Genomic DNA, 53,715 nt, shown 5'->3' with positions numbered 1-53,715 from the left:
AATCGGATGGCCGTCCGGTTCGAGGCTCAGTCGCTCTTCTCGCACAAAGTCTCCTCCGCGCAGATACAAGGGGTGTTCCAGTGAACGCCAACGCCTCACTCCGCTGGAACACCCCTCAACCGTCTCGGCGCTCCGCGCCGATCCACCTTCTCCCACAAGGGGAGAAGGGGGCGCCACCTCTGGCAACCTCTCAGCTCTTCGGTTAGCTTCCGAAAATTCCTTGGCGGAGGATGAACCTTTTTGGACCGACCAGCGACAGAGCCACGAGGAGCCAGGCGGCTCGACCGGCCATGAACGCGGCGACCGAAACCGATCGCGCGCTTGTAGACCGGGTCGCGAAGGGCGACCGGGCCGCCGTGCGGCTCCTGTTCATGCGTCACCACGCGCGGATCTACCGTTTCGTGGCGCGCCAGACGGGATCGGACATGATGGCCGACGATATCACCAACGAGGTCTTTCTCGAATTGTGGCGCCAGGCGCCGAGCTTCGAAGGCCGCTCCGAAGTCTCGACTTGGCTGCTCGGCATCGCCCGCTTCAAGGCACTGTCCTTGCTGCGCAAGAAGAAGGAAGACTGGATCGACGACGATGCCGCGGCGCAGGTTCCCGACGGCGCCGACACGCCGGAAGTCGTCACCATGAAGGAAGACAAGGCCGCCGCCTTGCGCCGCTTCGTCGATGCCTTGCCGGAGGAACACCGCACGGTGATCGACCTTGCCTATTACCATGGCCAGTCGGTGACCGAGATCGGCGAGGTGCTCAACATCCCGGTTGCCACTGTCAAGACCAGGATGTTCTACGCCCGCAAGAAACTCGGCGAGGCCCTCAAGGCGGCCGGTTACGACAGGGGGTGGCCATGAGCGCCGCTGAAAAGATGTCGCGCCGCGACGAGATGGAGACGTTGCTGCCGTTCTACCTCAACGGTTCGCTGGAAGGCGCAGAACTCGAAGCCGTCGAGGAATGGCTGGCCTCCGATCCTGCGGCGATGGCCGCGCTCGGCGAGGCGGAAGCCGAATTCTCCGGCACCGCCGCCGCCAACGAAGCGATCCGACCGCCGGCCGACGCGCTCTCGCGCTTTGCAAGGGCGCTCGAGGCCGAGGCCGGTCCGGCGCGAGCGCCCCCCGGCCAGTCATGGCTGGCGAAGGTCTTCGGCCGGGTCACGGCAATTCCCTCGGGCGTCGCCTGGGCGGCGGCCGCGGCGCTGCTTGCGCTGGTCGTGGCGCAGTCTTTCGAGCGGCCGGGCGGCAAGGGCAACGACTTTGAAATCGCCGGCGCTCAGGATGATCTGCCAAACCTGCCCTTCGCCCTGGTCAAGTTCAAGCCGGATGCCAGGATGTCGGACATCGCCGCCTTCCTTGGGCAGAACGGGCTGAAGATCGCCGGCGGGCCGACCGCCGACGATGTGTTTCACGTGACGATCCCGGCCAGCACGGCGGCCGACTACGACAAGCTCGTCGGCCTTATTGCCGCCCAGCCTTTCGCGGAAGCTGTGGTGCAGGGAAGGAAACCGGTCGATGGCGGCTAAGGCGGTCGTTCTTCATGCGGCAATCCTCGCGGCGACATTTGTAGGCGCTCCCGCCACGGCGCAGACCAACGATCCGAACCTCTCGCAAAAGCAGATCGACTGCCTCAACCGGACGACGGCGGCCGGCGCTGACTGCGAGGGCGGCGCCAAGAATGGCGGCGGGAAATCCGGCGCGGGCAATGCCTCCGGCGGCGCTGTGTTCCTGCCGGCGCTGATCGTCGACCTGTTCCCGAATCCGCCGGCACGGCCGACGCCTGCGCCAACGCAGCCGAGCGGAACGGCGCCTCCAAAGGGTCCGACAAGCACAGCGGCGCCCGCTCCGCCGCCAAGCGGCCCCATCGCACCGCCTACCGGGCTCAATCTCGCCGCGCCGCCGCGTGCGGTCAGTGGCGAATTCGTGCCCGACGAGGTGCTGGTGACGGTCGCCGGCGATGCCGGCGCGGTGCAGCAGATCGCCACCACCTTCGGCCTGCAGGTGCGCTCGCAGCGCCAGTCGCGGCTGCTCGGCACAACGCTGGTGCGCTACGGCATTCCGGACGGACGGCCGGTCGGCGTCGTGCTGGCGCAGCTTGCCGCCGACGGGCGCACGCAACGGCGTGAGCCCAACCACATCTATTCGCTGCAGCAGGCAGCCGGCATCGTGAACTATGCCTTCGAGCGCATCGCGCTCGATTCGAAACAGGCGAGCGGCGAGAACGTGCGCGTCGCCGTCATCGACACCGGCATCGACGATACCAACCCAGCGCTAAAAGGCGTGATCGCCGACCAGTTCGACGCCATGCCGAACGTGCCGATCAAGAAGCGCGACCACGGCACCTCCGTCGACGGGCTGATCGCCGGCGTCGGCGCGCTGGAAGGCATCGCGCCGGGCGCCAAGATCTATCACGCACGAGCCTTCGAAGGCGGCAAGTCGAGTATGGATGTCATCCTGTCGGCGCTCGACTGGGCGGCGGAACAGGACGTGCGCATCATCAATATGAGCTTCGTCGGGCCGAAGAACGACCTGCTCGGCACGGCTTGCCGCAATGCGCGCGCGCTCGGCATGGTGCTGGTCGCAGCGGCCGGCAACAACGGGCCGAAGGCGCCTTACGGCTATCCGGCAGCCTTCGACGGCGTCATCGCGGTCACCGCGACCGACGCCAAGGACGGGCTGATGCCGCAAGCCAATCGCGGCGCCTATGTCTTCCTCTCGGCGCCGGGCGTTGAGATGGTTGCGCCGAGCGGCACCGGCTCGGACGTGGTGACCGGCACCTCCTTCGCCGCCGCGATCGTCTCAGGCGCGATCGCCAACCTGATCCATGCCGCGCCCGACCGCTCGGCCGACGAGATCGAGAAGGCGCTGGCGGCCACGGCCAAGGATCTCGGCCCGAAGGGGCGGGACAATGACTTCGGCCATGGGCTGTTGGATATCAAGGCGGCTGGGGCTGCGAAGAAATAGGCTCCCGAAAATCTGTGACGCCGGCGGGACAGCACCCCCCTCTGGCCTGCCGGCCATCTCCCCCGCAAGGGGGGAGATCAGCAGTTTCAGCGCCGACCCCGCTTCTCAAAGTCGAGTATTGGCGAATACGGCTGCGACGTCCAATCTCCCCCCTTGCGGGGGAGATGTCCGGCAGGACAGAGGGGGGTGCGACGGAACTCAACGCGTCTCGTCTGTCGGAACACGATCCCTACACCGGCGCGCCGGCCACCGACCCCCGCACCACCAGATCGACCGGCCAGACCTCGCCGCGCGCGCCCTCTTCCAGCCCTGATATGCGCGCCGCCAACCGCTCGGCAACACGCGCGCCGGCAAGGCGGATCGAGGAGCGCGTGGTCGACAGCGGCACCGGGAAATTCTCCGGCCGCAGCCAGGGAAAGACGTCGTCATGGGCGACCAGCGACAGATCGCCCGGAATGGTCAGGCCGAGATCGCGCACGGCGCGGACGACGCCGAGCGCCATGATGAGACTGGAGCAGACGATCGCCGTCGGGGCTCCGCTTTCTTCGAGCAGGCGGCGGGCGGCGCGATAGCCATTTTCCTCGGTCATGGTCGTGGAACAGATGTGGCGCTCGCCCAGTGTCAGTCCGCTGGCGGCAAGCGCCCGGCGCACGCCGCGCTCGCGATGGATGGCGAAGGTCTCGCGGTCATCGCCGTTGATCAGCGCCAGCCGCTTGTGGCCGAGCTGGACGAGAAGCCTGGCCGCTTCGTGGAAGGCGCCCTCGTTGTCGATATCGAGATAGGGATAGTCGAACTCAAAGCCCTCGCTGCGGCCATGGACGATGAAGGGGATGCCCAGCGTGTTGACCAGCGCCAGCCGCCGGTCGGCCGGGCGTGGCGAGGAAATGTAGACGGCGTCGACCTGCCGGTTGGCGACGATGCGCCGATAGGTCGTCTCCTGGTCGTCGGCGTCGGCCGGCGAGAGCACCAGATCGAGCTCGTGCGAGCGGGCATAGTCGCCGAGACCCGAAAGAAACTCGACGAAATGCGGATCGATGTCGACGGCGTTGCCGGTCGGCAGCACATAGCCGATCATTCCCGATTTGCCGGTGGCCAGCCGCCTCGCGCTGGGGTTCGGCCGGTAGCCGTGGCGCTTAGCGGCATCCATCACGCGACGCCGCGTCTCCTCGCTGACCTCCGGGTAGCCGTTCAGCGCCCGGCTTACCGTGGTTTGCGAAAGCGACAGCATGTGCGAGAGTTGCTTGAGGTTCATCGAGGCCTCCAGCCTCAAAGCGCTTTCAATTTGAATCGATCCGAGGATCGCTGGCACCGTCGTCGGAACGTCATGACCTTAGGGGCCGCCACAGGCAGTTTGAAGCCGAAATTGCTGCTGCAGCGCCAAAAAAGCTTGCTGCATTGCACTTTTTCCTTCACTCGCAAGCGGGTTTAAATCGATTAGCACGGCCGACCTCTTGACTTCCGCATGATTCAATGGCGAGATCAGCTTTAGCCAAAGCGCTTTGGAAGACTCTTCGAAAGGTTGCGGTTGCCTTCTCGCTGAGTCACAGTTCCGTGGGCGTCGGCGGACGAGATGGAGGTTTCGTCCGAACTGTCTCAACACTGGGAGGACTGCCATGAAGAAAATGCTTCTCTTGGGTGCTGCGTTCGCTGCGCTCACCCTTGGCCTGCCGGCACATGCCGAACTGAAATTCAAGCCGGGCGAGGATTCGAAGTTTCATTGGGCGAATTACGACGATCTCAAAAAGGTCGACCTCAAGGGCGAAACGCTGACCATCTTCGGTCCGTGGCGCGGCGAGGACGAGACGCTCGTGCGTTCGGTGCTCGACTATTTCTCCGAGGCGACGGGAGCGGAGGTCAAATACTCCTCGTCCGAGAATTATGAGCAGCAGATCGTCATCGACACACAGGCCGGCAGCCCGCCCAACATCGCCATCCTGCCACAGCCGGGACTGATCCAGGATCTCGCTTCCAAGGGTGTGCTGACCCCGCTGGGCGACGACGTCGCCGCCTGGATCAAGGAAAATTATGCCGCCGGCGACTCCTGGGCCAAGCTCGGCACCTATACGGGCAAGGACGGCAAGCCGGGCTTCTATGCCTTTCCCTACAAGATCGACGTGAAAGGTCTGGTCTGGTACTCGCCAGATAATTTCGAGGAGGCAGGCTACAAAGTTCCGAAGACTCAGGAGGAACTGGCCGATCTCGAAAAGAAGATCATTGCCGACGGCGGCAAGCCCTGGTGCATCGGCCTGGGTTCGGGCGGCGCCACCGGCTGGCCGGCGACCGACTGGGTCGAGGACATCATGCTGCGCACCCAGCCGCCGGAAGTCTACGACAAATGGGTGAAGAACGAGATTCCCTTCACCGATCCGGCCGTGGTCAACGCCCTCGACATCTTCGGCAAGATCGCAACCGACGACAAGATGGTCGACGGCGGTGCCAAGGCAGTCGCCGCAACCGACTTCCGCGACAGCCCGAAGGGCCTCTTTACGGTGCCGCCGAAGTGCTACATGCACCATCAGGCATCGTTCATTCCTTCGTTCTTCCCGGAGAATGTGAAGCTCGGCCAGGATGCGGACTTCTTCCCCTACCCGCCCTATGCCTCGAAGCCGGAACTGGGCACGCCGCTGGAAGTGGCCGGAACGCTGGTGATGATCACCAAGGATTCCAAGGCTTCGCGTGAGTTCATCAAGTTCCTCGAGATGCCGCTCGCGCACGAATTGTGGATGGCGCAGAAGAGCTTCGTCACGCCCTTCAAAGGAGCCAACAAGGACGCCTATGGCAGCGACGCGCTGAAGAAGCAGGGCGAGATCCTGGTCGGGGCCACCACGGTGCGTTTCGACGGCTCGGACCTGATGCCCGGCAAGGTCGGCGCAGGCTCCTTCTGGACCGGCATGATCGACCTGGTCGGCGGCAAGTCCGCCCAGGACGTCGCCGCCGATATCCAGAAGAGCTGGGATGCCATCAAGTAAGCAGAGAGGCCGCCGCGCGCGACCCGAGACTTTCCTCATCCTCCTACTGGATCCGGGCTACGGCCCGGGTCCGACCGGCAACGCACGCCGGAAGCCTTCGCGTTCCGAATAACTGAAAGTCGGCGCATGCGGCTGCCAGCCTCGGCCGGCCGGTCATGCCCAGGGAGAGGGACCCATGGCGGCTCAGATTTTCTCGGCCATATTCGTCATCATCATCGGCGTCGGCGGCTGTGTCGCGTATTTCTGGGGCGCCAACAAGCTGCTCGATCTCATCTTTCCGTCGCGCGGCGTCTCCGGCAGCGCCGCCGTCGACAATCTGCGCCGGCAAGGGCTGGTGCGGCCATGGCTGTTCGTCGGGCCGGCGATGATCATCCTGACCATCTATCTGATCTATCCGGTGATCGAGACGCTGCGGCTCTCTTTTCTCGACCGCGGCGGCGAGCACTTCGTCGGCCTCGCCAACTACCAATGGGCGTTCAGCGACCAGGATTTCCGCAACTCGATTTTCAACAACATCCTATGGCTGGCGGTGGTGCCGGCGGCCTGCACCTTCCTCGGCCTGATCATCGCCGTGCTCACCGACAAGATCTGGTGGGGGACGATCGCCAAGAGCCTGATCTTCCTGCCGCTGGCGATCTCTTTCGTCGGCGCCAGCGTGATCTGGAAATTCATCTACGAGTATCGCGGCGAGGGGCAGGTGCAGATCGGCCTGCTCAACGCCATCATCCAGTATTTCGGCGGCCAGCCGCAGGTCTGGATATCGCTGCCGTTTTGGAACAATTTCTTCCTGATGGTGATCCTGATCTGGATCCAGACAGGGTTCGCCATGGTGATCCTGTCGTCGGCCTTGCGCGGCATTCCGGAAGAGACGCTGGAGGCGGCCGTGATCGACGGCGCCAACCCGTTCCAGATCTTCTGGAAGATCATGGTGCCGCAGATCTGGGGGACGATCGCAGTTGTCTGGACCACCATCACCATCCTGGTGCTGAAAGTGTTCGACATCGTGCTGACCATGACCAACGGCCAATGGAACAGCCAGGTGCTCGCCAATCTGATGTTCGACTGGATGTTCCGCGGCGGCGGCGATTTCGGCCGCGGTGCCACGATCGCCATCATCATCATGATCGCGGTCATCCCGATCATGGTCTGGAACATTCGCCAGGCCAACAAAGAGACGGGAGGACACTGAGATGGCTGCGACCCGCGGAAAGTCCTTCGTCGGCCGATTCGGCGTTCATCTCGCCGTGCTGGTCTTCGTCGTCATCTGGACCATCCCGACACTCGGCATCCTCGTGTCGTCGCTGCGCGACAAGGACCAGATCATCGCGTCGGGTTGGTGGAACTCCTTCTCAAGCTCCAGCCAGACCGAGGCTGGGCGTCTGCCGGCTGCGTCCGCACAAACCCAGAAGGACGGCAAATACGTCATCGAAGGCAACGTCTTCGGCGACGGCGCCAAGCGTGCGATCAGCGCCTTCGGCACCAAGGCGGCGGCGCCGACACAATACAAGGCCGGCACGGCTGCCGATCTCGGCGATGGGGTGTCGCTGCAGGTCAACGCCGACGGCACCTTCGTGCTGTCTTCGCCGAAGGCCTTCGAAGGCGATCGCGGCCAGCGCGTCTACTATGCATCCTCGGCGCCGCCGAAATTCACCACGGAAAACTACGAGAACGTGCTTCTGTCGCAAGGCATCGGCCGCTCCTTCATGAACTCGCTGACCGTGACCATTCCGGCGACAGTGATCCCGATTCTGATCGCCGCCTTCGCCGCCTATGCGTTGGCCTGGATGCGCTTTCCCGGACGGGCGCTGCTGATTGCGGTGATCATCGGCCTGTTGGTGGTGCCGCTGCAGATGTCGCTGATCCCGCTGCTCAAGCTCTACAACGGCGTCGGGACCTTCTTCGGCGTGCCGTCGAAAACCTATCTCGGCATCTGGCTGGCGCATACCGGCTTCGGCCTGCCCTTCGCCATCTACCTGCTCAGAAGCTATATCGCCGGCCTGCCGCGCGAGATCATGGAATCGGCACGGATCGACGGCGCCAGCGATTTCGAGATCTTCGTCAAGATCGTGCTGCCGCTGTCCTTCCCGGTGCTTGCCTCCTTCGCCATCTTTCAATTCCTGTGGGTGTGGAACGATCTGTTGGTGGCGATGGTTTTCCTCGGCACGGCGCCCGACCAGATCGTGCTGACGGCGCAACTCAACGCGCTGCTCGGCTCGAGAGGCGGCAATTGGGAAATCCTCACGACATCGGCCTTCATCACCATCATCGTGCCGCTGATCGTGTTCTTCTCACTGCAGCGCTATTTCGTCCGCGGGCTGCTTGCCGGCTCGGTGAAAGGAGGTTGAGACAATGCAATCGGCTTTGAAGACGAGTTCGAGACCGGACCCCGCCGTAGACCGCGACTGGTGGCGGGGCGCGGTGATCTACCAGATCTATCCGCGCTCTTATCAGGACTCGAACGGCGACGGCATCGGCGACCTGCAAGGCATTGTCCGGCGGCTGCCCTACATCGCCTCGCTCGGCGTCGACGCCATCTGGATCTCGCCCTTCTTCAAATCGCCGATGAAGGATTTCGGCTACGACGTGTCGGACTATTGCGACGTCGATCCGATGTTCGGCACGCTGGCCGACTTCGACGCCCTGGTGGCGGAAGCCCATCGGCTGGGCCTCAAGGTGATGATCGACGAGGTGCTGTCGCACACCGCCGACATCCACCCCTGGTTCAAGGAAAGCCGCTCCAGCCGGACCAATCCGAAAGCCGACTGGTATGTGTGGGCGGACGCCAAGCCCGACGGCACGCCGCCCAACAATTGGCTGTCGATCTTCGGCGGCTCGGCCTGGCAATGGGATACAAGCCGCCAGCAATATTACATGCATAATTTCCTGGCCGAGCAGCCCGATCTCAACTTCCACAACGCCGAGGTTCAGGACGCGCTGCTCAACATCACCCGCTTCTGGCTGGAGCGCGGCGTCGACGGCTTTCGGCTCGACACCATCAATTTCTACTTCCACAGCCTGGGGCTGGAGGACAACCCGCCGCTGCCGCCGGAAGAGCGCAACGACCAGACGGCGCCGGCCGTGAATCCCTACAATTACCAGGACCATATCTACGACAAGAGCCGGCCGGAGAATCTCGGTTTCCTTGAACGCTTCCGCGCGCTGCTCGACGAATATCCGGCGCAGGCCGCCGTCGGCGAGGTCGGCGATTCGCAGCGCGGGCTGGAAGTGGTGGCCGCCTACACCGCCGACGGCAAGCGCGTTCACATGTGCTATTCCTTCGACTTCCTGGCACCGGAAAAGATCAGCGCCGCCAAGGTGCGGGCGGTGCTGGAGGCCTTCGGCCGGGTCGCCAGAGACGGCTGGTCCTGCTGGGCCTTCTCCAATCATGACGTGATGCGCGTGGCCTCGCGCTGGGCCGCCAACGAAGCCGATCCGAGCGCCTATCTCAAGGTGATCTCGGCGCTTTTGATGTCGCTGCGCGGCTCGGTCTGCATCTATCAGGGCGAAGAGCTCGGCCTCGGCGAGGCGGAACTGAAATTCGAGGACCTGCAAGACCCCTACGGCGTCCGTTTCTGGCCGGAATTCAAGGGCCGCGACGGCTGCCGCACGCCGATGGTGTGGGATGCGGCGGCCAAGAATGGCGGCTTCTCGACCGCCAAGCCCTGGCTGCCGGTGCCCGGCAAACATCTGGCGCAAGCCGTGAATGTGCAGCAGGGCGATCCGAGCTCGCTGCTCGAGCACTACCGGCGCTTTCTCGCCTTCCGGCGTCAGCATCCGGCGCTGGGCAAGGGCGAAATCGACTTTATCGAAAGCGATGGCGACACCGTGGCCTTCACGCGCCGCGAAGGCAACGAGCGCATCGCCTGCGTCTTCAACCTCGGCAGCAAGCCGGCCGAAGTCGATCTCGGCAAGGGCTCGCTGCAGCCCTTGCCGGGACATGGCTTTTCGGGACAAGGTGGCACCGGGCCCATCCGCCTTGGCGGCTATGGCGCCTGGTTCGGGCGGATCGACTGAGTTGAGAACAGACAATCACTGGGAGAGGAAACCATGGCCGATGTCACGCTGAACCAGGTGAAGAAATCATACGGCAACCTCAACATTCTCCACGGCATCGACCTCGACATCAAATCGGGCGAGTTCATCGTGTTCGTCGGGCCGTCGGGCTGCGGCAAGTCGACCTTGCTGAGGTCGATCGCCGGTCTCGAGGAAATCACCTCCGGCGTGCTCCAGATCGACGGCGAAGTTGTGAACGACGTGCCGCCTTCGAAGCGGGGCATCGCCATGGTGTTCCAGTCCTATGCGCTCTATCCGCATATGACCGTTTACGACAACATGGCTTTCTCGATGAAGATCGGTAAGGAAAGCAAGGCCGAGATCGACAAGCGCGTGCGCCAGGCGGCCGAGATCCTGCAGCTCACCAAGTATCTCGACCGCCTGCCCAAGGCGATGTCGGGCGGCCAGCGCCAGCGCGTCGCCATCGGCCGTGCCATCGTGCGCAATCCGAAGGTGTTCCTGTTCGACGAGCCGCTGTCGAATCTCGATGCGGCACTGCGCGTCGCCACCCGCATCGAGATCGCCAAGCTGAAAGAATCGATGCCGAACACGACGATGATCTACGTCACGCACGACCAGGTCGAGGCGATGACGCTGGCGGACCGCATCGTGGTGCTGAAGGAAGGCGTCGTCGAGCAGGTCGGCACGCCGATGGAGCTCTACAAGCGGCCGGGCAATCTCTTCGTCGCGCAGTTCATCGGATCGCCGGCCATGAACATATTGCCGGCGAAGATCGAGAAGGCCGGCAATCCGACCGTGGTCAGCCATGTCGGCGACCGCAAGGCGACGGTGCCGATCACAACGCCCGCTTCGGCGAACGGCGCGGCGGTGAGCTTCGGCGTGCGGCCCGAGGATCTCGCGATCGCGACCGGGACGGATTACCTGTTCGAAGGCAAGGTCGATTATATCGAGCAGCTCGGCGAGGTTCAGCTCGTCTATGTCGATATCGGCCGCGCCGATCTGCCGCTGGTGGCCAAACTGCCGGGAAATGTCGAGGTCAAGCGCGGCGAGACGCTGCGGCTCAATGCCGGCGCCGGGGATCTGCACATCTTCGACGCGGAGGGGCATTCCTTCACGCTGCATCGCGACGAGGCGAAGGCGGCCTGACGCGCGGTGCTGCCGTTTCGGCCAAGAGGCGCGAGACGGTCCGGCTAAAGAAAGAGCGGCGAGGTTTGCCTTCGCCGCTCTTTTTCGTCAACTGCTTGCGGCTGTTAGCGGCCGAACAGATTGCGGTCGCTGCCCTGCGGGGCCGACTTGTGCACGTCATTCGACGAGTTCAGCAGCTTATAGACCGGCGAGTCGGTGCCCACCGACGAAGTGCGGGTCGTGTCGACGGCAGGGGCCTGCTGGCTGGCGCCAGCCGAGCCGTAATTGTCGCTGCCTGCGAAAGCTGCGCCGGAGAGGGCCAGAACGGCCGTTGCGGCAAGAACGATCTTCTTCATTTCAATACTCCTGAATTCTTAACCTGATGTCGTTTCCAAAACTGGGGTACACTTTTGGGCGACATGCCTTGGGACGCGGCGGGTGAACCCAGCGTCTGTCTCCTGTCGGCCATGGCCCCTCATGGATCATTGCCAGGTTCGGCAGTTTAGTTGTTGCCGAAGAGGTTGTGGTCCGCGCCCTGGGTGACGGGCTTCTGAGCGGCCGCTTCCGACCTGTGGGTCGAGGCCGTGCGAGAAGTGTCGACCGCGGCGGCCGGCTGATTGGCGGCGTTGGAACCGTAGTTGTCGCTACCAGCGAAGGCGCTGCCGGAAATGGCCAGAAGGGCGGCGGCAGTGAGAACAATCTTTTTCATTTTTGGTACTCCAGTATGTTTTTTTCGTCCGTCTAGCGGCGTGTCTTGGGAGGGAAAATCGCGTCGTTCGGACAGCCCCGATGTGGGTGAGCTGGCTGCCGGATTCCAATCACGAAGTTGTTTCGGCTGGCCCATGAATCCCCATCTTGAAATTGTACCAATCGCCCGCCACGATCGGTTTTTACACTGTTGAATCAGTTGGTTATCGCATTTATCCATTTGGCGCACCAAGTGTATACGCGCGCCGAGTGTTCACCCCGTCCTGCACGCACCGTCAACAGAAACGAACTGTTCGGTTCGATTTTAGAATCTCCTAATAGTCACTTTCCGATACCGCTTAACCATCTTGGACCTGCCGGGTCGATTCGGAAGCCTTGGCGTCCACGGGGTCAAAGGCGTCGGCAACTCTGGGCGCAGCGTCGTCTGAAGACCTTCTCTCCGATCTGGAAGGATCGCGCCGGCCGGGCGCCGGGCCTGCTCGCGCGTCAGCGTCAGCACCAGATCGAAGCCGTCGCGACGATCGTCCGGTTCAATCAACTCGTCGCGGAAGTCGACCTCGTTTGCGGGCAACCGAAATCTTGTCGGCGGAACCTGCCGAAGAGGCCGGCAGGCTCCTTGGAAGTTTTCTCAGCCGGCGGCGAAAGGCACGGCGACGAATATCTGCGCGTCGCCGCGATCGACCAGCAGCAGCACCGACTTCCTGCCGGACTTGCCGGCCTCGGCGATCGCCTGGTTCGCTTGCCTTGCGTTTTTCACCGGCGTGCGGTCGACGGCGACGATGACATCGCCGGGTTCGATGCCGGCCGCGGAGGCCGCCTTGTCCGGGTTGACGCGCTCGACCACGGCGCCGCGCTGGTTGTCGGCCAGGTTGAGCTGCTCCCGGATGTCCGGCGTGAGGTCCGTAAGGCCAAGGCCGAGCGAGGGCACGCGCAGGCCCTGTTCGGCAGATGGCTTGCCGCCCTCGTCATTCGAGGCGGTCTTCTGGTCTTCGGCATTGCGGCCGACATCGGCCGAGATCTGCATCGCCTTGCCGTTGCGCCAGACACTCAGCGTTTCCTTGCTGCCGGGGGAGACGTCGGCGACGGCGCGCGACAGATCCTTGGGGTCCTTGATCTCCTGGCCGGCGAAGCCGGTGATGACGTCGCCGGTCTCGATGCCGGCCTTGGCCGCCGGCGAACCGTCGGTGACCGCCGCGACCAGCGCGCCGCCCGGATGGTCGAGGCCGATGGCGCTAGCGACGTCCTGCGTGACCGGCTGGATCTGCACGCCAAGATAGCCGTATTCGATGTCACCGCCCTTCATAAGCTTGTCGACCACTTTTTGTGCCTGGTCCGAAGGAATGGCGAAGCCGACGCCGACGCTGCCGCCATTGGGCGAATAGATCGCCGTGTTGATGCCGACCACATTGCCCTTCACGTCGACAAGCGGGCCGCCGGAATTGCCGTGGTTGATCGGCGCGTCGATCTGGATGAAATCGTCGAACGGCCCGCTGTGCAGGTCGCGGCCGCGCGCCGAGACGATGCCGGCGGTGACCGTGGTGCCGATGCCGAACGGATTGCCGATCGCCAGCACCTGGTCGCCGGTCATCAGCTTGTCGGAATCGCCCCATTTGACGGTCGGCAGCGGCTTGCTCGCCTTGACCTTGAGCACCGCCAGATCGTTCTTTGCGTCGTGGCCGACGAGCTTGGCGGGAAGCTCGGTGCCGTCGTCGAGCGTCACCTTGATCGAGGTCGCGCCGTCGATGACATGGTTGTTGGTGACGATGGTGCCATCGGACCCGACGATGAAGCCGGAGCCCAAAGCCTCCTGCCGCGGCGCCTGCTGCGGCGGCGTCTTGGGCATCGGGATGCCCTGGTCGCCGAAGAACTGCTGGAAATACTGGTCGAAGGGCGAATTGCCGTCGAAAGGCGAGCCGTCATCCGTCGCGCCGGGCTGGGCTTTCATCACGGTCGTCACGGTCACGACTGCCGGCTTGGTGGTGGCGACAACCGGCGCGAACGAGCCGTTCGGGGCGGTAATGCCGGCGACCGGCGTCTGTGTCGTCGCGACCACGTTGCTCAGGCCGGCATTGCCGGGATTTTGCGCAAAGGAAACAACGACGGGGGAGATGATCAGCGCAGCGCCCAGCAGGGCCGCGACGCGATGTCTGCGAAGAATGCTAAATGGTGACATGGTCGTTTCTGTCCGGGCGAGAGTTGATCCGGCGCCGCGGACGGCTCTCTCCAAGGACGCGCCCGTCGGCGTGTCGACGGCCGGGATTGCCCGTCTCGCCATGCATGGCAGCCGGCCGGATCGACAGCCACGCATTTAGGGCGTGGAATGGTCCGAATTAGGGTTTTGACGCGACCTTACAAAGATTTAATTCAGACAGCGCTCACGAAGCGCTCTCGGCGGCGTAGGTAGGAAGATGCGATCTCTCCCATCCTCGCGCGGGCGAAACTCGGGCCATGGCCGCCATGACCGATGCGTATCGGCAGGTCGAGCAGCCGCTGCATGGTGCGGCAATAGGCGGCGCGGTCCGAATCCGGCAGGTCGTCGATCAGCATGCCGTCATAGATGGCGTCGCCGGCGAAGAACAGGCCGTCGGCCTCATCGAACAGCGCGATCGAATCCGGCGAATGTCCGGGCAGATGCAGCACGCGGAATTTCCGATCGCCGAGGTCGACGATGTCGCCCTCGTCGAGCACTCGCGTCAACGGTGCGGAAGGGATGCGATAGTCAGCCGCCTTCCAGCCGGGCGCCGGCAATTTGGATACCGCATCGTCGAGATTGTGGAACATGTTGGCGTAGGTGACGGCATCATCCATGCCATCGAACTCCCCCGCGCTGACCTTCGGCCCCATCCTCAGCGGGAATTCGTGCAGCGAGCCGACATGGTCGAGATGGATGTGGGTGGCGACGACGATCAGCGGCTTGCCGGCCGGGGTGTCGATCTCGGGCGCCAGCGGGCAGATGCCCATGCCGGTGTCGACCAGCAGGTCGGCGTCCCGGCCCTTGAAATGCCAAATATTGGCGCGCACGAAATCGTGCACGAATGGCTCGGTCAGCATCGTCGTTCTGGCATCGACAACGGATTTGCCGAACCAGTCGCCCACCACAAGGTCGCCCATCAGACGAACGGCTTTCCGACCTTGTATTTTTCCGGCACCAGCCGCTTCAGATAGGCCATGCCGGCCTCGGACAACTGGTTGACGTCCGGCTTCATGAAATTGTCCGGCATGTGGCGGGTCTTGCCGGCCACAGCCTCGAGCGGCACCTTCTTCAGCACGGTCTTGGTGCCGTCATATTGCAGCGCCACCGAGCCGCCACCCTCCCCGGCGACGGCGACCGCGAACGCGCCGGCTTCGAAGGCTTCCTTGGCGTCCACGGGGCTGATCGCGCCGACATAGCCGCGCGGCATATAGCCCAGGGCATCGACGCGCGCCCGCTTGCCCGGCAGGCCTTCCGCCAAAGCGCGTTCGAGCGCCGCCGGCAGATCGCTGCCCGACAATTTGACGTTGCCGTGCTGGTCGCGCTCGAGCTTTTCCGGCGGCACCAGGCTCTCGACCAACGCCTTGCCGTCGGCGGTGCTGACGCCTTCCGAGACGGCGACGATGCAGCTCTTGTGGCGGTCGAGCGTCCTGCGGACATCATCGATGAAACGTTCGGCGGAGAAGGCGCGCTCCGGTACATAGACCAGATGCGGACCGCTATCCGGATCGAGCTGCCAGGCGGCGGCCGCGGCAGTCAGGAAGCCGGCGTGCCGGCCCATGACGATGCCGACATAAATGCCGGGCAACGCGCGGAAATCCAAATCGACCGACAGGAAAGCGCCGGCGACGAATTCGGCCGCCGAGATGAAGCCCGGCGTATGGTCGTTCTCCTCGAGATCGTTGTCGATGGTTTTCGGCGCATGCACGAAGGCGATCGCGCCGCCGGCGGCGTCGGTCAGGATCTGCTGGGTGCCCGAAGTGTCGTTGCCGCCGATATAGATGAAGGCATCGGCGCCGGCCTTCTTGAGGCCGTTGAGGATGACCTCGCAATAGGCCGCGTCGGGCTTGTCGCGGGTCGAGCCAAGGGCGGCGCTCGGGGTGCCTGCGATCAGCCGCAGCCGATCTTCGGGGATGGCTGAGAGGTCGACATAGTTGCCGTCGCGGATGCCGCGCACGCCATGGATCGAGCCGAGCACCTTGGCGCCGGGATGCCGCTTGCGGATCTCCAGCGTGGCGCCGACGACCGTCTGATTGATGACGGCGGTCGGGCCGCCGCCCTGCGCGATGACAAAGGTTCCGGCCATGATCGTTCTCTCCCGAGGCGAAGCTTTTCAGAGCACCTTCGCCTGTCTTGCGGCATCACGCAACGGGAGAAAGGAGGCGCATGATCCCGAAAAAATAGCGGCCGTGCTGACCGCCGAAAAAATCAGACGACGACGACTGGGTTCTTCTTCGATACCCTGTTGTAGAGGTCGATGATGTCTTGGTTGATCAGCCGCACGCAGCCCGACGACATCGCCTGGCCGATGGTCCACCATTCGGGCGAGCCGTGGATGCGGTAACCGGTGTCCTTGCCGTTCTGGTAGATGTAAAGCGCGCGGGCGCCCAGCGGATTGGTCAGGCCGCCGGGCTGGCCGCCCTGCCATTTCACCAGTTCCGGCTTGCGCTTGACCATCTCCGGCGGCGGCGTCCAGACCGGCCATTCCTTGCCGTACTGGATGTTGGCGCGGCCCGACCAGCGGAAGCCGTCCTTGCCGATGCCGACGCCGTAGCGGATGGCGTCGCCGCCGGGCTGGACGAGATAAAGCATGCGCTCCTGCAAATGCACGACGATGGTGCCGGGCGCTTCGCCGGTCTTGTCGACGACGATCTGGCGACGGAACTCCGGCTTGATCTTCTGGTAGGGCACCGCCGGAACCTGGAAGCCGTTGTCGGTCAAGGCAGCATACATCACGTCGGGACCGGTGATGTTCTTGTCGACGCTGATCGCCGGTCGGATCGGCACCGATCCCGTGGTGGTGTCGTCGATCTGCAATTGCGGCAGGTCGAGCGTGTCGGTGGTGCCGCAGCCGGCCATGCCGAGCAGCGCCATGGCGCCCATGCCTGAAAGCATGGCGCGGCGGGAAAGCGGAACTTCGGTTTCGACGGTTTCGCCGCTCGAAGGCGGCGTCAGACTTTGCGGCAACTCGCGCATACACCAAACCCTACGCTGTCGGCGGGAAGCACGGTCCGGCCGAATGGCTGCAATTTTCGTCAGTCATGGTTGAAAAAGGGTGAAAGAACTTTGCCCGCACTTAACCCTGACAGGGCGTTGTCCGGGCCAGGTGCCAGGGCAGGCCGGCGCCGAAGATTTTCTCCAACGCCTCTTTACAATCTCGCGTACCCCAGGATTTATCCTGTTCTTTGCGCTCAAGGAGTAGGGAAATGTCCTTCGAAAACTGGGCTGCCTTTGCCGCTGCCTCCGCCATCCTCCTCGTCATCCCGGGCCCGACGATCCTCTTGGTCGTCTCCTATGCGCTCGGCCAGGGCTGGCGTACGGCGCTGCCGATGGCAGTCGGCGTCGCGCTCGGCGATTTCACCGCCATGACGCTTTCGATGCTCGGCATCGGCGCGCTGCTTGCGGCTTCGGCCACTGTGTTCACCGTGCTCAAGGTGATCGGCGCCGGCTACCTCATCTATCTCGGCATAAAACTGTTCCGCGCCGGCGGCGCGCTGAAGGCCGAACCGCGCACCGACGCCGTGTCGGCGGCAAGGATGATGGCGCATGCCTGGCTGGTCACGGCGCTCAACCCGAAGAGCATCACGTTCTTCGTCGCCTTCCTGCCGCAGTTTCTCGACCGGCATGCCGATTTCTGGACGCAGATGCTGATCTTCGAAGCGACCTTCCTGGCGCTCGCTTTCAGCAATGCCTTCGGCTATGCGCTGATTGCTTCGCGAGCGCGCGCCATCGTGCGCAACCCAAGGGCGATCCGTATCTTCAACCGCACCGGCGGGACATTGCTTGTCGGCGCCGGCATCGCCACGGTGGCGATGCGTTCGGGGAATTGAGGAGAAGTCCGGTTCGACACAGTCGAAGCCCTCGCCGGTTGGCGGGCCGACGGTCGATGTTCTAGGATTGCATCGGTCCGACCGGACGAATAGGCATCAAAGGACGCGGCTATGGCGCTGAAGGACGCATTCGGCCTGACGCACTCGGGCGCGACCGAAGCCGGGCTTTCGTCCTACGCCAGAGCCGTCCGTGAGCTGCAGTGCTTCATCGGCGACCCGGTCGGCTCCATCGATAGCGCGATCGCCGATGAGCCCAGCTTCGTGATGGCGCATGTGTTCAAGGGCTATCTGTTCGGCCTCGCCACCGAGCGGGAGGCGATGGCGATTGCGCAAACCTGCCATGCGGCGGCGCTGCCGCTCGCCGGCACCGCGCGCGAGCGCGCGCATGTCGCGGCGCTCGGCCATCTTGCCAGCGGCCGCTGGCATGACGCCGCCCGCATCCTCGAGGACGTCGCCATCGACAACCCGCTCGATGCGGTGGCGCTGCAGGTTGGCCACCAGATCGACTTCTTCATCGGCAATGCGCGCATGCTGCGCGACCGCATCGGTCGGGCGTTGCCGGCTTGGGAGAAGGACATGCCGGGCTACCATGCCGTTCTCGGCATGCAGGCTTTCGGGCTGGAGGAAATGGGCGACTATGCGCGCGCCGAAGCCTTCGGCCGGCAGGCCATCGAGATCGAGCCGCGCGACGGCTGGGCGCAGCACGCGGTCGCGCATGTCATGGAAATGCAAAGCCGGCAAAGGGAGGGCATCGCCTGGATGCGCGCCAATCCGGAGGCGTGGACGAAGGACAGCTTTCTCAAAATCCATAATTGGTGGCATCTGGCGCTGTTCCACTACGATCTCGGCGAGACAAACGAGGTGCTCCAGCTCTATGACGGGCCGATCTACGGCGACCGCTCGACGCTGGCGCTCAACATGGTCGACGCCTCGGCGATCCTGTGGCGACTTTATCTCCACGGCGTCGATGTCGGCGACCGCTGGGCGGCGCTTGCGGCGAACTGGGCGCCAAAGGCGGCCGCCGGCAATTACGCCTTCAACGATGCCCATGCGATGATGGCCTTTGTCGGCGCCGGGCTGCACGCGCCGGCCCAGACCCTGCTCGAAGCGCAGCGCGAAGCAATGCGCGGCGATGACGATAACGCCGCATTCACGCGCGACGTCGGCCACCCTCTGACCTTGGCGATCAAAGCATTCGGCGAGGGCAACTACGGAGAAGTGGTGCGCCTGATCCGGCCAATCCGCTGGATCGCGCACCGCTTCGGCGGCAGCCATGCACAACGCGACGTGATCGACCTGATGCTGATCGAGGCGGCGCTGCGTGCCGGTGACAGCGCGCTGGCGCGGGCGCTGACCGCCGAGCGTCAGCTGGCGCGGCCGGACAGCCCGCTGTCGGCGCTGTTCTCGCGCCGCGCGGCCGATTTGTCAGAGAATTGACCGGAGGCGGATCTTGGCTTAAGAACTGGCCAAGCCAGATTTTTTCGAGACCCGAAAAAATTAATGGCATCGGGAGGAAATCATGTATCTCGGCCTCGACCTGGGCACCTCGGGCGTCAAGGCGCTCCTGATCGATGATCGCCAGACGGTCGTCGGGTCCGGCCACGGCTCGCTGGACGTCTCGCGGCCGCATGCCGGCTGGTCCGAACAGAATCCGGCGCACTGGATCGAAGCCTGCCAGACAGCGATTGCCGAGCTCAAGACTTCCCATCCCAAGGAGCTTGCAGCGGTCAAGGGTATCGGCCTCTCCGGCCAGATGCATGGCGCGACCCTGCTCGACGCCTCGGACAAGGTGCTGCGTCCCTGCATCCTTTGGAACGACACCCGCAGCCATGTCGAGGCAGCGGCGCTCGACGCCGACCCGCGTTTCCGCAAGCTCACCGGCAACATCGTCTTCCCGGGCTTCACGGCGCCGAAGCTGGTGTGGGTGAAGGACAACGAGCCCAGTGTTTTTGCCGCTGTCGCCAAGGTGCTCCTGCCCAAGGACTATCTGCGGCTCTGGCTGACCGGCGAGCATATTTCGGAGATGTCGGATTCGGCGGGCACATCCTGGCTCGACGTCGGCAAGCGGCAGTGGTCCTCCGAACTGCTCGCCGCGACAACGCTCGACGAGAAGCATATGCCGTCGCTGGTCGAAGGCACGGCGAAGGCCGGCGGCTTGCGCGGCGAGCTTGCCTCGAAATGGGGTATTGATTCAGGCATTCCGGTCGCCGGCGGCGCCGGCGACAATGCGGCCTCGGCCTGCGGCATGGGCACCGTGGGCGCCGGCCACGCCTTCGTGTCGCTCGGCACGTCGGGGGTGCTGTTTGCCGCCAACGCCTCCTATCTGCCCAATCCGGAAAGCGCGGTGCACACCTTCTGCCACGCGCTGCCCAACACCTGGCACCAGATGGGGGTCATCCTGTCGGCCACCGATTCGCTCAACTGGCTGTCGGAGATCACCGGCAAAGGCGCCGGCGACCTGACCGGCGAGCTCGGCGACAAGCTCAAGGCGCCGACAGGCATCGCTTTCCTGCCTTATCTCTCCGGCGAGCGCACGCCGCATAATGATGCGGCCATTCGTGGTTCCTTCACCGGCCTCGCGCATCAATCGAGCCGCGCCGTGCTGACCCAGGCCGTGCTCGAAGGCGTGGCGTTTGCCTTCCGCGACAGCCTCGAGGCGCTGAAAACGGCGGGCACGACCCTGACCAGGGTGACGGCGATCGGCGGCGGCTCTCGCTCGCGCTACTGGCTGAAGGCGATCGCCACCGCGTTGCAGCTGCCGGTCGACATCCCGGCCGACGGCGATTTCGGCGCCGCCTTCGGCGCGGCGCGTCTCGGGCTGATCGCCGCGACCGGCGCCGATCCGCTTGCCGTTTGCACCGCGCCGGCGACCGATGCGACGATCGAACCGGATGCCGGGCTTGGTGGGGCGTATGCAGATGCTTATCAACGCTATCGTGCGCTCTATCCGGCGATCAGGGCGGTAACCGCGTGAGTATGCGCGAGGCACCCCCCTCTGCCCTGCCGGGCATCTCCCCCTCAAGGGGGGAGATTGGCAGCTTGGGCGCCTCGCTCCCTTTTGCAGCGTTGGAGATTGGCGAAATCCTGGATGAAAGCCGATCTCCCCGCTTGCGGGGGAGATGGCCGGCAGGCCACAGGGGGGTGCCTCGCGCCTCCCTTACCCAGTTAGCCTCGCTGCGCCGGCACCTTGTCGAGGAAGCCGGTGACGCTCTTCAGGCGGCCGTTCTCGATGACGCAAATATCGGTGCCTTCGATGACGGATTCTGCGCCTTCGGGGCCCAGATTCCACGAAAAGCGGATGCGGTCGGCAAAACCGTCCGGCTCACCCTTCAGGGAGAAGCGGAAGCCGGCGAACTGCTGCTGCACGCCGTCGATCAGCGCGGCGATGCCGTCGTGGCCGTCGCCTTGCATGATCGGGTCGCGATAGCTGACGTCGCTGGTGAAGACGGCCTCGAGCAGGGCCTTGCGGCGCGCCGCATCGCTCTCGTTCCAGGCGGTGATGTAGTTGTGGGCGATTGTGTTGAGGTCGGTCATGGTCTTCATCCTTCATTGGATCGTTCGACATGACCCTTTTGGACCCACGGAAGCGCCAAACCAATTACGCCTGAGGTAATCGGCGAAAGCACTTGGAGAGGAAGGAAACCATGAGCAGCGGATTTTTCGGCGACATCAAGACCATCAAATATGAAGGGCCGGATTCAACCAATCCACTGGCCTACCGATATTACAATCCGGACGAGGTGGTAGGTGGAAAGCGGCTGGAGGACCATCTGCGCTTTGCCGTCGCCTATTGGCATTCCTTCGCCTGGCAGGGCGGCGACCCGTTCGGCGGCCAGACCTTCGACCGACCCTGGTTCGCCAAGCCCGGCGGCATCGACACGATGGAACTCGCGAAACTGAAGGCCGACGTCGCCTTCGAGATGTTCTCGCTGCTCGGCGTGCCCTATTTCTGCTTCCACGACGCCGACGTTCGCCCGGAAGGCAAGGATTTCTCCGAAAGCGCGGCGCGCCTCGACGAGATCGCCGATTATTTTTCGGCCAAGATGAACCAGACCGGCGTCAAGCTGCTCTGGGGCACGGCGAATCTTTTCTCGCATCGGCGCTTCATGGCGGGCGCCGCCACCAATCCCGATCCGGACGTGTTCGCTTATGCGGCGGCGACGGTGAAGAAATGCATCGACGTGACCAACAAGCTGAAGGGCGAGAACTATGTGCTGTGGGGCGGGCGCGAAGGCTATGAGACGCTGCTCAACACCGACCTCGCGCGAGAGCAAGAGCAGGCCGGCCGCTTCCTCAACCTCGTCGTGGATTACAAATACAAAATAGGTTTCGAGGGCACGATCCTGATCGAGCCGAAACCGCAGGAGCCGACCAAGCACCAATACGACTACGATGTCGCCACCGTCTACGGCTTCCTGAAGCGGTTCGGGCTGGAGAAGGAGGTGAAGGTCAACATCGAGCAGGGTCATGCGATCCTTGCCGGCCACTCCTTCGAGCATGAGCTGGCCTTGGCCAACGCGCTCGGCATCTTCGGTTCGATCGACATGAACCGCAACGACTATCAGTCCGGCTGGGACACCGACCAGTTCCCCAACAATGTGCCGGAGATGGCTTTGGCCTATTACCAGATCCTGCAGGGCGGCGGCTTCAAGACCGGCGGCACCAATTTCGACGCCAAGCTGCGCCGCCAGTCGCTCGACCCGGAGGATCTGCTGATCGGCCATATCGGCGGCATGGACGCCTGCGCGCGCGGGCTCAAGGCGGCGGCCAGGATGATCGGAGACAAGGCGCTGTCGGGTCCGCTTAACGAACGCTATGCCGGCTGGAACACGGCCGAAGGCAAGGCGATGCTTTCCGGCAAGCGTACGCTGGAGGAGATCGCCGAACGCGTGGTGACGGAGAAGATCGAGCCGCAGCCGCGCTCCGGCCGGCAGGAGCTCCTTGAAAACATCGTCAACCGCTACGTCTGAGGCTTTCCTGCGGCGCCCGAATCGAGCGCCGCAGAGCTGAAATTGCATTCCATGCGGGGTGAACCTACACGACAAGGTTTTGCCCCGCGCTGCCTCTCAATCGCCGCGCTCTTGCCTTCAAACAGCCGTCACGAATCGCGTATATTGTCGACATCCGGCGGGAAGGAAAGAAGGAGGCGAAACGTATGCAGCACGAACGCGAAATCGACGCCCTGCTCTCTTCCGGCGAGGCTGGTTCGATCATCGATCGGCTGATGGCGCTGCCGCATCCGAAGGATGGCGCCGGCGAAGCAAATGAATGGGATCGCGCGGTCGCCGCGCGGTTGGAAACGGCGCTGGCCAAGAGCATGCGCTCGCGCATTGTGCGCGAAGGCCGCGACGCCGCCTGATTCTTCGGCCCCTGTGTCCGAGGGCGTATTTTCGGCAGTTTGACGAACGGAGACTGTTTCTCCATCCTGCACCGATGATACGCGCGGTGCTGCTCGATCTCGCGGGTGTCGTCTATGATGGCGACACCCCGATCGCAGGCGCTGTGGCTGCGGTCGAGCGTTTGCGCAAGGCCGGACTGCCGCTCCGCTTCGTCAGCAACACGACACGTTCGCCGCGCCATAAAATCATCGCGCAGCTCGCCGCGCTGGGCGTCGAAGTCAGGGATGAAGAATTGCTGACGCCGGCGCGCGCCGCAGTCGAATGGCTGCGAAGGCATGGCCGCCAACCTCACCTGCTCGTCCATCCCAACCTCGAAGCCGAGTTTACCGGTTCGGAGGGCGGCAAGAGCCGCGCTGTCGTCGTCGGCGACGCCGGCGAGGCCTTCGACTATGCCGGCCTAAACCGAGCGTTCCGCGAACTGGTTGCCGGCGCCGATTTTCTCGCTTTGGCCACCAACCGCACCTTCAAGGACGCAGACGGCCAGCTCAGCCTCGACGCCGGCGCCTTCGTGGCAGCGCTCGAATTCGCCTGCGGGCGAAGCCCTGTCGTGCTCGGCAAGCCGTCGCCCGATTTCTTCCTCTCGGCGCTTGCCGGCTTGAATTGCCCGCAGACCGACGCGGTGATGGTCGGCGACGACGCGGAAAGCGATGTCGCCGGCGCGCTCAGCGCCGGGCTCGGCGCGGCGCTGCTCGTACGCACCGGCAAGTATCGCCCCGGTGACGAGACACGCTTCGACCCGGCGCCCACGGCGCTGGTCGACGACCTCAGCGCGGCGGTGGACTGGATCCTCAGCCGCGCCGCAGCCTGACCGGCGCTTCGCCGAACGCGCGGGAAAACGCCCTGGAAAACGCCGCGGCTGATGAAAAACCCGTACGCCCAGCAATGTCGGCCATGGCGATGCGCGTGTCGACCACCAGACGTCGGGCGGCGGCGAGCCGCAGCCGCAGATAGTAGGCGCCCGGCGTCTCGCCGATCGACTTGCGGAAGATGCTCTCGAGTGTGCGCGCCGTGACGCCGGCGCGCTTGGCCACGGCATCGATGGTCAGCGGCTCATCGACATGCGCTTCCATCAGTCGGATCGCCTGCGCCAGGCGCGGATCGTAGCCGTCGAGCCGGCCGAGCGAGACCAGCGGCTGGGCGTCGGTCGCCGCGCGCGTCTGATCGTAGATGAAGACGCTCGCCACATCGAGCGCGGCCGCCATGCCGAGCCGGGTGCGGACCAGATGCAGCATCAGGTCGAAGGTGGGCGAGGCACCGCCCGAGGTGAAGACCGGCCCGTCGATGACATAGCGGTCGGGGCGCACATCGACGCCCGGAAAGGCGGCGGAGAAATCCTCCATGTCTTCCCAATGCGTGGTGGCGCTGCGGCCTTCGAGCAGGCCGGCGCGCGCCACCAGCCAGGTGCCGGCCTCGACGCCGCCGCAGGCGCGGGCCGCACGCGCCGCGCGGCGCAACCCGGCAAGCAACGCCGACGTCGCATAGTTCTGCGTGCCGAAGCCGGCGACGACGACCAGCATGTCGGTCGCTTCGGCGGCATCGAAGCAGCCGCCGACGGCGACCGGCAAGCCGCAGGTCGTCACCGGCGCCTCTCCGGTGAGCGAGACCAGCTTGAAGTCGAACAAAGTCTCGCCGGAAATGCGGTTGGCGGCGCGCAGCGGGTCGACCGCCGAGGCCACGCACATGATCGACGAGCCCGAGAACACCAGAAACGTCACCTTGAGGGTTTCCCGCTCGGCGCGAAAGATCGTCTGCTTTTCGCTTTTAGTCATGGCGCCTTCGTAAAACGCAAAACAGTTTCCGGCAAGTCGGTCATGCTTGGCCAGCTTCGGCGCAGGTCGTCATAGCAAAGCCGGTTTCCGGCTTCATCAATGGCTGATCGAATTTGGGAGGAAAGACGATGCCGCTCGCGATGAACCGTGAGGTTTTCATTACCTGTGCCGTGACCGGTTCCGGCGGGACGCAGGACCGCAGCCCGAACGTGCCGCGCTCGCCCAAGCAGATCGCCGATTCGGCGATCGAGGCCGCCAAGGCGGGTGCTGCGATCGTACATTGCCATGTGCGCGACCCCGAGACCGGCAAGCCGAGGCGCGACGTCCATCTCTACCGCGAGGTCACCGAGCGCATCCGCGAGGCGAACGTGGATGTGGTGCTGAACCTCACCGCCGGCATGGGCGGCGACATGGTGTTCGGCTCGCCGGAAGCGCCGCTGCCGCTCAACGAGAAGGGCACCGACATGGGCGGCGCCACCAACCGCATGGAGCATGTGCGCCAGTGCCTGCCGGAGATCTGCACGCTTGATTGCGGCACGATGAACTTCGCCGAAGCCGACTATGTGATGACCAACACGCCCGGCATGCTGCGCGCCATGGGCGGCATGATGACGGCGCTCGGCGTGAAGCCCGAGATCGAGGCTTTCGATACCGGGCATCTGTGGTTCGCCAAGCAGCTGGTCGAGGAACAGGTGCTGAAGCCCGATGCGCTGGTCCAGCTGTGCATGGGTGTGCCTTGGGGCGCGCCGGACGACCTCAACACCTTCATGGCGATGGTCAACAACGTGCCGTCGACCTGGAACTGGTCGGCCTTCTCGATCGGCCGCAACCAAATGGCCTATGTCGCGGCGGCGGTGCTGGCCGGCGGCAATGTCCGTGTCGGGCTGGAAGACAATCTGTGGCTGGACAAGGGCGTGCTGGCGACCAATGCGCAGCTCGTCGAGCGCGCGGTGAGCATCGTCTCCAATCTCGGTGCGCGCGTGCTCGGACCGGAGGAAGTGCGCAAGAAGCTTAACCTCACCAAGCGGGCGCCGATCGCGGCATGAGCATGACCCCGAAAAGTGGGAACCGGTTTTTGCTTCGCTGACCTGCGGTTCGGAAAAGATCATGCTCAAACAACATTGAAAAGCGGGAGGTCGAGATGGCTACCGTCAAATTCACCGCGATGAAGGACGGCGACAAGGAAGACTACGAATTCCTGACCGCCCACGAGATCGACTATGCCGCCAGGACGGGGGATCGGCTGCTTTCCGCGCTGGTGCAGCTGGACGAAGGTTTGTCCGGCTATAAGATCACCCGGCTCGGCCATTCGCTGCAGGCGGCGACTCGCGCCTGGCGGGACGGCGCCGACACTGACTGGATCGTCTCCGCGCTGCTGCACGACATCGGCGACATCTACGCGCCCTACAATCATGACGAATATGCCGCCACGATCCTGAAGCCGTTCGTGCGCGAGCAATGCACCTGGGTGGTGGAAAAGCACGGCGACTTCCAGCGCCTCTACTACGCGCATCATTTGGGCGGCAACCAGCATGCCCGCGACCGCTTCGCCGGCCATCTCTATTTCGACGACTGCGACCAGTTTTGCGAGCGCTGGGACCAGTCGAGCTTCGATCCCGACTACGAGACGCTGCCGATCGAGTTCTTCCGGCCCTTCGTGCTCGAAGTCTTCGCCCGAAAGGCCTACGACCCGGCCGTGATCCGCGCCGGCGAGCGCGTGCCGCTTTCCGATCCCGAAACAGCCAAGACCAGAACCGGAGCCTGACTATGAGCATCATCAACAAGGCGGCCGCCGTCGGCGGCGGCGTCATCGGCGCCGGCTGGGTGGCGCGCCTGCTCTTGAACGGCATCGATGTTTCGATCTTCGATCCCGATCCCGAGGCGTCGCGCAAAGTCGGCGAGGTGATGAAGGGCGCACGCCGCGCCTACAAGCAGATGCTGCCCGGCGGCCTGCCCAAGGAAGGCAAGCTCACCTTCGCCAAGACGATCGGCGAGGCGGTAGCGGATGCCGACTTCATCCAGGAGAGCGTGCCGGAGCGGCTCGACCTCAAGCACAAAGTGCTGGCCGAGATCGACGCCCATGCGCCGGCCAACTCCATAATCGGCTCCTCGACCTCTGGCATCAAGCCGACCGACATGCAGGTGGCGATGAAGAAGCACCCGGAGCGGCTGGTCGTCGGGCACCCGTTCAACCCGGTCTATCTTCTGCCGCTGGTCGAGATCGTCGGCGGCCAGCAGACTTTTCCCGAGGCGATCGAGGTCGCCAAGGAGATCTACGCCTCGATCGGCATGAAGCCGGTGGTGGTGCGCAAGGAAATCGAGGCCTTCGTCGGCGATCGCCTCCTGGAGGCCGCGTGGCGCGAGGCGCTGTGGCTGGTCAAGGACGGCATCTGCACCGTCGAGGAACTCGACGACATCATGCGCTATTCCTTTGGCCTGCGCTGGGCTCAAATGGGCATGTTCCAGGTCTACCGCGTCGCCGGCGGCGAAGCCGGCATGCGCCACTTCATGGCGCAGTTCGGACCTTGCCTGAAATGGCCGTGGACCAAGCTGATGGACGTGCCGGAGTTCAACGACGAGCTGGTCGACCTGATCGCCACGCAGTCGGACGAGCAGGCAAACGGCCTCTCGATCCGCGAGCTTGAAAAGATCCGTGACGACAATCTGGTCGCCATCATGGATGCGCTGTCGAAGCAGAACAAGGGCAAGGGCTGGGGCGCCGGCGCGCTTCACAAGGACTATACCAGGCAGTTGGCCAAGCTGGCGGCGAAGCCGGCCGCCAAGGCAGGCGACAAAGCAAAGGCCGCCAAGCCGGCGAAGAAGATGGCGAAGCCCGCAAAGGCCGAGAAGCCCGCAAAGGCCTACAAGGCGAAAACAAGCAAGAAGAAGGGCTGAGGCGATGCATTTCGGTCTTTCGGAAGAACAAAAACTGATCGTCGAGACGACGCGTGCCTTTGTCGAGAACGAGCTTTACCCGCATGAGCGCGAGGTGGAACGCACCGGCGAACTGCGCCGCGAGCTGATCGACGAATTGAAGGCGAAGGCGATCGCGGCCGGGCTCTACGCCGCCAACATGCCGGCCGATGTCGGCGGCGCCGGCCTCGATAGGGTGAGCTGGCTGCTCTACGAGAAGGAACTTGGCCGCGCCAATTACGCGCTGCACTGGACCTGCGTGGCGCGCCCGTCCAACATCCTGCTCGCCGGCACGCCGGAGCAGCGTGAAAAATATCTCTTCCCCTGCATCCGCGGCGAAAAGTGGGACTGCCTGGCGATGACCGAGCCCGGCGCCGGCTCCGACCTGCGCGGCATGAAGGCGACCGCGGTCCAGGACGGCTCGGACTGGGTGCTCAACGGCACCAAGCACTTCATCAGCCACGCCGACATCGCCGACTTTGCCATCGTATTCATGGCTTCGGGCGAAGAGGATTCGCCGCGCGGCAAGCGCAAGAAGATCACCGCCTTCTTCGTCGACAAGGGCACCAAGGGTTTCACGGTGCGCGACGGCTACCGCAACGTCTCGCATCGCGGCTACACCAACTCGATCCTCGAATTCGACGACTGCCGGCTGCCGGCTTCCCAGGTGCTCGGCGAAGTGCACAAGGGCTTCGAGGTGGCGAATTCATGGCTCGGCGCCACGCGCCTGCAGGTCGGCGCCACCTGCCTCGGCCGCGCAGAGCGCGCGCTTTCGCATGCCATCGAATATGCCGCGCAGCGCCAGCAGTTCGGCCAGCAGATCGGCAAGTTCCAGGGTGTGTCGTTCAAGCTCGCCGATATGGCGACGGAGTTGAAGGCCGCTGACCTGATGGTGTTCGAAGCCGGCTGGAAGTACGATCAGGGCACCGTCACCGATCAGGACATGGCGATGGCCAAGCTGAAGGCTACCGAGATGCTGGCTTTCGTCGCCGACGAGGCGATCCAGATCCATGGCGGCATGGGGCTGATGGACGATCTGCCGCTGGAGCGCATCTGGCGCGACGCGCGCGTCGAGCGCATCTGGGAAGGCACTTCGGAGATTCAGCGACATATTATTTCGCGGGCGTTGCTGCGCCCGTTCGGGGCTTAGAGCATGATCCGCCAAAACCGGGATCCGGTTTTGGCAACGATCGTGCTCAAATGAAAAGATGACCATGCATAAACTCGAACGTCTCCTGCGCCCGAAATCGATCACCGTGTTCGGCGGGGCGCAGGCCGCCGCCGTCGTCGCGCAATCAATCAAGATGGGCTTTGCCGGCGAAATCTGGCCGGTGCACCCGACTAAAGACGAGGTCGCAGGCCGCAAGGCCTACCGTTCCGTCGCCGACTTGCCCGGCGCGCCGGACGCCGCCTTTGTCGGGGTCAACCGGCATCTCACCATCGAAGTGGTCAAGGCATTGGCCGAGCGCGGCGCCGGCGGCGCCGTCTGCTTTGCCGCCGGCTTCCTCGAGACCGAGGCCTATGACGAGGACGGCGAGCGGCTGCAGGCCGAGCTGGTCGCCGCCGCGGGTGAGATGCCGATCATCGGCCCGAACTGCTATGGCCTGATCAACTATGCCGACGGCGCGCTTTTGTGGCCCGATCAGCATGGCGGGATCAGACTGGCCGAGGGCGGCAAGGGCGTCGCCATCATCACTCAGTCGTCCAACATCGCCATCAACATGACGATGCAGAAGCGCGGTCTGCCGATCGCGTTCCTGATGACGGCCGGCAACCAGGCGCAGACCGGCCTTTCCGAAATGGCGCTCGGTCTGATCGAGGACGAGCGCGTCACGTCGCTTGGCCTGCATATCGAGGCCTTCGATTCCGTGGCCGGCTTCGAGCGATTGGCGGCGAGAGCCCGCGAGCTGAAGAAGCCGATCATCGCCATGAAGGTCGGCCGCTCGGAACAGGCGCGGCAGGCGACGGTTTCCCATACCGCGTCGCTTGCCGGTTCGGATGCCGCCTCGGGCGCGTTCCTGAAGCGGCTGGGCATCGCGCGCGTCGATTCCATACCGGCCTTCATCGAGGCGTTGAAGCTCTTGCACATCACCGGGCCGCTGCCCGGCTACAGACTGTCGTCGATGAGCTGCTCGGGCGGCGAAGCCTCCGTGATGGCCGACAGCGCGGAAGGACGCTGGGTGCATTTCCCGACGCTAAGCGCCGAGCATCGCGCGCATGTCAAATCGACGCTCGGGCCGCTGGTCGCGGTCGCCAATCCGCTCGACTACCACACCTTCATCTGGAACAACGAGCCGGCGATGACGGCCACCTTCACTGCCATGGTGTCGGGCGGCTTCGACCTCAACATGCTGGTGCTCGACTTCCCGCGCCCCGACCGCTGCTCGGACACCGACTGGTGGGCGACGCTGCGTGCCTTCGAGGCGGCGCTGAAGACCAACAGGGCGCAGGGCGCGATCGTCTCCTCGCTGCCGGAAAACCTGCCGGAGGAATATACCGCCGGGCTGATGGCGCGCGGCATGGTGCCCTTGTTCGGCATTTCGGAAGCGATGGACGCCGCCCAGGCCGCCGCCTTCATCGGCTGGGCCTGGCGCGAGCCGCAGGCGCAGCCGGTCGACACCACGGCGGCGGGCGCTTCCGACGGCGACCACGTCACGCCGGACGAAGCCGAGGCCAAAGCGCGTCTGATCGAGGCCGGGCTGCCGGTGCCGAAGGGCGAGCGAGCCTCGAACGCGGTAGAGGCGGTGATTGCGTCCATGGCGCTTGGTTTCCCGGTGGCGCTGAAGACGCTCGGCGTGACGCACAAGTCGGAGGTCGGCGCCGTGCGGCTGAACCTCAAGGACGCCGAATCCGTCAGCAATGCCGCGCATGACCTGTTGCCGCTTGGCACCGGGCTCTATGCCGAGCGCATGGTGCGCGACGGCGTCGCCGAACTGATCGTCGGCTTCACCCGCGACCCGATGTTCGGCGCGGTGATGACGCTCGGCACCGGCGGCGTGCTGGTCGAGCTGCTGCGCGACAGCGTGACCCTGATGCTGCCGGCGACGCGCGACGACATCGAGGCGGCGCTGCGCGGCCTGAAGCTCTATCCGCTGCTGGAGGGCTATCGCGGCCGGCCCAAGGCCGACGTCCAGGCCGCCATCGACGCCATCGCCGGCATTGCCGACTTCGTGCAGAAGAATGAAGGCGAAATCGAAGAGCTCGACATCAACCCGCTGATCGTCTGCGCCGAAGGCAAGGGCGCCTGGATCGCCGACGCACTGCTGGTGCTTGGAGAAAAGAAGAATGGCTGACGTCATCACCACTCGCCGCGAAGGCACGATCCTGGAAGTCACGCTCGACCGGCCCAAGGCCAATGCCATCGACCTCAAGACCTCACGGCTGATGGGCGAGACGTTCAAGGCGTTCCGCGACGATCCCGGCTTGCGCGTCGCCATCGTCAAGACGGCCGGAGACAAGTTCTTCTGCGCCGGCTGGGACCTGAAGGCGGCTGCGGCCGGCGACGCGGTCGACGGCGACTACGGCGTCGGCGGCTTTGCCGGGCTGCAGGAACTGCGCGACTTGAACAAGCCGGTGATAGCTTGCGTCAACGGCATGGCGGTGGGCGGCGGCTTCGAGCTGGCGCTGTCCTGCGACCTGATCTACGCCTCTGACCATTCTTCCTTCGCGCTGCCCGAGATCCGCGCCGGCACGCTGGCCGACGCCGCGACGATCAAGCTGCCGAAACGCATTCCCTACCATATCGCCATGGACCTTCTCCTCACCGGCCGTTGGATGGATGTGGCGGAAGCGCATCGCTGGGGCCTGGTCAACGAGGTGCTGCCCAAGGAGAAGCTGGAGGACCGCGTCTGGGAAATCGCGCGGCTTTTGGCCAGCGGCCCGCCGCTGGTCTTCGCCGCGATCAAGGAGACGGCGCGCGTGGCCGAGGCGCTGACCTTCCAGGAGGCCATGAACAAGGTGACGCGCAGGCAACTGCCGACGGTCGATATCCTCTACGGCTCGGAGGACAATATGGAAGGCTTCCGCGCCTTTGCGGAGAAGCGCGATCCGGTGTGGAAGGGTAGATAGGCCGCAGACGATGGCGTTCCGTCACACCCCCCTCTGCCCTGCCGGGCATCTCCCCCGCAAGGGGGGAGATCGGATGTCACGGTCGCTTTCGCCAATTGCCAGCGTCGCAGGTGGATCGCCGGCGCCCAAGCTGCCAATCTCTCCCCCTGCGGGGGAGATGTCCGGCAGGACAGAGGGGGGTGCTCAGGCTCGACCTTCGCGATCGGCCCAAGCGCTATGACCGACTACAAGACCCTCATCGACGCCGAGACCTGGGCTTTCATCGAGAAGACCAATTCCTGTTACCCGCCCGACACGATCGACTACACGATCGCAGAGCAGCGGGCGATCTACGACCGGATGTGCCGCGAGTTCTTCGCCGGCTATCCGCAAGGCGTGACGGTCGAAACGACCGCCATCGCCACGCCGACCGCCAGCATCCCGATCCGCATCTATAGCAACGCGGAATCGAACAGCGCCGCAATGGTGCTCTATGTTCATGGCGGCGGATTCATCCTCGGCGGGCTGGACAGCCATGACGATGTCTGCGCCGAGCTGTGCGCCCGCACCGGCTACGAGGTGGTCTCGGTCGATTACCGGCTGGCGCCGGAACATCTGCATCCGGCCGCCTTCGACGACGTGCTAAGCGCCTTTGAATGGGCCGCCAAGACCTATGATTGCCCTGTCCTGCTTTGCGGCGACAGCGCCGGCGGAAACCTCTGCGCCGCCGTTGCCCACGCAACGCGCGGTCACATCAAGAAGCCGGCCGGCCAGGTGCTGATCTATCCCAGCCTCGGGGGCGACCGCTCGCGCGGCTCCTATGTGGCGCATGCTGACGCGCCGATGCTGACCCTGCGTGATATCGAATTCTACCTGAACATTCGCACCGGCGGCGTGGACCGGACCGGCGACATCACGCTGTCGCCGCTCGCCGACGCCGATTTCGCCTATCTCCCGGCGACGGTGCTGATCACTGCCCAATGCGACCCGCTGTCCTCAGACGGCGAGGCCTATCGCGACCGCGTCGTCGCGGCCGGCGGGTATGCCTACTGGTTCGAAGAACAGGGGCTGGTGCACAGCTATTTGAGAGCCCGGCATACGGTCGGTCGTGCTCGCGCGAGCTTCACCCGCATCGTCGAGGCGGTCTCCGTGCTCGGCAGAGGCGAGTGGATCTGGTGATTTTGCCAAAGCGCGTGGCGTCGAGAATTCAAGCGCCGCGCTTCGGGGCTGATGCCAAAATCGCTGCTCTCCTTTCGGCGACTTGCATGAGACGGGCAAAGACAGCTCTACCAGCCGGACGCCTAGAGCATTTCACCGTTTCACGGAAACGACGAAATGCTCGGGCTTGTTGTTCTGACGCAATTCCGGACGGAAAACCGCTCACACTTTTTCTCGAATTGCTCTAGACCGGATTGAACCTTTCCGACTCAGCCTGCGACTGACGGCCAGGCGCCGCATGGCGCGGGCCGGAAAGGGAGCCCGTATGATCAGAAATCCAGAGCCGCGGTGGTCCGAGGAAGCAACAGGAGCTCGGCGCGATCATCGGCTTCGGGATGGAGACGACGCGCTCGGCTTTCGGCTGATTCCGTTGACCCTGCCAGGCACCCGGCGTATCGTGAACAGGCGGAAAACAGACAATTCTATCAGGGACGAACGAGCCGGAACGCTGCGACTTACCTTGTTTTGCGCGGCGAAATCGGAGGGTTCTTCCGACGACTTCGGGGGGAGCTCAATGTCTCGCGACCGCGGCTCGTTCGTGGCTTTTCGCGGCGGCGGTTTGCGCCGCGCGATCGTGACCACCAGCGGAATTCTTGCCCTGGCACTGGCCGCCGGCTTTTGCCTCGGCGATGTGGCAAAGGCTCAGGAAGCCCAGATCATCTATCCGGGCTCGATGGCGGTGACCGGCTTCCCCGGCACGATCATCCCGGATTTCGGCTCTCCCGATTCCGAAAAGGGCGGCCTGCCGCCCGGCGTCGACCCGGTCGACGAAACCTTCATCGACACTTCGCAGGCCTCGTTGCGCATTTTCAACGTCTCGCAACTCGGCGGCCCAGCTTCGGGCCAGCTCGTCTACACGCCGCCGCCCTTCGAGGTGACAGCCGGCCAGATCGGCGAGGTCTTCGGCCTCACTTATGACGACGGCGTGCGCGATGGCGTGCCGTCGGGCATTCCGGACCTCTATACGGCGGCGACCTCGCTGCACGGCATCGAGATCGTCACGCCGGACGCCGACGAGGACGGGCGGCCTGAGCGACAGCGCCGCGGCGCCGCCGGCGCTGTCTTCATGAACGGCCAGTTCGGCATCGAAAATGGCGGCGGACCGGGCACCATCTGGAAGATCGACGGTATCTCGGGCGCCGTCTCGAAATTCGCCGACGTCGACACCAACAGCGGGCCCGGCATCGGCAACCTCGCCTTCGATCCGACCCATCGTGAGTTCTTCGCTTCGGATCTCGATACCGGGCTCATCCACCGCATCGATATCGAGGGCAATCTGATCGACAGCTTCGACCATGGCGTTGCCGGGCGTCCCGCGCATGGGCTGGCCCCGGTCGCCGACGACGGCGCCGTGATGGACATCCACGATACTGCCTTCGATTCGGAAGACCCCCGAACCTGGGGCTATACGCAGGATGCGCGCCGCGTCTGGGCCGTCGCCTACCATGGCGGGCGGCTCTACTATTCCGTAGGCGAGAAAGCCGAAATCTGGTCGGTCGGCATTGCAAGCGACGGGGGTTTTGGCCGCGATCCGCGCTGGGAACTGACGGTCAAGGCCGACCAAGATTATGCCGTCACCGATATCGCCTTCGACAATCAGGGTTTCATGTATCTTGCCCAGCGCGGCCCGGTCGAGAACCGCTACGATTACAGCCGCTTCGCCGATACCGGCAAAGGCGAGGTGATCCGCTACCAGGGCGAGGATCCGGACGATCCGGCAACGGAATCGGTCTGGGCCGAGGTGCCGCAGGAATATGCGGTCGGCTTCCCGCAGGGCAACCGGCAGTCGGCAGGCGGCGTCGACCTGCAATACCGCTACGACCCCGAAGGCAATCTTGACACCTCGGTCTGCACCGACACGGTCCTGAACACCGGCGACAAATTGCGCGACAATCCGGAGCTTGCCGAGCGCCTCGCCGCCGGCGGGCCGCTTGCCGTGCATGGCGTCCAGCTCACGCCAAGCAAGCTGGTCAAGCCGGTAAACGTGCCGCCCTTCGGCTCCTGGTTCGTCGACTTCGACGGCTATTTCGAAGACCCGGACGTCCAGGGCCATGTCGGCGACGTCCGGGTCTGGCGCCCCTGCGAGGGCCGCGCCGGCTATTATGAGGAAATCCCCGGCGGCTTCCTGCCTCCCGTCTATCCGCCGGACTTCCCGCCGCCCGGCAACCTGCCGCCATGCCTTGATGTCGAGGACGTGCAGTATTTCTGCACGCCCCGCGGCCTCCGGGCCGACCTCTATCTCGATGACCACGCCGGCTTTGGCGGCGATTCGATCAAGGCTTTGTCCAAGACACCGGGTGTCGGGGTGACCTCACCCATGTCGCATGCGCCGGGCAAGCCCTACACGATCGGCATCACCGGCCATAATCCGGGCGACACCGTCAATGTCGGGCTCTGCTTCTACCGGAAGTCCGACCGGGACAAGGGCGGCTACTATCCTTGCTGCAAGATGACGCTGCCGCTCAGGACGCCGGCCGTCGAGTGCGAAGCGCCGAGGAGGGACAGATGAGCGGTCTCGTCCTTTCCCGCCCTGCCCCGCGCAAAACCGTCATGGGCACGGTCATAAAACCCCTGTCACACGCCAGGCGCGGCGCACGCTGGCTGATGGCGGCCGGTGTCGCGATCGCCATGATGCCGGCAGTGCCGGCGGTTGCGCAGGACAAGGCACCGGCTGGCCAGATCGCCAATCCGGAAATCACGGCTGGATCGCGCGGCATCAATCCGGAGCTCGGGCGGATCATACCCTTCTTCACCAAGAAGGGTGCCCTAAGAGGCTGCGATAGCGTCGAATACGTCTTGAGCTTCGGCATCCATGGCGACCCGCAGGACTTCGACCGGCCAAGCGTGGCGGCCCTTCTGAAGGCGACAAGGCTCGACTTCAAGGACCAGCTGCCGCACGGCTTGCAGATCGTCAGCGTCGACGTCGTCGGCGACGGCACGGGCGCTTCCGGCGGACCGCTGCCCGCTGCTTCGATCAGCACATCGGCCGGTCCAAATGATACGGCAAGCGTTTCCAATTTCCGGATCAGCGCTTCGAACCTCGACGGCGTCGGCGCTGCCGACGAACGCGTGATCACTTTCCGGATCACGGCCAAGATAGAGCATGCCGCCTTCGCCGCGCCGGCAACGGTCGATAACCAGGGTGAGATGAAGGTGGCCTTCAGGGGCGGCCCGGCAACCACGATCCCCTCGCAGGATCCAGACAAGCCCGACGACGCCGATTTCCTCACCGGCGTGAAAACCTCGATCACGATCGACCTGAGCAAGTGCAACCCGCCGCCTCCGCCTCCCAGCAAGGAATGCTTCAAGGTCGAACGCGGCACGGTCGACTGCGTGCCCGGCGGCGGCGCCTTCATCTATCACATGCCGGTCGGTCCGGAGATGGCCGGCAAATGGGTGCAGCTGTCGACGACGACACCCGGCATCACTATCGCCACCGACACCCAGCAGGTACCTGCCGGCGGCGGCGTGTTGAACTGGAAGATCATCGGCGCCTCGCCGGGCGAGGCCATCCATCTCGTCGTCATCGGCATCGACACCTATGCCGGGCCGAAGGAAGGCTGGGGACTTTGCTGCACGCAGGAGATCGACATCGACATTCCGCGTGATCTCAGGTGCCCGCCCCAAAAGCAGCCCGACCTCAAGGTGGAGAAGTGGGCAGAGGTGCCGCGCTGCACGATGTCCGGCGGCTGCGACTTCACCATCACGGTCACCAATGTCGGCGATGCGCCCTATAACGGCAAGATCGTGCTCGACGAGGTGACATTGCCGGCCGGGTCGGCGCTGTCGTCGGGACCGAACCCACCCTGGGTCTGCGCGCCCGGGACGACGCCGATCACCTGCACCCATCCGGCAACCACGCTCCACCCGGGCGCCTCCGCCGTCCTCAAGCTCGGCTTCAAGCCGGCCGGCGGCTGGCAGGGCAGCGTGCTGCGCAATTGCGCCGCCTATGACTACCAGGCGAGCGGCAAGCCGCTGTTCGGCAGCCAGCAGAACGATCGCGGCTGCGCCTCGATCCCGGTCTGCCGCCGTGGCGATCGCGATCCGCAATGCCAGCCTGCGGTCGAGAAGAAGGTCGACCTGCTGCTGAAGAAGCGCGCCCGCATGCCGGTCTGCACGCCGGACGGCATCTGCAGCTTCGTGATCGATATCATCAACAACGGCACCAGCACCTATCACGGGCCGCTGACCGTGATCGACACCTATCCGGGCGACGCGCCGACCTCCTCGGCCTTCGGGCCCAGCCCGCCATGGACCTGCTTGCCGAACGGCCCCGGCCAGTTCCGCTGCGACAATGCCGGCATCTCGCTGCCGCCGGGCGCCTCGACGCCCATCGTGGTCAAGGCGGTCATGCCGGCAAACTACCGGCCGGACACGGTCGAGAACTGCGCCGAGGTGAAGGCCATTGCCGGCGAGGTCGACCTCGCGAACAACAAGGCGTGCGCGACCGAGCGCATCCGCCGTCCGAATGGCGCCAAGCCCGGCCTGCGCATCACCAAGGCGTGCGAGAGCTCGCTGGCCGGTGCGTCTTCGGTATCCTGCCGCATCACCGTGACCAATGCCGGCACTGCTGCCCCCACCGGTCCGGTGCGGGTCAACGATGCCGCCACGCTGGTGTCGGGCGGCGCGCCGGTTGCTGTCCGGACCGTGACCCCGGACGGCGCCGACTGGAACTGCGGGCCAGTGCCCGCCAACATGCTGTCTTGCCAGATTGCCGGCGCCGTCATGACGCCCGGAACCAGCCGGCACTTCGACGTGACGGTCGGCGGCAATGACGCGTTCGAGAACTGCGCGCGCGGCTCTTTTGGGCCGGCGCCCCGCGACGACATCGTCTATCCGATCGGCCAGGCTTGCGCGAAGGGCGGTGGGGCCTCCACGATCCGCGTCGAGAAGACCGGCGACAGCGAATGCCAGCCAGGCGCGCCCTGCTCGTTCGAGATCACCATCACGAATGAGGGGCCGAATGCCTTCTCCGGTCCGGTCCGCATCGGCGATGCGGTCGGCATCGACGGTCTCGGCAGGCTGGAGGGTGTCAAGATCACCGCGATCGACCCGCCTTTCGGCTGCTCGCCGGAGCCGGCGACGCTGCCGGCGTCCTGCATCGCCAATCTGACGCTGGGCGCCGGCGAAAGCCATACGCATCATGTCACAGTGGTCCTTCCCGACGACGCGCGCCTTGCCACTCTGCGGGGTACGGTCAGCGGACAGAACTGCGTCGGGGTGCTCTCGCCAAACACGCCGGTGCAGGGCGGCGGCGATGTGCTGTCGCGCGCCCCAGCCAACGCGCAAGGCGACCGCGGCAGGGCCTATGCATGCCACCCCTTCACAATCAAGCGTGAGGTCAAGAACCAGTGTTCGGGCGGCATGGTGCTCAACTCGGCCGGCCGCTGCGCCTGCCCGGACGGCACCACATTCCGCAACGGTCAGTGCTCGTCCGGCGGCACCAAGCTTCTGCCGCTGCCATTGCCGCAGCGCTGCGTCCTACTCAAGGGCCAGATCCGGACCGAGGACGGGCGCTGCGTCTGCCCGCGAGGCGCCGAGCTGGAAAACGGCAGATGCGTTCAGAGCGAGCAGCCGCAGGAGCCGCAGTGCACGCTGCGTCCCGGCCAATACCGCGACCAGGACGGCAATTGCGTATGCCGGCGCGGCGAGCTGGTGAACGGCGTCTGCCGGGTCGCTCCGCCGAAATGCACTATCCGCGGCGCCGTGCCGACACCGGATGGCTGCGCCTGTCCCAAGGACACGCATGTCGACCGCGCCGCCAAGGCTTGCGTGCCCGACAGGCAGCAGCCGCCCAGCCAGTGCCGCATTCGTGGCCAGGTGCGCAATGCCGATGGCGATTGCGTCTGCCCGAGGGGGACGGCGTTGAAGGGCAAAGCCTGCGTGCCGGTCAGGAAGCCGCAAGCATGCTCCATCCGCGGCCAGTTCCTCAACAAACGCGGCGTCTGCGTGTGTCCACGCGGCACCGAAGTGATCGAAGGTAGATGCGGCAGGTTCGAAGACGCTGTATGCGCGCCGGGCTCGGAGATGATCGATGGCATGTGCCAGCCGATCATCAGGCGGCGCTGCCCGGTCGGAACGGCCGGCCGGTATCCGGATTGCTTCCCGATCCGCAGGCGGCCAGGCTTGGAGATCGATCCGGACCTGCTGCTCAATCCGAATATCCTGCAGCAGTTGGTGCCAAGAAGCCAACCAAGGCTGCAGCGGAACCCGGCGACTGACAACCTTCAGTAAGGCAGCCCATCACTACCGCGCCCGCGAACCCGCCGGAGAAATCCAGCGGGTTCTCTCTTTCCCGCATCGCAGCTCGCGTTTTTGCGCGCCCCTCGAGCGAAGCGGAAAACACGCTTCCCCTTGGCCGGACGATGGTCTAGGCAGACCCGCGTGCCAGCGCGCAGCCCAGCGCGCCGATGAGGATGCCGGGAGAAGCCTTTCATGAGCAAGAAGACCCTGATCGCACCATCGGTGCTGGCGTCGGACTTTTCGAAGCTCGGCGACGAGGTCGAAGCGGTCGCGGCGGCCGGAGCCGATTGGATCCATCTCGACGTGATGGACGGCCATTTCGTGCCCAACATCACTTTCGGCCCACCGGTGATTAAGGCGATCCGCAACCGGACAAAAACCTTCTTCGACTGCCATCTCATGATCGCGCCTGCCGACCCCTACCTGGCGGCCTTTGCCGAGGCCGGCTGCGACGGCATAACGGTGCATGCCGAGGCCGGCCCGCATCTCGACCGATCGCTGCAAACCATCAAAGGTCTCGGCAAGAAGGCCGGTGTCTCGCTCAACCCGGCGACGCCGGAAACGGCGATCGAATATGTGCTCGACCGGCTCGACCTCATCCTGATCATGACCGTCAATCCCGGCTTCGGCGGCCAGGCTTTCATCCCGGCGATCGTCGACAAGGTGCGAAAGGTCAAGGCGCTGATCGGCGAGCGCCCGATCCGCATCGAGATCGACGGCGGCATCTCGCCGGAAACGGCGCCGCTGGTGACGGCCGCCGGCGCCGGCGTGCTGGTGGCCGGCGCGGCCATTTTCAAAGGCGGCACAGTAGAAACCTATCGGGCAAATATCGAAGCGATCCGCTCAGCCGCCGACAAGGCCGCCCGTTAAAGACGTCGACAGTGCGTTCCTACCAAAAGCCGCCTCGCTAACTAAGGGCTGTTCAGTATACCGAGTTATGTCAAGTCTCCCACTGACGTCAGCCTTTTTTCAAGTGGATTTTACTTTATTCGATAATTGACCCCGCCTTGTCTTAAAGTACGAATATCGCCATCATACGTTTTTAGGCGGCAGTGCTCGGCTGCAAGATACATCGTATGAAATTGCTTGGCCGAGGGGCCCTGCAAAACAGGGGCCGGCAATAGGAGTCAAATTGCCATACGGGAACGCCGATACGGGCGAAGGCAAGGGTGCCAAGAGCACGCTGGCCAGTTCGGTCTACCATCAGCTCCGCGAGGACTTGCTGCGGGGAGCTTTGGAAGCCGAGGGCAAGCTGCGCGTCGAATGGGTCGTTTCCCGGTATGGCGCCGGCGCCTCGCCGGTGCGAGAGGCGCTGAACCGTCTGGCCGCCGAGGGATTGCTCGGCCGCCACGACCAGCGCGGCTTCTTCGTGATGCCGGTCAACGCGGCCGAGTTGGAGGAGCTCACCCGCACGCGGTGCTGGCTGGAAGAACGCGCATTACGCGAATCCATTGCGCACCGCACCGCGGAATGGGAAGAACAGCTGGTGCTCGCCCTGCACCGCCTGGCGCGCGCCGAACGCCGCCGGCCCGACGACCCGGCAACCAACAATCCGGAATGGGAGAAGCTGCACCGCGCCTTTCATCGCGCGCTGATCTGCGCCTGCCGCTCGCATTGGCTGATCGGCTTTTGCGACCAGCTTTCCGACCAGGCCTCCCGCTACCGGCTGATCTCGCAGCGCGGCCCCGGCTCCGAACGCGACGACTTCGGCGAGCACCGGACGATTGCCGAGCGGACCATGGACGGCGACGCCGACGGCGCGGTCGAGGCCTTGCTCAGTCACTACCGCCTGACGGCGGAGATGTGCATGGCGCAGCTCAGCCCAGGCGACGGTCCGCGGGCTCGCGCAGGCAAGGCCGCGCGCGGTCGCAAATAGCTGCCCATCGCTGACAAATCTGATATTCGCTCTGGCCGAGCTTTCGACGCCAGGGGACGACATGACCAATCACCTGTTCGACGCGTTTCGCGCCAGCATGCCGGCGCCTGGCCAAGTGCTGATGGAGACGGATGACGGGCGTTCGATTTCCTATGCCGACATGCTGGCGCGGTCCGCGCGGTTTGCGAACGCGCTGGTCGCCGCTGGTGTGCTGCCCGGCGATCGCGTCGCGGTGCAGGTGGAGAAGACCCCTGAAGCTTTGCTCCTCTATCTCGCCTGTCTGCGCGCCGGCGCCGTCTTCCTGCCGCTCAACACCGCCTATACGCTGCCGGAGCTCGACTATTTCTTCCGCGACGCGGAGCCGCGGCTGGTCGTGTGCGATCCGGAAAAGGTGAAGGATGTGCAACCGCTTGCCGCATCGGCGGGGGCGGCGACGCTGACGCTAGGCCGCGACGGACAGGGCACGCTTGCGGACCGTGCGGCGCTGCAGCCGGCGGATTTTGCGGATCTGGAGCGCGGCCCCGACGATCTTGCCGCCATCCTTTACACATCGGGCACGACGGGCCGCTCCAAGGGAGCCATGCTCAGCCACGAGAACCTCGCCTCCAACGCGCGCGTGCTGGTGGATTACTGGCGCTTCAGCAGCGATGATGTGCTCATCCACGCGCTGCCGATCTTCCACACGCACGGCCTGTTCGTCGCGACCAACGTCATCCTGATGGCCGGCGCAAAGATGCTGTTCGAGCGGAAGTTCGACCCGGCCCGTGTGATTTCGATTCTGCCGCGCGCGACCGCGCTGATGGGCGTGCCGACCTTCTATGTGCGGCTCCTGCAGCAGCAGGGCCTGACGAAGGAGGCGGCCAGCCGCATGCGGCTGTTCATCTCCGGTTCGGCGCCGTTGCTTAGCGAGACGCATAATGCCTGGCGCGAGCGCACCGGCCACGCCATCCTCGAACGCTACGGCATGACCGAAACCAACATGAACACCTCCAATCCCTATGACGGCGAACGGCGCGCTGGCACGGTCGGCTTTCCGCTGCCGGGTGTCACGCTGCGCGTCGCCGACCCCGAAAGCGGCAAGCCGCTAGCCCAGGGCGAGATCGGCATGATCGAGGTGAAGGGCCCGAACGTCTTTGCCGGCTATTGGCGGATGCCAGAGAAAACCAAGGCCGAATTCCGCGACGACGGCTTCTTCATCACCGGCGACCTCGGCCTGATCGACACCGGCGGCTATGTCCACATCGTCGGCCGCGGCAAGGACCTGATCATCTCGGGCGGCTACAACGTCTATCCCAAGGAGATCGAGAGCGAGATCGACGCGCTTGCCGGCGTTGCCGAAAGCGCGGTGATCGGGGTTGCGCATCCCGACTTCGGCGAAGGCGTCACGGCGGTCGTGGTGCGCAAGCCGGGCTCGGCAATCAGCGCAGCCGATATCGCCGACGCCATTGCCGGGCGGCTGGCCAAATACAAGCATCCAAAGCAGGTGATCTTCGTCGACGAATTGCCGCGCAACACAATGGGCAAGGTGCAGAAGAACGTTTTGCGCGAGGCGTACAAGGATATCTACCAATCCAGACCGCAGAGCTAGGACTAGTGCAAACGCCCGGCAGCTTCGTCATTTTAGGGCGGAGCAAGGAGCGAAGCGACGCGGGAAGACCCTGGAAGCCATGCCTTAACGCCAAGGCGTGCAACGATTACAGAATTCTGCACCGTTGCGCCCCACCGCAGAGGTCACGGCATGGATCCTCGGGTCAAGCCCGAGGATGACGAAGGAAGAGGCCTACGCCGCAAAAACCTTCTCGCCGCCGATCCAGACATTCTTGACGTCCAGGTCTTCCGACAGCCCGACAATGTCCGCTGCGGTGCCGTTGGCGAAGCGGCCGAGGCGATGCGCCTGGCCGATCGCTTCGGCGGGATAGAGCGAGGCCATGCGGAGCGCCTCGTCGAGATCGAGCCCGACCACGCGATGGACGAAGCGCACGGCGGAAATCATGTCTAGATCGGCGCCGGCCAGCGTGCCGTCGGCAAGCCTGAGACTCCCGTCCTTGCGGTAGATGGTACGGCCGTTGAGGGTGAAGGATGTCATGTCGGTGCCGATCGTCGCCATGGCGTCGGTGACCAAAAGGATCCTGCCCGGGCCTTTCTTGGCATTGAGTGCAAGCGTCATGGTGCCGGGATGGACATGGATTCCGTCCGCGATGATGCCAGCGTAGAAGCTGCCGGTGTCGATCGCCGCTCCGGCCAGTCCCGGCTCACGATTGCCGATCTGGCTCATGGCGTTGAAGAGATGGGTGACGACCGTGGCGCCGGCCTCGGCGAAGGCCGTTGCCGTGGCATAGCCGGTGTCGGAGTGGCCGAGGCTGACAACGATGCCGGCCGCGGCCAGCGCCGTGACCCGGGCCGGCTGGACCGATTCCGGTGCGACCGTGGTGAGCAGCACCGGCAAGCCCTGACGCGCCGCGACCAGCGCAGCCTGGTCAGCGTCCGTCATTGGCCGGATAAGAGCCGGATCATGCGCGCCCTTGCGCGCGACGGACAGATGCGGGCCTTCGAGATGCAGCCCAAGAAAACCCGGCACCTTCTTCCGGGCGGCCTCGGCGCCGGCGGCGACCGCCGCGGCGGTGATCGCCGGCGTGTCGGTGATCAGCGTCGACAAGAGCGCCGTGGTGCCGAAGGGCGCGTGCGCCCGGCAGATGGTCTCGATCGAGGCGACATCGGGATGGTCGTTGAGCATGACGCCGCCACCGCCATTGACCTGGATGTCTACGAAGCCGGGAACCAAGAGGCCGCCACCGGTCTCGGCACGGGAGACGCCTGACGGCACGGCGCCGGTGGGCAGAATGGCCTCGACCATGCCGTCCTTGATGACAAGGGCCGTATCGTCGTGCCAGTCGGCCCCGTCGAAGATACGGGCGCCGGTAAGGGCGAAACGGTCGCTCATACGGTTTCCGTCACCTTGCGCAGATTGCGTGGCGCATCCGGATCGAGGCCGCGATGGCGAGCGAAGGCCTCGACGAAGCCATAGAAGGACACGATCAGCGGCAGCGGATCGGTTAACGGATGGCCGGTTGCGACATACGGCAGCCGCCTGGCTGCCTTCGCCTTGTCGGAGGTGACGAAAGCGGCCGCGCCTTTGGCCGTCAAGCTATCGGCGGCCTCGGCCACCGAAGGCTCCGACGCGTCGCGGGCAGCAAGCGCCAGGACCGGGAAGCCCGGCCCGACCAGCGCCAGCGGCCCGTGCATGACCTCGGCGGCGCTATAGGCCTCGGCATGCATGGCGCAGGTTTCCTTGAATTTCAGCGCCGCCTCGCTGGCGATCGCGAAGGATGGGCCGCGGCCGAGGATGAACAGCGAGCGCGGGGACTCGAGCGCCGCGGCGAGCGCCATCCAGTCGCAGGCGATCGCCTTGTCGAAATGCTCCGGCAGGCGGGCGAGCGCAGCAAGCAGCGCCTCATCGCCAGTGCTGTGCGCCATCAGCGCCAGGGCGGCGACGGCCGAGTTGACGAAGGTCTTGGTGGCCGCGACGCTGCGCTCCGGGCCGGCGAGAATGTCGATGGCATAATCCGAGGCGCGCGCCAGCGGCGAGTCGGCGGTGTTGGTGATGGCGACGGTGAGCGCGCCGCCGGCTCTCGCGGTTTCGGCCATGGCGACGATGTCGGGACTCTTGCCCGACTGCGAGATCGCCAGGCAAGCCGAGCCGCGTAGCCTCAGCTTCGCGCCATAGATGGAAGCGATCGACGGGCCGACGGAAGCGACGGCGAGGCCGGCTGTCAGCTCCACAGCATATTTCATGAAGGTGGCGGCATGGTCGGACGAGCCGCGCGCCACGGTAACGACGAAATGCGGATCGCGCTTGCGAAGGCCGCGGCCGGCCTCGGCCAGCACGTTGGCCGAGCCGTCGAGCAGGCGGGCGGTGGCCTGCGGGATCTCCTCGATCTCGCGCCGCATGTGGGTGGCGGTTGCGCTCATGGCCGGCTCTCCTCTCCCGGCCCGGTCAGCCGGAGTTCCGCGACGAAGTCATAGGCGTCGCCCCTGTAGATCGAGCGCGTGAACTCGATCACCTTGCCGCTCGCCAGATAGGAAATACGCTCGATGTGCAGGCCGGCAACCCCCGGCGGCACTTCGAGAAGGCGCGCGTCGCCGTCGCCGAGATTGGCGGCCGAAATGCGCTGCACGGCCCGCACCGGGCGGTTGCCGGTCAGTTCCAGCGCCGCGTAGAGCGAGGAGCCGATCGCTTCGGGGTCGGGAAGCACGCTCGCCGAAATCGCGGCGCGCTCGATCGCCAGCGGCGTGTCGTTGGCGATGCGCAGGCGCGCCACGCGCGCCACCAGCTCGCTCGACGACAGGCCGAGCACCATCATCTCGTCCGGCGAGGGCGCATAGAGGCCGCGGTCGAGCCAGGCCGAGCGCACGACCATGCCGCGGCGCGCCATATCCTCGGTGAAGGAGGTGAGCCGCGACAGCGACTGCTCGACACGTTCCATGCGCGGGGCGACAAAGGTGCCGGAGCCATGGCGCTGGACGAGGATGCCGCCCTTGACGAGATCCTGCACGGCCTTGCGCACAGTGACGCGCGAAATGTCGGCCTTGCTGGCTATATCGCGCTCTGACGGCAGCGCGTCACCCGGCCCGATCAGGCCGCGATTGACCGCTTCCTCAATGCTTTTTCTCAGCTGCAGGTAAAGCGGCGCGCCGCTCTGCGAGGATTCTTTGAGCATAGCGAAGATCTGGTCGGCGGCGCTCATCGCGGCGCCTCCGGCAGCATAGCGAAGATCTTGTCGGCGGCGCTCATCGTGGCGCCTCCGGCAGCATAGCGAAGATCTGGTCGGCGGCCCTCATCGCGGCGCCTCCGGCAGCATAGCGAAGATCCGGTCGGCGGCGCTCATCGGGCGCCTCCGGATTTGCCCGCGAAGATGCGCGCGGCCATCTGCACCGCGCCGCCGAGCGCGTCGTCAAGCGGGGCCTTCAGCAGCGCCTGATAGCGCGCCGACAGCCGCGGCGCGTAGAGCGGCGCCAGGCCGCCGAGCAGGCATAGCGGCGCGTCGTCGGCGAGTTCGAGCGCGCCGAGCGAAGCCTCGACATCGGCAACCGCCTTATCGAGGATCCAATTGGCGACGAGATCGCCCTTTTCGGCATGCTCGAAGACTTTTGGGGCGAAACCGCCGAAGTCGCCGGGCTTGGCGTTGGTGGTGAACTCGACCACGTCCTCGGGATTGTTGCGGAAGACGGCAAGCATGGCATCCGTCAGCGGCGAGCCGGGGCGGATGCCGTCATAGGCAAGGAGCGTCTGCTCGAGCAGGTCGCGGCCGATACGGGCGCCGCTGCCCTGGTCGCCGACCTGGAAACCCCAGCCGCCGATGGCGCGCGACTTGCCCGCTTTGCGCGCCATATAGGCGGTGCCGGTGCCCAGGATCGCCATGGCGCCGTCGCCGGAGCCGACGGCGCCTTCGAGCGCGATCTCGGCATCGGTCTCGACGCGGCTTTTGCTGAACGGCAGGATCGCTTCCAGCTGCTGCCTGTAGGTGCCGACATTGGCTCCGGCGAGGCCGAGAATGGCAGGCGTCTCGGGGATCAGCTCCGGATCTTCACCGGCGGCCACGAAAGCTTGCCTTGCCGCCTCGACGATGTTTGCGCGCGCCCCGGTAAGGTCGGTGCGGATATTGGCCGCGCCGCTCTTGGCGCGGCCAACGACAGCGCCGTCGGCGGTCGCAAGGGCCGCCCTGCAGCTTGTGCCGCCGCCATCGATGCCAAGCACGAATTTCACGCGATTTTCTCCTCGTCGCGGATAATACCAATAAAATACCAATAGCCAAGCGTTAATTTCGGTTCAAAAAAGAATAAGGCGTATTTGATTGAAAAGACATGGAAATTTGTCCCCGACGCGCTCCGGAGCATGAAAACGCGATGAGAGATGTGGACAAGTGGTATTTTTTTGGTATTGTTCGATCAGTTGGAGGAAAGCGGATGGCCGAGACGCGCACGGAAGCGCTTCATCAGAACGCCGCGGGGCTGGATGTCCAGGCCCCGGACGCCATCCTTTCGTTCCTCGCCAATGCGCAAATCGAGGCCGCCAGGGCCGTGCACGGCGCCATTCCGGCCATTGCCGAGGCCGCCGAGCTTGTCGCCAGACAATTGAAGGGTGGAGGCAGGCTCGCCTACGCGGCAGCCGGCAGTTCCGGCCTGATGGCTGTCGCCGATGCGCTGGAACTTCCCGGCACATTCGGTATAGCGCGGGACCGCATCGCCATCCTGATCGCCGGCGGCGACGAGGCGTTCCGCACGCTTGCCGGCGGACCGGAAGACGATACCGAGGAAGCCGCGGCAGCCGTCGCGAATGCCAATATCGGCAAGGGCGACTGCCTGATCGCCATCTCGGCCAGCGGCTCGACGCCCTATGCCGTCCAGGCGATCGGCGATGCCCGGCGCCGGGGCGCGGCGACGATCGCGATCGCCAACAACAACGGCGCGACGCTGTTCGGCGAGGCCGACGTCGCCATCCTGCTCGAGACGCCGCCGGAGCTGATCGCCGGCTCGACGCGCATGGGCGCGGGAACTGCACAAAAGATCGCGCTCAACATGCTGTCGACGCTCGCTGCCGTCCATCTCGGCCATGTGCATGACGGCTACATGGTCAACCTTGCCGCCGACAACATCAAGCTGCGTGACCGCGCGGTGCGCATGGTGGCCGCCATCAGCGGACGCAGCCGCGAAGATGCGGCGCGCCTGCTCGAAGAGAGCGGTGGCGGCGTCAAGACTGCCATTCTGCTCGCCGCGGGTGCTGCCAATGCCGATGCGGCCGAGAAGATACTGGAAAAAACCGGCCAGAAGCTCAGGCCGGCGCTTTCCGCGATCGAGGGGAGCAAGGCGCGCTAGCCGCTGTTCTCATCAAAACCGAACCTGAAAAAGGTCAACAGGGAGACTGGACATGACGACCAAACTACTGACGGCACTTCTCATCGGCACGAGCATTCTCGGCACCACCGGGATGGCCCTCGCCGAAGACGTCACGCTCAACATCGAGAGCTGGCGCGGCGACGACCTGACCATCTGGAAGGACAAGCTGATCCCGGCCTTCGAAGCCAAGAACCCCGGCATCAAGGTGGTGTTCGCGCCCTCGGCGCCGACCGAGTATGACGCGGCACTCGGCGCCAAGCTCTCTGCCGGCTCGGCGGGCGACCTGATCACCTGCCGCCCCTTCGACAAGTCGCTTGAGCTGTTCAAGAAGGGCAACCTCGCCGACCTCTCGTCGCTGCCCGGCATGGACAACTTCTCTCCGGTCGCCAAGGCCGCCTGGCAGACCGACGACGGAAAGTCGAGCTTCTGCGTGCCGATGGCTTCGGTCATCCACGGCTTCATCTACAACAAGGACGCCTTCGACAAGCTCGGCCTCAAGGTGCCGACGACGAATGAAGAGTTCTACGCCGTGCTCGACAAGATCAAGGCGGACGGCACCTATATCCCGATGGCGATGGGCACGAAGGACCTTTGGGAAGCCGCGACCATGGGCTACCAGAACATCGGCCCGAACTACTGGAAGGGCGAGGAAGGCCGTCAGGCGCTGATCAAGGGCGAGCAGAAGCTGACCGATCCGCAGTGGGTCGAACCCTACAAGGAACTGGCCAAGTGGAAGCCCTATCTCGGCGACGGTTTCGAGGCGCAGACCTATCCGGACAGCCAGAACCTGTTCACGCTCGGCCGCGCCGCCATCTACCCGGCTGGCTCCTGGGAGATCGGCCTGTTCAACACCCAGGCGCAGTTCAAGATGGGCGCCTTCCCGCCGCCCGTGCAGAAGGCCGGTGACACCTGCTACATCTCCGACCACACCGATATCGGCATGGGCCTGAACGCAGCCTCGAAGCACCCGGAAGAAGCCAAGAAGTTCCTGTCCTGGGTCGCTTCGCCGGACTTCGCCAACATCTACGCCAATGCGTTGCCGGGCTTCTTCAGCCTGAACAACACGCCGGTGAAAATGGAGGACCCGCTGGCACAGGAATTCGTCTCCTGGCGCGGCAAGTGCAAGTCGACGATCCGCTCGACCTACCAGATCCTGTCGCGCGGCACGCCAAACCTCGAGAACGAGACCTGGGTCGAATCGGCCAATGTGATCAACGGCACCGACACGCCGGAAGCCGCGGCCAAGAAGCTGCAGGACGGCCTCGACAGCTGGTACAAGCCGGCGAAGTAAGGCTTTAGCCATTCGAACCGGCCGGGCGCCGCCCGGCCGGCCTTCGGACAGATTTAATAGCGATTGTCGGCGCCGCCTCTCGGTCTTACCCTCACCCTTGCGGGAAGACGAAGCCGCACTGTCGCTGGCCTTGTTCCCTCGCATCATGGGGACAGTCAGGCCGCCGTGCATCGAGGCATCAGCCAAGCACCATCGACCTGGAACCGAGAGACGGCGGGGACCGAACTCATGGCCGCACAAACACGACCCAAGAAACCGATCCGCTGGCATATCGGCGTCTTCCTGGCGCCGGCGGTGCTGGTCTACACGGCAGTCATGATCCTGCCGCTGTTCGGCACCCTGCAGCTTTCCCTGTTCCGCAACATCAACCAGGCGCAAGTGTTCGTCGGGTTCGACAATTTCCACAAGCTGTTCGGCGATCCCAACTGGTCGGTGAATTTCTGGAACGCGCTGCGGAACAATGTCTGGTTCTTCATCATCCACATGCTGGTGCAGAATCCGATCGGCATCCTCTTGGCGGCGCTGCTGTCCAGCCCGAGACTGCGGTTTGCCGCCTTCTATCGCACCGCGATCTTCGTGCCGACGATCCTGTCCTTCGTCATCGTCGGCTTCGCCTGGAAGCTGATCCTGTCGCCGATCTGGGGCGTCGCGCCGCACCTGCTCGACTTCGTCGGGCTGAAGAGCCTGTTCACGCCTTGGCTCGGCAAAGAGCAATATGCGCTCACCGCGCTCAGCCTCGTCTCGGTCTGGCAGTTCGTCGGCATCCCGATGATGCTGATCTATGCAGCGCTTCTGTCGATCCCCGACGAGGTGATCGAGGCCGCCGAATGCGACGGCGTCACTGGTATGGCGCAGTTCTGGAAGATCAAGCTGCCGCTGATCCTACCTTCGATCGGCATCATTTCGATCCTGACCTTCGTGGGCAATTTCAACGCCTTCGACCTGATCTACACCGCGCAAGGGGCGCTCGCCGGTCCGAACTATTCGACCGACATTCTCGGCACCTTCCTCTACCGCGCCTTCTTCGGTTTTCAGCTGCAGGTCGGCGATCCCAACATGGGTGCCGCGATCGCCACGATCATGTTCCTGATCATCCTCGCCGGCGTCTGCGTCTACCTGTTCCTCGTCCAGACGCGCCTGCGTCGCTATCAGTTCTGAGGCGCGCCATGAGCACCGCAACACATTCGCTTCCCCGCACCATCGGCGCCCATGCGGTCCTTTTGACCTACACGGTGATCGCGCTGTTCCCGGTGATCCTGGTCATCATGAACTCGTTCAAGTCGCGCGCCGGTATTTTTGGCGCGCCGCTGACGCCGCCGACGCCGAAAACTTTCGACCTGATCGGCTACACCACCGTGTTCGGCCAGGGCGACTTTCTGCATTATTTCCAGAACAGCCTCGTCGTCACGGTCGCCTCGCTGTTCTTCGTGCTTCTGTTCGGCGCCATGGCCGCTTTCGCACTGTCGGAATACCGCTTCCGCGGCAACACGATGATGGGGCTCTATCTCGCGCTCGGCATCATGATCCCGATCCGCCTCGGCACCGTCGCCATCTTGCAGCTGATGGTGGCGAGCGGGCTGGTCAACACGCTGACGGCGCTGATCCTGGTCTACACGGCGCAAGGCCTGCCGCTCGCCATCTTTATCCTGTCGGAGTTCATGAGGCAGGTGTCCGACGACCTGAAGAACGCCGGCAGGATCGACGGGCTGTCGGAGTACACGATCTTCTTCCGGCTGGTGCTGCCGCTGGTGCGCCCGTCGATGGCGACGGTCGCCGTCTTCACCATGATCCCGATCTGGAACGACCTGTGGTTTCCGCTGATCCTGGCGCCGTCGGAAGAGACCAAGACGGTGACGCTCGGCGCGCAGCTCTTCCTGGGCCAGTTCGTCACCAACTGGAACGCGATCCTGGCGGCGCTCTCGCTGGCGATCCTGCCGGTGCTGATCCTCTACGTCATCTTCTCGCGGCAGCTGATCCGCGGCATCACGTCAGGAGCCGTCAAGTGAGTGCAGAACAGCCTCTTCGCGTCGTCGTCGCCGGCCTTGGCAATATGGGCCGCAGCCATGCGCTGGCCTATCACACCAACCCGGGCTTCGAGATCGCCGCGCTCGTGAACCGTTCCGAGGTGCCGCTGCCGGATGGGCTCGCGGGCTATCGCATCAGGCGCTCCTTCGAGGACGTGCTGCGCGACGAGAAACCGGACGTCGCCGCCATCGCTACTTATTCCGACAGCCACGCCGACTATGCGGTGCGGGCGTTCGAGGCCGGCTGCCATGTCTTCGTCGAGAAGCCGCTGGCGACCACGGTGGCGGACGCCAGGCGCGTCGTCGATGCCGCCAAAGCCAACGGCAGGAAGCTGGTGATCGGCTATATCCTGCGCCACCATCCGTCCTGGATGCGGCTGATCGCCGAGGCGCGCAAGCTCGGCGGGCCATACGTATTCCGCATGAACCTCAACCAGCAGTCCTCCGGCCACAGCTGGGAAACGCACAAGCAGTTGATGCAGACCACCTCGCCGATCGTCGATTGCGGCGTGCATTATCTCGACGTGATGCTGCAGATCACCGACGCCAGACCGGTCGAGGTGCGCGGCATGGGCGTGCGGCTCAGCGATGAAGTGGCGCCCTCGATGTATAATTACGGTCACCTGCAGGTGCTGTTCGAAGACGGCTCGGTCGGCTGGTACGAGGCCGGCTGGGGACCGATGGTTTCGGAGACCGCCTTCTTCGTGAAGGACGTGATGTCGCCCAAAGGCTCTGTGTCGATCGTCATGAAGGAGGGCGTGAAGTCCGACGACATCGACACGCACACCAAGACCTCGACCATCCGCCTGCACAGCGCCGCGACCGGGCCGGACGGAAAGTTCATCAAAGAGGACGAACTGCTGTCGATGGAAGGCGAGCCGGGGCACCAGGAACTCTGCGATCTCGAACAGGCCTTCCTGCTCAAGGCCATCCGCGAGGACATCGACCTGACCCGCCACATGGAGGACGCGGTGAAGTCGCTCGCCGTCTGCCTCGCCGCCGACCAGAGCGTGCGCACCGGCGCGCCAATCAAACTCTAGAACAAGGACGAAGCCGTGGGCTCGCTGAACATCGAGAACGTGAAGAAGGCATTCGGGCCGGTCGAGGTGCTGAAGGGCATCGACCTCGAGGTCAATGACGGCGAATTCGTCGTCTTCGTCGGCCCGTCCGGCTGCGGAAAGTCGACGCTGCTGCGCGTGATCGCAGGGCTAGAGGATTCGACCTCCGGGCGCGTGGTGATCGACGGCGACGACGTCTCCGTCACGCCGCCCGCAAAACGCGGCATCGCCATGGTGTTCCAGACCTACGCGCTCTATCCGCATCTGACGGTGAAGAACAATATGGGGCTCGGCCTGAAACAGGCCGGCACGCCTTCGGCCGAGATCGAGCGCCGCATCAAGATCGCTTCCGCGATGCTGTCGCTCGAGCCCTATCTCGAGCGGCGGCCGGCGGAGCTGTCGGGCGGGCAGCGCCAGCGCGTCGCGATCGGCCGCGCCGTGGTGCGCGAGCCGAAGCTGTTCCTGTTCGACGAGCCGCTGTCCAATCTCGACGCGGCGCTGCGCGTCAACACCAGGCTGGAGATCGCGCAGCTGCACCGGCGGCTAAAGGCAACGATGATCTACGTCACGCACGACCAGGTCGAAGCGATGACGCTGGCCGACAAGATCGTCGTGCTCAATGCCGGCCGCATCGAGCAGATCGGCAGCCCGATGGAGCTCTACAATGCGCCGGCCAATGAATTCGTCGCCGGCTTCATCGGCTCGCCGAAGATGAATTTCATCGACGGCGCCAAGCTTGGCGAGACGGCGAAGACCGTCGGCGTGCGCCCGGAACATCTGACCGTCGATGCAAAATCCGGCGCCTGGAAAGGCACGGTGGTGCATGCCGAGCATCTCGGCGCCGACACCAATCTCTATCTCGACTGCGAGAAGGCCGGGCTGCTCACCGTGCGGATCTTCGGCGTCTACAATGCCGAACCGGGCGCGACGCTCTATGCAACGCCGGATCCGGCGAAGACGTATCGGTTCGGGGCAGATGGAAGGGTGTTGAAGTAGCGCCGGCCTCCCCTTCTCCCCTTGCGGGAGAAGGTGGATCGGGGCGCAGCGCCGAGACGGATGAGGGGTGCTCCAGCGGAGTGCGACGCTTACTTCTGCAACGCAGAGATCGTTCCAACACCCCTTGTATCTGCGCGGAGGAGACTTTGTGCGAGAAGAGCGACTGAGCCTCGAACCGGACGGCCATCCG

General features: G+C 64.7%; 45 protein-coding genes. 32 read left to right on the top strand and 13 right to left on the bottom strand.

Annotated elements, in window-relative coordinates; all coding sequences use genetic code 11:
- Nucleotides 1-290: 290 nt before the first annotated feature.
- Genes P9230_RS30750 through P9230_RS30740 form a run of 3 tightly spaced genes read left to right on the top strand, consistent with a single transcriptional unit; the run spans nt 291 to nt 2,960 of the window.
- Complete coding sequence (locus P9230_RS30750) at nt 291-857, top strand: sigma-70 family RNA polymerase sigma factor (protein ID WP_278054897.1); 567 nt, start codon at nt 291-293, stop codon at nt 855-857.
- The gene (locus P9230_RS30745) at nt 854-1,522 is read left to right on the top strand and encodes an anti-sigma factor (RefSeq protein WP_278113586.1); all 669 of its coding nucleotides are present in this window, start codon (nt 854-856) and stop codon (nt 1,520-1,522) included. Before P9230_RS30750 ends, P9230_RS30745 begins: the two co-directional genes overlap by 4 nt.
- A complete protein-coding gene (locus P9230_RS30740) occupies nt 1,512-2,960 on the top strand; it encodes a S8 family serine peptidase (protein ID WP_278121633.1) in 1,449 nt (482 codons plus the stop codon). Before P9230_RS30745 ends, P9230_RS30740 begins: the two co-directional genes overlap by 11 nt.
- 229 nt (nt 2,961-3,189) lie before the next feature.
- On the opposite strand, the gene P9230_RS30735 is transcribed toward P9230_RS30740, so the two are convergent.
- Complete coding sequence (locus tag P9230_RS30735) at nt 3,190-4,212, bottom strand: substrate-binding domain-containing protein (protein ID WP_067324096.1); 1,023 nt, start codon at nt 4,210-4,212, stop codon at nt 3,190-3,192.
- Between the two features lie 361 nt (nt 4,213-4,573).
- Between P9230_RS30735 and P9230_RS30730 the strand changes: the two genes are divergently transcribed.
- The 5 genes from P9230_RS30730 to ugpC all read left to right on the top strand — a co-directional run bounded on the left by P9230_RS30730 (nt 4,574) and on the right by ugpC (nt 11,089).
- On the top strand, nt 4,574-5,929 hold the full coding sequence (locus tag P9230_RS30730) for an ABC transporter substrate-binding protein (RefSeq protein ID WP_066996009.1): 1,356 nt from the start codon (nt 4,574-4,576) through the stop codon (nt 5,927-5,929).
- 175 nt (nt 5,930-6,104) lie between these two features.
- Nucleotides 6,105-7,118, top strand: coding sequence for a sugar ABC transporter permease (locus tag P9230_RS30725; RefSeq protein WP_066996012.1), 1,014 nt, complete (start codon nt 6,105-6,107; stop codon nt 7,116-7,118).
- A 1-nt stretch (nt 7,119) separates the two neighbouring features.
- The gene (locus P9230_RS30720) at nt 7,120-8,274 is read left to right on the top strand and encodes a carbohydrate ABC transporter permease (protein WP_066996015.1); all 1,155 of its coding nucleotides are present in this window, start codon (nt 7,120-7,122) and stop codon (nt 8,272-8,274) included.
- A gap of 4 nt (nt 8,275-8,278) precedes the next feature.
- The gene (locus tag P9230_RS30715; protein WP_278121630.1) at nt 8,279-9,943 is read left to right on the top strand and encodes an alpha-glucosidase; all 1,665 of its coding nucleotides are present in this window, start codon (nt 8,279-8,281) and stop codon (nt 9,941-9,943) included.
- A gap of 33 nt (nt 9,944-9,976) precedes the next feature.
- Nucleotides 9,977-11,089: a sn-glycerol-3-phosphate ABC transporter ATP-binding protein UgpC gene (gene ugpC / locus P9230_RS30710; RefSeq protein WP_066996021.1), complete on the top strand. Its 1,113-nt coding sequence runs from the start codon at nt 9,977-9,979 to the stop codon at nt 11,087-11,089.
- A gap of 104 nt (nt 11,090-11,193) precedes the next feature.
- On the opposite strand, the gene P9230_RS30705 is transcribed toward ugpC, so the two are convergent.
- The 6 genes from P9230_RS30705 to P9230_RS30680 all read right to left on the bottom strand — a co-directional run bounded on the left by P9230_RS30705 (nt 11,194) and on the right by P9230_RS30680 (nt 16,943).
- Nucleotides 11,194-11,424, bottom strand: a complete 231-nt coding sequence (locus tag P9230_RS30705) for a DUF680 domain-containing protein (RefSeq protein ID WP_066996024.1) — start codon at nt 11,422-11,424, stop codon at nt 11,194-11,196.
- A gap of 146 nt (nt 11,425-11,570) precedes the next feature.
- Nucleotides 11,571-11,777, bottom strand: a complete 207-nt coding sequence (locus P9230_RS30700) for a DUF680 domain-containing protein (protein ID WP_066996029.1) — start codon at nt 11,775-11,777, stop codon at nt 11,571-11,573.
- Nucleotides 11,778-12,404: 627 nt separating this feature from the next.
- Nucleotides 12,405-13,949: a DegQ family serine endoprotease gene (locus tag P9230_RS30695; protein ID WP_066996035.1), complete on the bottom strand. Its 1,545-nt coding sequence runs from the start codon at nt 13,947-13,949 to the stop codon at nt 12,405-12,407.
- A 191-nt stretch (nt 13,950-14,140) separates the two neighbouring features.
- Complete coding sequence (locus tag P9230_RS30690; protein ID WP_278121628.1) at nt 14,141-14,887, bottom strand: MBL fold metallo-hydrolase; 747 nt, start codon at nt 14,885-14,887, stop codon at nt 14,141-14,143.
- Nucleotides 14,887-16,053: a diphosphate--fructose-6-phosphate 1-phosphotransferase gene (locus P9230_RS30685; protein ID WP_278121627.1), complete on the bottom strand. Its 1,167-nt coding sequence runs from the start codon at nt 16,051-16,053 to the stop codon at nt 14,887-14,889. The genes P9230_RS30690 and P9230_RS30685 overlap by 1 nt, the downstream gene beginning before the upstream one ends.
- A gap of 122 nt (nt 16,054-16,175) precedes the next feature.
- Nucleotides 16,176-16,943, bottom strand: coding sequence for a L,D-transpeptidase (locus P9230_RS30680; RefSeq protein WP_278121625.1), 768 nt, complete (start codon nt 16,941-16,943; stop codon nt 16,176-16,178).
- A gap of 230 nt (nt 16,944-17,173) precedes the next feature.
- Between P9230_RS30680 and P9230_RS30675 the strand changes: the two genes are divergently transcribed.
- From P9230_RS30675 to xylB, 3 genes are all read left to right on the top strand, one after another.
- Nucleotides 17,174-17,797: a LysE family translocator gene (locus tag P9230_RS30675; protein ID WP_066996047.1), complete on the top strand. Its 624-nt coding sequence runs from the start codon at nt 17,174-17,176 to the stop codon at nt 17,795-17,797.
- A gap of 111 nt (nt 17,798-17,908) precedes the next feature.
- On the top strand, nt 17,909-19,234 hold the full coding sequence (locus P9230_RS30670) for a tetratricopeptide repeat protein (RefSeq protein WP_067324075.1): 1,326 nt from the start codon (nt 17,909-17,911) through the stop codon (nt 19,232-19,234).
- Between the two features lie 82 nt (nt 19,235-19,316).
- Nucleotides 19,317-20,771, top strand: a complete 1,455-nt coding sequence (xylB, locus tag P9230_RS30665) for a xylulokinase (protein ID WP_278121623.1) — start codon at nt 19,317-19,319, stop codon at nt 20,769-20,771.
- A 191-nt stretch (nt 20,772-20,962) separates the two neighbouring features.
- On the opposite strand, the gene P9230_RS30660 is transcribed toward xylB, so the two are convergent.
- A complete protein-coding gene (locus tag P9230_RS30660) occupies nt 20,963-21,331 on the bottom strand; it encodes a nuclear transport factor 2 family protein (RefSeq protein ID WP_278121621.1) in 369 nt (122 codons plus the stop codon).
- 110 nt (nt 21,332-21,441) lie between these two features.
- Here P9230_RS30660 and xylA point away from each other — a divergent pair, with 110 nt between their 5' ends.
- The 3 genes from xylA to P9230_RS30645 all read left to right on the top strand — a co-directional run bounded on the left by xylA (nt 21,442) and on the right by P9230_RS30645 (nt 24,004).
- Nucleotides 21,442-22,767 carry a xylose isomerase gene (gene xylA / locus P9230_RS30655; RefSeq protein WP_278121619.1) on the top strand — a complete coding sequence of 442 codons (1,326 nt, stop codon included), beginning with the start codon at nt 21,442-21,444 and terminating at the stop codon, nt 22,765-22,767.
- A 185-nt stretch (nt 22,768-22,952) separates the two neighbouring features.
- On the top strand, nt 22,953-23,156 hold the full coding sequence (locus tag P9230_RS30650) for a hypothetical protein (protein ID WP_066996194.1): 204 nt from the start codon (nt 22,953-22,955) through the stop codon (nt 23,154-23,156).
- A 74-nt stretch (nt 23,157-23,230) separates the two neighbouring features.
- Complete coding sequence (locus P9230_RS30645) at nt 23,231-24,004, top strand: TIGR01458 family HAD-type hydrolase (protein ID WP_278121608.1); 774 nt, start codon at nt 23,231-23,233, stop codon at nt 24,002-24,004.
- On the opposite strand, the gene P9230_RS30640 is transcribed toward P9230_RS30645, so the two are convergent.
- Nucleotides 23,985-24,965 carry a GlxA family transcriptional regulator gene (locus P9230_RS30640; protein WP_278121606.1) on the bottom strand — a complete coding sequence of 327 codons (981 nt, stop codon included), beginning with the start codon at nt 24,963-24,965 and terminating at the stop codon, nt 23,985-23,987. The genes P9230_RS30645 and P9230_RS30640 overlap by 20 nt on opposite strands.
- Before the next feature lie 128 nt (nt 24,966-25,093).
- Between P9230_RS30640 and P9230_RS30635 the strand changes: the two genes are divergently transcribed.
- From P9230_RS30635 to P9230_RS30580, 12 genes are all read left to right on the top strand, one after another.
- Nucleotides 25,094-26,011, top strand: a complete 918-nt coding sequence (locus P9230_RS30635; protein WP_066996067.1) for a 3-keto-5-aminohexanoate cleavage protein — start codon at nt 25,094-25,096, stop codon at nt 26,009-26,011.
- 95 nt (nt 26,012-26,106) lie between these two features.
- Entirely contained in the window at nt 26,107-26,730 is a 624-nt protein-coding gene (locus tag P9230_RS30630) for an HD domain-containing protein (RefSeq protein ID WP_127247860.1), read from the top strand.
- Nucleotides 26,731-26,732: 2 nt separating this feature from the next.
- Nucleotides 26,733-27,860 (top strand): carnitine 3-dehydrogenase, encoded by a 1,128-nt coding sequence (locus P9230_RS30625; protein ID WP_278121603.1) that lies wholly within the window; start codon nt 26,733-26,735, stop codon nt 27,858-27,860.
- Nucleotides 27,861-27,864: 4 nt separating this feature from the next.
- On the top strand, nt 27,865-29,028 hold the full coding sequence (locus tag P9230_RS30620; protein WP_278121601.1) for an acyl-CoA dehydrogenase: 1,164 nt from the start codon (nt 27,865-27,867) through the stop codon (nt 29,026-29,028).
- Between the two features lie 64 nt (nt 29,029-29,092).
- Nucleotides 29,093-31,171, top strand: a complete 2,079-nt coding sequence (locus P9230_RS30615; RefSeq protein ID WP_278121600.1) for an acetate--CoA ligase family protein — start codon at nt 29,093-29,095, stop codon at nt 31,169-31,171.
- Nucleotides 31,164-31,946, top strand: a complete 783-nt coding sequence (locus P9230_RS30610) for a carnitinyl-CoA dehydratase (RefSeq protein ID WP_066996079.1) — start codon at nt 31,164-31,166, stop codon at nt 31,944-31,946. Before P9230_RS30615 ends, P9230_RS30610 begins: the two co-directional genes overlap by 8 nt.
- Nucleotides 31,947-32,162: 216 nt before the next feature.
- The gene (locus tag P9230_RS30605) at nt 32,163-33,104 is read left to right on the top strand and encodes an alpha/beta hydrolase (RefSeq protein WP_127324886.1); all 942 of its coding nucleotides are present in this window, start codon (nt 32,163-32,165) and stop codon (nt 33,102-33,104) included.
- A 553-nt stretch (nt 33,105-33,657) separates the two neighbouring features.
- Complete coding sequence (locus P9230_RS30600; RefSeq protein ID WP_278121599.1) at nt 33,658-35,652, top strand: hypothetical protein; 1,995 nt, start codon at nt 33,658-33,660, stop codon at nt 35,650-35,652.
- A complete protein-coding gene (locus tag P9230_RS30595) occupies nt 35,649-39,377 on the top strand; it encodes a hypothetical protein (protein ID WP_278121598.1) in 3,729 nt (1,242 codons plus the stop codon). The genes P9230_RS30600 and P9230_RS30595 overlap by 4 nt, the downstream gene beginning before the upstream one ends.
- 201 nt (nt 39,378-39,578) lie before the next feature.
- Nucleotides 39,579-40,256 (top strand): ribulose-phosphate 3-epimerase, encoded by a 678-nt coding sequence (rpe, locus tag P9230_RS30590; RefSeq protein WP_066996092.1) that lies wholly within the window; start codon nt 39,579-39,581, stop codon nt 40,254-40,256.
- A gap of 262 nt (nt 40,257-40,518) precedes the next feature.
- Nucleotides 40,519-41,262, top strand: coding sequence for a GntR family transcriptional regulator (locus P9230_RS30585; protein WP_067324052.1), 744 nt, complete (start codon nt 40,519-40,521; stop codon nt 41,260-41,262).
- A gap of 61 nt (nt 41,263-41,323) precedes the next feature.
- Nucleotides 41,324-42,850, top strand: coding sequence for a malonyl-CoA synthase (locus tag P9230_RS30580; RefSeq protein WP_278121596.1), 1,527 nt, complete (start codon nt 41,324-41,326; stop codon nt 42,848-42,850).
- Between the two features lie 192 nt (nt 42,851-43,042).
- Here P9230_RS30580 and nagA read toward each other — a convergent pair whose 3' ends face one another.
- From nagA to P9230_RS30560, 4 genes are all read right to left on the bottom strand, one after another.
- Nucleotides 43,043-44,203: an N-acetylglucosamine-6-phosphate deacetylase gene (gene nagA / locus P9230_RS30575; RefSeq protein WP_278121594.1), complete on the bottom strand. Its 1,161-nt coding sequence runs from the start codon at nt 44,201-44,203 to the stop codon at nt 43,043-43,045.
- Nucleotides 44,200-45,231 (bottom strand): SIS domain-containing protein, encoded by a 1,032-nt coding sequence (locus P9230_RS30570; RefSeq protein ID WP_278121592.1) that lies wholly within the window; start codon nt 45,229-45,231, stop codon nt 44,200-44,202. Before P9230_RS30570 ends, nagA begins: the two co-directional genes overlap by 4 nt.
- Nucleotides 45,228-46,007, bottom strand: a complete 780-nt coding sequence (locus P9230_RS30565; RefSeq protein WP_067324046.1) for a GntR family transcriptional regulator — start codon at nt 46,005-46,007, stop codon at nt 45,228-45,230. The genes P9230_RS30570 and P9230_RS30565 overlap by 4 nt, the downstream gene beginning before the upstream one ends.
- 137 nt (nt 46,008-46,144) lie before the next feature.
- Nucleotides 46,145-47,026: an N-acetylglucosamine kinase gene (locus P9230_RS30560; RefSeq protein ID WP_278121591.1), complete on the bottom strand. Its 882-nt coding sequence runs from the start codon at nt 47,024-47,026 to the stop codon at nt 46,145-46,147.
- Between the two features lie 200 nt (nt 47,027-47,226).
- Here P9230_RS30560 and P9230_RS30555 point away from each other — a divergent pair, with 200 nt between their 5' ends.
- The 6 genes from P9230_RS30555 (at nt 47,227) to P9230_RS30530 (ending at nt 53,525) form a co-directional block, all read left to right on the top strand.
- The gene (locus P9230_RS30555; RefSeq protein ID WP_127215654.1) at nt 47,227-48,135 is read left to right on the top strand and encodes an N-acetylmuramic acid 6-phosphate etherase; all 909 of its coding nucleotides are present in this window, start codon (nt 47,227-47,229) and stop codon (nt 48,133-48,135) included.
- A gap of 52 nt (nt 48,136-48,187) precedes the next feature.
- Entirely contained in the window at nt 48,188-49,447 is a 1,260-nt protein-coding gene (locus P9230_RS30550; protein WP_067324040.1) for an ABC transporter substrate-binding protein, read from the top strand.
- A 228-nt stretch (nt 49,448-49,675) separates the two neighbouring features.
- The gene (locus tag P9230_RS30545) at nt 49,676-50,605 is read left to right on the top strand and encodes a sugar ABC transporter permease (RefSeq protein ID WP_095799125.1); all 930 of its coding nucleotides are present in this window, start codon (nt 49,676-49,678) and stop codon (nt 50,603-50,605) included.
- 8 nt (nt 50,606-50,613) lie between these two features.
- The gene (locus tag P9230_RS30540) at nt 50,614-51,453 is read left to right on the top strand and encodes a carbohydrate ABC transporter permease (protein WP_278121589.1); all 840 of its coding nucleotides are present in this window, start codon (nt 50,614-50,616) and stop codon (nt 51,451-51,453) included.
- Nucleotides 51,450-52,511: a Gfo/Idh/MocA family oxidoreductase gene (locus P9230_RS30535; RefSeq protein ID WP_278052340.1), complete on the top strand. Its 1,062-nt coding sequence runs from the start codon at nt 51,450-51,452 to the stop codon at nt 52,509-52,511. The genes P9230_RS30540 and P9230_RS30535 overlap by 4 nt, the downstream gene beginning before the upstream one ends.
- 15 nt (nt 52,512-52,526) lie before the next feature.
- Nucleotides 52,527-53,525, top strand: coding sequence for an ABC transporter ATP-binding protein (locus P9230_RS30530; RefSeq protein ID WP_066996130.1), 999 nt, complete (start codon nt 52,527-52,529; stop codon nt 53,523-53,525).
- The last annotated feature ends 190 nt before the right edge of the window (nt 53,526-53,715 follow it).

Source organism: Mesorhizobium sp. WSM4887 (assembly GCF_029625865.1).
GTDB lineage: Bacteria > Pseudomonadota > Alphaproteobacteria > Rhizobiales > Rhizobiaceae > Mesorhizobium.
Note: the sequence above shows the minus strand (reverse complement) of the source record. Positions and strands in the feature narration are given on the sequence as shown.

Excerpts from the sequence above, each read along its gene's own strand:
- P9230_RS30605 (WP_127324886.1), top strand. The coding sequence starts at position 32,163 with ATGACCGACTACAAGACCCTCATCGACGCCGAGACCTGGGCTTTCATC.
- P9230_RS30750 (WP_278054897.1), top strand. The coding sequence starts at position 291 with ATGAACGCGGCGACCGAAACCGATCGCGCGCTTGTAGACCGGGTCGCG.
- xylA (WP_278121619.1), top strand. The coding sequence starts at position 21,442 with ATGAGCAGCGGATTTTTCGGCGACATCAAGACCATCAAATATGAAGGG.
- P9230_RS30580 (WP_278121596.1), top strand. The coding sequence starts at position 41,324 with ATGACCAATCACCTGTTCGACGCGTTTCGCGCCAGCATGCCGGCGCCT.
- P9230_RS30640 (WP_278121606.1), bottom strand. The coding sequence starts at position 24,965 with ATGACTAAAAGCGAAAAGCAGACGATCTTTCGCGCCGAGCGGGAAACC.
- P9230_RS30545 (WP_095799125.1), top strand. The coding sequence starts at position 49,676 with ATGGCCGCACAAACACGACCCAAGAAACCGATCCGCTGGCATATCGGC.
- P9230_RS30550 (WP_067324040.1), top strand. The coding sequence starts at position 48,188 with ATGACGACCAAACTACTGACGGCACTTCTCATCGGCACGAGCATTCTC.
- P9230_RS30720 (WP_066996015.1), top strand. The coding sequence starts at position 7,120 with ATGGCTGCGACCCGCGGAAAGTCCTTCGTCGGCCGATTCGGCGTTCAT.
- P9230_RS30670 (WP_067324075.1), top strand. The coding sequence starts at position 17,909 with ATGGCGCTGAAGGACGCATTCGGCCTGACGCACTCGGGCGCGACCGAA.
- P9230_RS30745 (WP_278113586.1), top strand. The coding sequence starts at position 854 with ATGAGCGCCGCTGAAAAGATGTCGCGCCGCGACGAGATGGAGACGTTG.
- rpe (WP_066996092.1), top strand. The coding sequence starts at position 39,579 with ATGAGCAAGAAGACCCTGATCGCACCATCGGTGCTGGCGTCGGACTTT.
- P9230_RS30610 (WP_066996079.1), top strand. The coding sequence starts at position 31,164 with ATGGCTGACGTCATCACCACTCGCCGCGAAGGCACGATCCTGGAAGTC.
- P9230_RS30645 (WP_278121608.1), top strand. The coding sequence starts at position 23,231 with ATGATACGCGCGGTGCTGCTCGATCTCGCGGGTGTCGTCTATGATGGC.
- P9230_RS30540 (WP_278121589.1), top strand. The coding sequence starts at position 50,614 with ATGAGCACCGCAACACATTCGCTTCCCCGCACCATCGGCGCCCATGCG.
- P9230_RS30735 (WP_067324096.1), bottom strand. The coding sequence starts at position 4,212 with ATGAACCTCAAGCAACTCTCGCACATGCTGTCGCTTTCGCAAACCACG.
- P9230_RS30620 (WP_278121601.1), top strand. The coding sequence starts at position 27,865 with ATGCATTTCGGTCTTTCGGAAGAACAAAAACTGATCGTCGAGACGACG.
- P9230_RS30700 (WP_066996029.1), bottom strand. The coding sequence starts at position 11,777 with ATGAAAAAGATTGTTCTCACTGCCGCCGCCCTTCTGGCCATTTCCGGC.
- P9230_RS30600 (WP_278121599.1), top strand. The coding sequence starts at position 33,658 with ATGTCTCGCGACCGCGGCTCGTTCGTGGCTTTTCGCGGCGGCGGTTTG.
- P9230_RS30635 (WP_066996067.1), top strand. The coding sequence starts at position 25,094 with ATGCCGCTCGCGATGAACCGTGAGGTTTTCATTACCTGTGCCGTGACC.
- P9230_RS30730 (WP_066996009.1), top strand. The coding sequence starts at position 4,574 with ATGAAGAAAATGCTTCTCTTGGGTGCTGCGTTCGCTGCGCTCACCCTT.
- P9230_RS30615 (WP_278121600.1), top strand. The coding sequence starts at position 29,093 with ATGCATAAACTCGAACGTCTCCTGCGCCCGAAATCGATCACCGTGTTC.
- P9230_RS30570 (WP_278121592.1), bottom strand. The coding sequence starts at position 45,231 with ATGAGCGCAACCGCCACCCACATGCGGCGCGAGATCGAGGAGATCCCG.
- ugpC (WP_066996021.1), top strand. The coding sequence starts at position 9,977 with ATGGCCGATGTCACGCTGAACCAGGTGAAGAAATCATACGGCAACCTC.
- P9230_RS30650 (WP_066996194.1), top strand. The coding sequence starts at position 22,953 with ATGCAGCACGAACGCGAAATCGACGCCCTGCTCTCTTCCGGCGAGGCT.
- P9230_RS30595 (WP_278121598.1), top strand. The coding sequence starts at position 35,649 with ATGAGCGGTCTCGTCCTTTCCCGCCCTGCCCCGCGCAAAACCGTCATG.
- P9230_RS30725 (WP_066996012.1), top strand. The coding sequence starts at position 6,105 with ATGGCGGCTCAGATTTTCTCGGCCATATTCGTCATCATCATCGGCGTC.
- P9230_RS30705 (WP_066996024.1), bottom strand. The coding sequence starts at position 11,424 with ATGAAGAAGATCGTTCTTGCCGCAACGGCCGTTCTGGCCCTCTCCGGC.
- P9230_RS30555 (WP_127215654.1), top strand. The coding sequence starts at position 47,227 with ATGGCCGAGACGCGCACGGAAGCGCTTCATCAGAACGCCGCGGGGCTG.
- xylB (WP_278121623.1), top strand. The coding sequence starts at position 19,317 with ATGTATCTCGGCCTCGACCTGGGCACCTCGGGCGTCAAGGCGCTCCTG.
- P9230_RS30675 (WP_066996047.1), top strand. The coding sequence starts at position 17,174 with ATGTCCTTCGAAAACTGGGCTGCCTTTGCCGCTGCCTCCGCCATCCTC.
- P9230_RS30680 (WP_278121625.1), bottom strand. The coding sequence starts at position 16,943 with ATGCGCGAGTTGCCGCAAAGTCTGACGCCGCCTTCGAGCGGCGAAACC.
- P9230_RS30715 (WP_278121630.1), top strand. The coding sequence starts at position 8,279 with ATGCAATCGGCTTTGAAGACGAGTTCGAGACCGGACCCCGCCGTAGAC.
- P9230_RS30630 (WP_127247860.1), top strand. The coding sequence starts at position 26,107 with ATGGCTACCGTCAAATTCACCGCGATGAAGGACGGCGACAAGGAAGAC.
- P9230_RS30690 (WP_278121628.1), bottom strand. The coding sequence starts at position 14,887 with ATGGGCGACCTTGTGGTGGGCGACTGGTTCGGCAAATCCGTTGTCGAT.
- P9230_RS30625 (WP_278121603.1), top strand. The coding sequence starts at position 26,733 with ATGAGCATCATCAACAAGGCGGCCGCCGTCGGCGGCGGCGTCATCGGC.
- P9230_RS30740 (WP_278121633.1), top strand. The coding sequence starts at position 1,512 with ATGGCGGCTAAGGCGGTCGTTCTTCATGCGGCAATCCTCGCGGCGACA.
- P9230_RS30660 (WP_278121621.1), bottom strand. The coding sequence starts at position 21,331 with ATGACCGACCTCAACACAATCGCCCACAACTACATCACCGCCTGGAAC.
- P9230_RS30565 (WP_067324046.1), bottom strand. The coding sequence starts at position 46,007 with ATGAGCGCCGCCGACCAGATCTTCGCTATGCTCAAAGAATCCTCGCAG.
- nagA (WP_278121594.1), bottom strand. The coding sequence starts at position 44,203 with ATGAGCGACCGTTTCGCCCTTACCGGCGCCCGTATCTTCGACGGGGCC.
- P9230_RS30695 (WP_066996035.1), bottom strand. The coding sequence starts at position 13,949 with ATGTCACCATTTAGCATTCTTCGCAGACATCGCGTCGCGGCCCTGCTG.
- P9230_RS30685 (WP_278121627.1), bottom strand. The coding sequence starts at position 16,053 with ATGGCCGGAACCTTTGTCATCGCGCAGGGCGGCGGCCCGACCGCCGTC.